We start from the raw sequence: 57091 nt of genomic DNA on the forward strand, positions 1-57091 counted from the left end.
ATGCGGCGCGCTGCGCGCCCCGCACAGGCTAAAGCCTGTAAGACAAAGAGGCGGGCAATTGCCCGCCTCTTACTACATCACCCACTTGAACACGGCGCGGAACAGCCAGACGAAAAAGCCCAGCGTGACCTTAAGCGCCGCCTTGAGGAACCTACCAAGCCTCTTCATCGACGTCACCCCAATCTTCCTTGACCTTGCGGGCACCATCCTCGGCGCCCTCTTCCTTCTCTTGCGCGAGCAGCCTCGCCAGCTCGTCGGGCACGCCCGGGACCTCCGCCCTCCCCAGCGCGCGCTGCAGCTCCTTTATCTGCGACTTCAGCGGTTTTGAGGGAGGACCCACGTGCTCGCGGTAGCAGGCGCCGATCGCGGCCGCGTCGCACAGGTATCCCCGCACCCGGGCGAACGCCTCGTCGCCGTCGAGCAGGACGCGCCGGGCTCGCCCGAGCTCGGCCTCCGAGGCAAGCATGAAGCGCCATCCGCGGGACCTGCGTGCGGCCGGGATGCCGTCCGCGGGCGCGTCGGCGCGCCAGTCGTCGCGCACCTGGTGCCAGTTCGCCGTGAGCCAAAGCCCCTTCTCGGGCACCTCACGCATCTCGAGCTCGAACTCCGTGAGCATGTTCGCGCCGGAGAACGGCGACCCCTCCGTGAACGAGAGCGTGTCGAACAGCGTCGTCCTGCCGCCCTCGTACTCTATCCTCACCATCATCTCCGGCCCCTCTCCCTGCGCTGGTCCTGCTGGGCCCGCTGCCGCTCGGCGGCGAGGATGCGCTGCTGCTCGTCCTCATGCCGGCTGCCGCGCTGGTTGTCGCCGGCTTCGCCGCGCTTGTCGCCGTTCCCGTAGCGGGTCTTGAGGGGCATGAGGCCGTTCTCCGCTATGTAGGCTCGCGCAGCCTCGAGGCGGCGGTACCCCTCGCCGCCCGCCTGGCCGCGGCGCTCGAGCGTCGCCATCCTGAGACCGAACTCCTCGATCGACTCGACGTCGAACTTCGCGCAGGTCTCGAGCGCCGAGGAGAGCCTGCTCAGCTCCGAGAGGTCGTTGAGCTCGAGGGCCCGCTCGGCGGCCTCGCGGATGCGCGCGGTGCTCGCGTCCGTGGGGCGGTAGGCGCCTTCGCGCTCGAACCGCCGGCGGAGCATCTCCTTGCCGTAGACGAACCCCAGGCGCTCGCCGCTGACCTTCTTGGACGGCTCCTCTGCCAGGCTGAACACCCAGTCGTCCCGCCTCGCCTTGGCCGAGTTGTCGGCGACGTGCACGCCCAGGGCGTCGAGGATGCCGAGGAACTCCGCCTCGTCGCGCGCCGTGGTCTTGGCGAGCGCGACGCGGGCGCGGATGTCGCCGACCCACGAGTAGCCGCCAGAGCGCATGATCTCCTTCTCGGCACGGCCCAGGTAGACGCTCCTGCGACTCCTGGGCCCGCCCGCGCCGGCGCGCCCTCGCGCCTTCGACGGCGATTCTGGCGCCCGGTCGTTGGAGAGGCCCGACAGCCCGCGCTCGCGGGCCATGTCCTGAAGGTCTCGGTTGAGGTCCTCGGGGTGCTGGGTCTGCATGCGGTAGCCCGTGCGGAGGTTCGCGTTGTTCACTACGATGTGCGCGTGGGGTATGCCGCGGGCGTTGTCGTCGTGGTAGACGATGGCGATCTCGTGGTCGCCGAAGTGCTTGAGCGCCCACGAGCACGCGAGCTCGCGCAGCGCAGCCAGGTCGATGTCGTCGCCGGGGTCCGGCGAGAGCACGAAGTGCTTGAACGTGCGCGCGGGCTTTCCCCTCCAGGGTGCGTCCGTGCCGAAGGCGGCGCGAGTGGCGTCCATCTCGGCGTCCCAGGCGCAGGCCTCCTTGGCCTCGTCTCCCAGCGCGCCGGCGTCGCGCTCGTCGTAGCTCAGGTTGAACAGGTCGCGCGCGAGGGCGCGGCCTCCCTTCTCGAGGTAGCGGCGGATGCCTCCGGTCGCGCCGTGGCCGCTTATCGGCTTCAGGATCGGCATGGCGACCCCTCCACGAGCGAGTCGGCTCCGATGCGCCCGAGCTCGGCCGCCATCTCGCGGGCCGCGGCGTTCACGTCGGCGAGCTCGCGCTCGATCGTAGGGACGCTCTCCGCCACGAGGTCGCGGTCGACGCGCCCATGGCGGGCGTGGAAGTTGATGAGGTTCATCGCGTGCACGGCCTGGTTGTAGTGGTAGCCCCACTTCGTGAGCTCGCGCGACATCGCCCACAGGGCCCTGCGGTCCACGAGTATGCGGTGCTCGTCTCCCGCGTTGGCCTCCGTCGACAACGGTATGCGCACGAGGTAACGCAGGTACTCCGACTTGCTGAGGCCGGCGCGCTCGCACCGCTCGCAGAGCGCGTCGTAGTCGCCTCCCTCCATGCGGAACGTGACGCGGCGCTCCTTGCCTTTGGCGACGCCGGCTTCCTCTTCCATGGCGGATTCCTTTCCTCGGGCCCGCCGCGCGGCGGGCGCGTCTCTCTAGGGGCGCGGGGGATCCCCCGCAGGCGGCGGCCCGGCTCGGGCGCCGCCTCTGGGACCGGGCCTCGCGTAAGCGGGCTCCCCAACGGCCCGCGGCATGACGGGTCCGAGGCCGCCCGGTCCCCAAGTGCTATGGACGCCCGACGCGATGTCGGACGCCATAGGCTACTTGCTGGATTTCGGGCCTGGGGCCCTTCTGCGGCGCTTTCGGGCATCGGTGCCCGCATCCGCGTACGGCGCGGTCATGATCGCCATCTCGCGCAGCAGCGAGAGGTCGGCCGCGCTCGGGCTCTCGGGCGGGCTCTCGAGGAAGTCGGCGACGAGCCTCGCGGCCTTCGCGATGCGCCCGTCGGGGCCTGGCTGTGCCTTCCCCTCGCTCCTCACGTAGTCGGAGAGCTCGCGCTTGGTGCGCCGCCAGGGCTCCATGGCGGCGTGCATCTCCGCCTGGCGCTCCTTCGGCATGCCCGCGAGCGAGCGCACCGCCTCGGCGCTGAGGTTGCCGCGGTCTGCCTCGGCGGCCCACTCGGGCGAGAGGTCCTCGGCGATGCGGCGGGCAAGCCTCTCCTCGCGCGCGATGGTCTTGCCGGAGACCTTGCGGCCCGTCTGCCGCTCGATGATGGCGGCCTTCACGTCGTCGACGCGCATGCCGGAAAGCGACGGGTCCTCGGAGCGCAGGCGCACGGCGTCGCCCCTGAGCGCCTCGGTCGCGGCGGCGCGCTCGGTCACGGTGAGCGCGCGGGTGAAGTAGTTCGCGGCGTGGAGCAGCGTCACCGCCCTCTCGTCGTCGATGCCCTCTATCACGCGGCAGGGCATCCTCTCGTAGGCGGGGTCGTCCTTGGCGAGCAGGGCGTAGGCGGCCTTGCGGCGGTGCCCGGAGACCATCTGCCACGAGCCGTCTCCGACCTTGCGCACCAGCGGCAGGTCGGTGAGTCCGTCGGCGCGTATGGACTCGGCGAGCTCGGCTATGCCGGCCGGGTCCATGGAGTACGCGGCGTTCGCCGGGTGGTCGGCGATGTCTGCCACCGCGATCTCGGACACCGGGTAGCGCCCGCGGGTGCGCGACGCGCCGTCGAGCAGCCCCGTGATGGTGAAGCCCGCGGCCACCTGGCTAGGCGAGCTCACGGGACACCTCGTCGGCGAGAGCCTCGTAGTCGCGCGCGGGGCGGCTCCCCGGCTCGAAGGCGGCCACCGGCTTCCACTGCCAGCTGCCCTCGCAGACCTTGCTGCTCGCGTGGATTACCGTCTCGAACTGCTCGCCCGGGAAGAACCCGTCGAGCACGGCCGCGCCCGTGGCCTCGGCGTTGGTCATGCGGCCGGGAACGCAGGTGCGCAGTATCTTCCATCTGGGCGTGGGCATGCGCAGGGCGTCGGCGATGGAGCGCGTCGCCTCGACGGTGAGCGCCGTGCCGCGCATCACGGTGGAGTCGAGCTTCACGGGGATGACGACCATGCCGCCCTCCGCCGCGGCGAGGTAGGCGTTGAAGGCGAGCCTGCGCATCACGGGGCTGCAGTCGATGAGGCAGGCATCGTAGGAGCCCGAGGCGTCGTCGAGGGCGAACTTGAGTCGCTGCTCGCGCAGGAGCATCTCGTTCTGGTCGACGAGGTCGATGGTCGAGGCCACCACGTCGAGGCCCTCCCCGGCGGCGTAGGCGACCTCCTCCACGGGCGCGCCGCCGTAGAGCAGCTCGACCGAGGTGCGCCGCTCGGATGCGGCCCGGTCGTAGAGGCCGAAGAAGTCGGTGGCAGACGCCTGCGGGTCGAGGTCGACGAGCAGGGTCCGAAGGCCCCGGGCGGCGAAGATCGCCGCCAGGTTCACGGCGGTCGTCGTCTTGCCGACGCCTCCCTTGTAGTTGGAAATGGCTATCGTGCGCATGGGTCGCGTCCTCTCTAGCGTGGGGCGCGCCTCGCCGCATCCGGTCCGGCGCGCCCCGAGTCTCGGAGCGTCGGGACAAAACCGTACGGATTTGTCCGACAAGCGGAGTGTACCACGAAAACGTACGAATATGTACGCTTTCGTGGTACAGGGGCCGGATTCGGGGAAACCCGGCCCCGGGGGCCCGGGGCCGGGCGCGCCGCCTAGGAGAGCGGCTCCATCTCGCCGAAGCAGTTGACGTGGTGGCGCAGGAGCGCTCGGTTCTCCTTGACGACCATCATCGCCACCTCGTCGAAGCGGACCGGGGTGTCGGCGTAGTCGTCGCCGTTGCCGGCGAGCCACGTCGCCGCCAGCGCCTCGCGCATCCCGCGCGCCCTGTGGGCCTCGGGGAATCCGTCCGTCCCGATGCGGACCGTGGCGTCGACGAACACCAGGGTCCCGTCCTCGTCCACCGCCACGAGGTCGATCCCGCCGATGCCCTCGGGCCCCTGCCAGGCCTCGTCGACGATCTCGTAGCCCTTGCGCTCGAGGAAGGCCTTGACCGCGCCCATCGCCTTTTCCTTCATGTCGTTCATGTCTTGCTCCTTAGACTCTGAGGCCCGCCCCTGTGGCGTGCCTTGCGCCGCGTGAGTCGCATGCAGCGCGGGCGCGCCGGCAAGGGAGGAAGCGAAGTCGGGCATAGAAATAGAAGTCTCCCGACGGCAGTTTTTCGCGTTGTTCGCGCGCGGAGCGCATGGGGCGAAGAACTCGAAAAAGTGTCGCGGCCCTTGCTGGCCGCCTGCCGGCGTGCGACCCTGCGCGTCCAAGGAGCGCCGGGGCGGGTTTCGGATCGGAGGGGCGGAGGCGTGCGGCATGGAATCGGACATGGGCGCCGGGGCTTCCGGACATGGGATGCGATCTGTCGGCGATTGCTGGGGCGCTCGCGAGGGTTACGTCGGGACGTCGCGTGGAGGACGGAGGCGCGTTTCCGAGTCGCGGCGCCGCTACCCTAATCGGGACGGCCTCTCCCGTGCCGCTCACGGTCGATATGCTCACGGGGCCGCTGGCGGCGAGGCGGCTCTCCATGCGGAACGGCTACGGTGCTGCGCAGCACGTCCGTCGGAAGAAGGAGGACGGCTGTTGACGGGCATCAACGAGAAGGACGAGCGTCGCGAGCTGCTCGACGCGGTGGCAGATGCGGGAAGGCTGGCGAGGGGGCTGGACCAGCTGCTCGAGTCCATGGCGCACGCCGACCAGCTGGACCCTCTCGACGTCGAGGGCATACTGGCCCTGAGGTCGATAAGCGAGAGATGCGCCGAGCGCATCGAGGACGCCGCGCGCATCCTGGAGGCTGCAGAACGAGGTCTTTTATGCCGAACTCTCAACGCCGCCCGTCGAAAAGGAACGCTCCGCTCTCGGCGGGGAAGCCGCCGCGTTGCCCGCCCCGCCTCTTCGATTCTGGCAGGCGCCCGGAATTGGGGCGCCCTTGGTCAGCTTAGCCCGTTGATGGTCTCCTCGAGCTCCACCATGTAGGTGACTATCTCATCGATGCTCGGGTAGCTGCCGAACAGCATCGGCCTCATCGAGGCGTAATCGGCCGCCAGCTCGTCGAGCCTGCCCTTTGGAGGGGCGAGCCTGAGCGTGCCGGGCCTCGCATCGGCCAGCTTGGCCCACGGCGTGCGGTAGAACTTCTCTTTGAACCTGACGACCTGTTCGAGGAGGCCAGGCTGCGCCACGGCGCGGCCGAGCACGAACGAGTGGCCGAGGCGGTACATGTCGTAGTAATGGCGGGAGTAGCGCCTGGGCATAGCCTTGCCCTCGGGCCTGTTGGCCTCCTGGTGCAGTATGGTGGCCTTCTCCCAGAACGTGCGCTCGGGACTCGCGGTGCGCACCGTGGTCGACAGCTCGGGCCCGAACGGAACCACGTCCGCCGCGTACGGGGCTATCGCCGCCTCCTCGGAGGGCGACCATGCCGCCATGGGTCCTATCTCCAGCTTGATGGTGTCGAGCGTGCCCGCCGACTCATAGGAGCGCGGATAGTCGAAGTACACGGTCTCCTCCTCGGCCCCGCACCTGACGGACGCTTCGGTGCCGAGGGACTCGGAGAGCGTGGCCCTGAGCTTCGGGACGAAGGCGTCGGCCAGGAAGGCGTTCGCGCGCTCGATGCTGTCGGCCCTGAACCGCTCCTGCGCCGAGTTGCTGCGCGGCTCCCACGGTTCGTCCTCGCCGTAGCCCAGGAGTCGCCAATCGAGTATGAGGTCGATGTCCTCCGAGAAGCGCTCGATGAGCCCGAAAGCCTTCGACAGGCTCGTGCCGCCCTTGAACACCATGGACTCGGCGAAGCCGCTTCTGTGGAAAAGGTGGTCCAAGGTGTAGCACACCCAGAAGTCCTTCTCGACGACGGCCGGTGCAAGCGCCATCCTCTGCGCGGCGGCCTCGAAGACCAGCCTGCGCTCGCCGGTCGAGGCCCTAGCGATCCTGTCCATGTTTCGCCTCCCATATCTTCTTCGCGGCGTCGGCAACCCAGGAGGTGAGCCCCGCCGACTCTTCCAGGAACGCGCCGACCTGCCCTTCCGTGAGGTTGCGCGCGAGCGTTCTGATTTCCTCGTCGCCCACGTTCTCGCGTCCGAGCGCCTTGAGGGCCTGCACGATGGTACAGGTGATCTGCGAGCAGTCGAGCAGGTCGCGGTTGGCGCGGTGCCGGAGCTCGATATCGTACGGCCCGTACTCGTAGCGCTTGTACGGGCCGCTGCTGACGTAGACGAGCTTTGCGGGCACCTGCGTGTCGAGGCCCAGCGCATTGAGCGCCGCGTCGCCGGACGGTGCGACGACCCACTTGTTGGCACGGGCGACGGCGCGCACGACCTCGTCGGCGCTGGCCGGCACCTCGGTGCCCATGAGCGCGCTGCGCTCCGGCGCGTAGTAGACGCCGCGGATGGCGCGGGCGATCCCTCCCTTTGCATGCAAGCGCCCGAGCGCGTTGGCGGCATTGCGTCGGCCTGCGACGTCGGAGAAGTCGGCGGCTGTGAAGGCCCTGCCGGCGCCGAAGCTCTCTATGCGCTTAGCGATGGCCTCTGCTTCTGTCATAGCGTTCCTCCTTTTTGATGAAAATAGTATATACCTTTTTCATCAAATTGCCTCTGATTGCCTTGGTCGCCCACGCATTGCGCCTGCGGCCCCTCGCCGCGCCGGCACGCGCGCGTGCGCCCGGAAGCGGTTGCGCCTCCCGATCGCGGCCCGGGATTAGCATCGAGACATCCCGAAGAAATCGTCGCCGGGCCCCTTCTCGCGCTTTGCGCGCCTTCCGGGCGGCGGTGCCTCGCCGAACCCGTTGAAGATCTCCATGACCAGGGCGAGCTGCCTTTGGAGGTCCGCATCAAGCTCATCGGCGTCGCACACGGCGAGGAGCCGCTCCGCCAGGCTCTTCATGGAGTCGCGCAGCGCCCGTTGCGTCCGCGACGACGGTCTTACCGTTATCTCGGTCCCGGTCAGCCTCGCCATGATGTAGTCCTGCCTGCTCATGCCGCTCCAGGCGGCCATGTTGGCGATCAGCTCGTACTCCTCCGGGGTGCAGCGGAACGCCATCGTCTTGCTGCGCTTGCGGGCGCTGTTCTCGCACGGCATCCTATTCGCCCCTCAGCTCGGAGAGCGCGTCGGCGATCTGCGCGCGCTTGGCGGGGAAAAGGTGCGCGTAGCGGTATGTGATGTCGATGGCCTCGTGCCCCACGCGCTCGGCGATGTCGAGGGCGGAGAAGCCCATGTCGATGAGCAGGCTCACGTGGCTGTGGCGAAGGTCGTGGATGCGTATCCGCTTGACGCCCGACGCCTTGCAGCCGCGGTCCATCTCGTGCACGAGGAAGTGCTTCGTGAAGCCGAAGAGCCGCTCGTCGGGCGCCACGTCATCGCGCATCTCGATGAACTCCGCCATCTCGTCGCGGAGGAACGCGGGCATCTTGATCGTGCGCACCGATTTGCGCGTCTTCGGCTTCGTGACCACGTCCTCGCCGCGCAGGCGCTGGTAGGACTTGTTTATGCGCAGCTCCGACGTCTCCATCAGGAAGTCCGAGGGCGTGAGCGCCATGAGCTCGCCGCAGCGTATGCCCATCCAGTAGAGCACCTCGAAAGCGTAGAAGGCGAGCGGTTTGTCGGAGATGGCCTCCGAGAAGCGGAGGTACTCGTCCTTGGTCCAGAACTGCATCTCGCCGGCCTCCTTGCTGCCCATCTTGTCCACCTTGTGGACGGGGTTCTTCTCCAGGCTGTAGTAGCGCTCGGCGTGGTTGAAGATGGCGTTTAGCTGGTTGTTGATGATCCTCAGGTAAGTGGGCTTGAAGCCGTCGCCGTCCGCCCTTGTTGATCCAGTGAGGGAGTTCTGCCACCTGACGATGTCGACGGGCCGTATGTCGCACATGCGCATGTCGCCGAAGAACGGCAGGAGCTTGCTCTGGATGATGTTCTCCTTGGTGAGCCAGGTGTGCTCGCGGACCCTCGGCCTCGCCTCCGCCTCGTAGACCTTGCAGAAGTCGGCGAAGGTCATGTCCATGGCGTCATCCTTGAGGGCCTTGAAGTTCTTCTCCCACAGAAGCGCCTCGAGCTCGGTCTGGAACCCCTTCTTCGTCTTGTGCCGCTTGGCCCCGCGCGCGTCGCGGTAGTAGAACTGCACGTAGAAGAGCCCCGTCTTCTTGTCCTTATAGGCTGGCATCGTCCACCTCCGGGAAGTAGCGGGCCTCGAACAGGTCGCTGCGGACGCGTCCGCGGATCACCACGCGCCCAAGGGCCTCCTGCTCCTTGTTCATCTGGCGGATGACCTCGTAGGCGCTGCCTTTCTTGATCTTCAGGCGCTCCGCCACCTCGTTGGCGGTGAGCATGCTCGGCCTCGGTGTCTTTGCCACCGGCTGTTCCATCTTGGACCTCCTATCTATCCGTACGTATGCGTACGCTCGTATTCCCGAGAATAATCGTACGTATCTGTACTGTCAATAGAATTGCGTACAAACTCGTACGCTGATAGAATGGTCGCCGACGAAATCTATAGGAGGGCACATGGCGACAGGCGACAACATTCGGCGGCATCGCAAGGCGAAGGGCTTTACGCAGGCCCAGCTCGCCGATGCCGTAGGGCTCACCGAGGGTGCGATCAGGCACTACGAGAGCGGCATCCGCGCGGTTAAGCCCGAGCTGCTCGAGAAGATCGCGAAGGCGCTCGAGGTCTCCGAGGGCGCGCTCAAGGACTACGGCGTCGAGACGTCTCGAGACCTCATGGCCCTGCTGCTGCAGCTTGAGGAGGGCTACGGTTTCGTCCCCAGCGAGGACGGCATGGGCCTGGCGGTCGACCCCAGGGCGCCGCATGCCCCCAAGCTCGCGCAGTCGATCAAAACCTGGGCCGAAAAGCGTGCCGAGCTCGAGCGCGGCGAACTCGACGAGGACGCTTACGCCGGCTGGAAGGCCTCTTTCTGACATCTTCCCAGGTGAATTGACGTTTTCTTGCGAACAGCCTCCGGTTCTCCGGAGGCTGTTCCATTATTCCCGTATGAAATCGGCACCCCTGAAGCCCCGTTCGAGGAATAATTGCGCGCTAAAATACAGCAAGATACACGGCGTTATTCGGCGGCATTCGGGGTTGTCGAAACTGCGGAAACCGATTTCCGCGTTTCTTTATTCCCGTTTGTTGACCTGGGCAAATACAATTGAAAAGGGTTTGAATCCGCCTCGCAGTTTCAACTCAGTTTCGACCGTTCGAAACCGGCCTTCGGGGGACCCGAATTGTGAATTATTCCCGCAGGGCCTAATTATTCCCGTACCGCCGAGTACTCCGCTGTACCGCCCAGTAGGGATAGACGGGAATAATTGGGTCGTTTTCCCAGGTAGAGATACAAAAAGAAAGCCCTCGAACCAGAGGGTTCGAGGGCTGTTATTCCCACTATTTCGCTGGTGGCTTCGTCCTGCGGCGATGCCGAAACAGTATCAGGCGGTACTCGGCAGCACCAAAACGCGAGTTCAGAAGCCAGTTCCCGTTATTCCCACTCGCAAAATGAAACTTAATTCTAAACGCTTTTGTTTGGGGGATTTGATACCATTTGATTTTTCCTGATACCTATTATCCTTATCCTATGGGCTTGCCGAACTTTTGCTATCATTTGGCTATCAAGAAAATGGCTATCAACGGTAAAATTAGATTGGTTTCTCTGGTGGTTTACAACTACATTTTACCACGAAAGACAGGGAAATACAATAACCTTCCTCGCTGTGGTGTATCAAGTGATCTTACTGAACATATGGCGCACCTTGTCCAGGCGGCTGTTTGGACGGCGGGGCTGGATGACTGGCTTGCCGACAGCGGCCTGATACCCTTTCAGTTCTGTAAGGCATACGCTCTGCCCGTTGGTGTAAAAGGCCAGATCAGTACGGTATGCCTGTATACAGCGGGCGGGAATCTCGCCAGTAAAGACAACTTCATCCTTTTTTACCTGGACCGTTTCGATGGTGGCACAGTATTTCGGTGCATCATGATAAGCCCTGGAAAGATATTCCCGGGGCGCATAGAGGGTGAAGGAGAGATAAGGTTCCAGCAGTTGCGTCCCTGATTCCTTCAATGCCTGTTCCAATACAATCGGGGCCAATGAGCGGAAGTCCGCCGGCGTGCTGACCGGACTGTAATAAAGCCCGTATTCAAAGCAAATCTTACAGTCCGTTACGTTCCAGCCGAACAAGCCCTGCTCCAGCCCGTAACGGATACCATCCCTGACAGCGTTTTGAAAACTCTGGTTCAAGTATCCCAGCGAAACCCGGCTCTCGTATTGTACACCGGAGCCAAGCGGGAGTGGTGTAACAGACAGTCCGATGGATGCCCAAAACGGGTTGGGCGGCACCTCGATATGGATGGTGTGGCTGGCTGCTTTGAGCGGCCGCTCCATATAAATGACGGTGGGTTCCTTTACCACTGTTTCAAGCTTGTATTTTTCCGACAGCAAAGCGGAAACAACCTCCAACTGCACCCGGCCCAAAAAAGAAAGAATGATCTCATGGGTGATGGAATCCACCTCGCAGCGCAAAAGCGGGTCAGTATCCGCAAGTTGCGTAAGAGCGTCCAGCAGCCGTTCTCTTTGCGCTGCCGTTTTCGGCGCAATCGACGTCCGCAGCATGGGGAGGGGGTCCTCACGCCACCTTTTACGAGGGAGCCGGGTTGGGTCCCCTAATACATCGTTTAACCTCACGCTGTCGCTGGGAAGGATAACAATTTCACCCGGATAAGCGGTGTCTGTCCGAACAATTTCCCCTTTGGATGGAATACGCATCTCTGTGATTTTCAGCTTTTCTCTCCCGGCCAGAGCCACCGTATCCCGCAGGCGCAGCGTTCCGCTGTATAGCCGCAAATAGATGAGCCGCTGGCCACAATCTGTATACTCCACCTTGAAAACGCTGCCGCATAGGGCGTCGCTCCCCTGTTCCCCAATCGGTTGGAACAGCCCTGTCACCGCATCCATCAACGGTTGAATGCCAAGGCCCTTTTTGGCGCTGCCATGATAGACCGGGAACAGGGAGGCGTCTTGAACCCGCCGCTGTTCCTCCTGCGCAAGTTCTTCCCGGCTGATTGGTTCTCCTGCGATATACTTTTCCAATAATTCATCGTTATTTTCGATGACCGCATCCCATGCTTCTATGTCGGTATTTTCCTCCAGGACTATTTCCGGGGACAGCGACACCGTCTGCTTGATGATAATATCGGCGGAGAGCTTATCCCGAACAGACTGATACACGCCCTGCAAATCAACGCCAGCCTGGTCGATCTTATTGATAAAGATAACGGTGGGAATGTCCATTTTCCGCAGGGCATGGAACAGAATACGGGTCTGGGCCTGCACACCATCTTTAGCGGAGATCACCAAGATGGCCCCATCTAAAACAGCCAAAGAGCGGTACACCTCCGCCAAAAAATCCATGTGGCCGGGCGTATCCACAATGTTGACTTTACATCTGTGCCACTGGAAGGAAGTGACTGCCGCTTGAATGGTAATCCCACGCTGCCGCTCCAAAAACATGGTGTCCGTCCTCGTTGTCCCTTTTTCGACGCTCCCCGGTTCTGAAATGGCTCCGCTGGCATATAGCAGGCTCTCCGTCAAGGTCGTCTTTCCAGCGTCTACATGGGCAAGAATTCCAATATTGATTATTTTCATGTGATTGTCCTCCCTTTACTGCCCCGAAGGGCATAAAAATCCCCAGCAGTAAAATACTTTTACCACTGGGGATGATAATTTGCGGACATACACATATGCAGCATACACCTGTTTGTGAGTGCTGTTTTTGGGGATATGTCAAAATTGATAAGGCAAAAGTATTCTTAAATTGGGTACAAAAAACTAAGCTCCTACAAAAGGGACTATCATAATCCTTTGTTCCCACTATTTGATTATAGTTTTATTTAAGAATACCTTGCCGCATATTTTTTACTCCTTTTCTGGACTTGAATTATTATATCACATCAGTTTTAGGAAAACAAGTATCTAAAAGAAATTTTTCTTCCCCTTATATGTAACAATCATACCGGCTTCCTAACGTTCAGAATGGTTTCTACTGTCTGCTGCGGTGTTTGGTTGGAATTGTCCAGCCAAAAGCCGATCCGTGGTGTTGTCTGCATTTTACTAAATACAAATTCAATGTATACAGAAAGAAATATATAAGGAGTGGGAGGGATTCCGCCGTAGTCGGCATTGTAGGAAAATCCAAAAGTTTAGATTTTCTCAAAATGCTTATCTTTTGGTCTTTGGTTCGGAATAGTGTAGTGCTGGCGGTCTATCTATTGTTTTCGGTTGCTTGCTTCTTTACCGTACATGAGCATTTAAGCACGGGTGATATTGTGCTTGATTTTTTCTCAGGCTCAGCATCGACCGCCCATGCCATGTTCCTGCAGGAGCTCGGAAAAGATGATCGCTATCAGTTTATCCTTGTCCAGCTTCCAGAGCCTTGTGACCCGAAACGCGACGCCTACAAGGACGGGTATGAGACTCTCTGCGACATAGGCGAAGGACGCATTCGCCGCGCAGGCGACAAAATCAAAACCGAGCTCGAGGAATCCAACCGTCAACTCAAGCTTGGCGAGGGACCCAAGCAGCTTCCCGACATCGGCTTCCGTGTGTTCGAGCTCGATGAGTCCGGCATTGAGAAGCCCGAGCCCGGTCAGCTCCTCTTCGACGTGGTCAAGCCCGATCGCTCCGATATGGATATCGTCTTCGAGATGATGCTCAAATGGGGCCTCGAGCTCACGCTGCCCGTCGAGAAGTCTGAAGCCGCGGGCTATCCCATCTGGTCCGTCGCTTGCGACGAGCTCGTCTGCTGCATGTCCCGAGGCCTCACCATTGAGGCGCTCGAGGCCATCGCCGACATGGAGCCCAGGCGCGTTCTCATCCTCGATTCCGTCCTCGACGACACCCTCAAGCTCAACGCCGTGCAGATCTTCAAGCACGCCGGCGAGCGCATGGGCTGTGAGATCGAATTGAGGACGGTCTAGCATGGCGGCGCTCGAGTTCAAGTTCTCATCCGACCAGCAGCACCAGCTGGAGGCCATCGAAGCAACCTGCGACCTGTTCCGCGGACAACAATTTATTGGCAGCGTATTCTCCGCCGATTCCGGCCGCAAAGGCCAGACGGCAATCGGCGAGCTCATGGTCGGCCACGGCAACGAGCTTCGCGTGGCGCCGGGCCAGCTCCTCGACAACCTGCACGCCGTGCAGGAGGAGGGCTGCCTCCCGGCAACCGACGTCCTCACCGATGGGCGCCTGCGAGACTTCACCGTCGAGATGGAGACCGGCACCGGCAAGACCTACGTCTACATCCGCTCCATCTACGAGCTAAACCGCCGCTACGGCATCACCAAGTTCGTTATCGTCGTGCCGAGCGTGGCCATCCGCGAGGGCGTCCTCAAGAGCCTCCAGACCACCCGCAGGCACTTCGAGACGCTCTACGACCGCACGCCGCTCGACTACTTCGTGTACGACTCGAAGGACATGGGGCCGGTGGGTAACTTCGCCACGTCGAGCTCCATCCAGGTCATGGTCATCAACATCGACGCGTTCAACAAGGGCCTCGAGAAGGATGGCACCGCGAAGGAGGGCAACCTCTTCCACCGTCCCAGCGAGAAGCTCACCGGCGGCTTCAGCCCTCGAGAGCTCGTGAGCGCCTGCAAGCCCGTCGTCATCATCGACGAGCCCCAGAGCGTCGACAACACCAAGCAGGCCAAGGCCGCCATCAAGAGCCTGAACCCGCTGTTCGTGCTGCGCTACTCGGCCACGCACAAGCAGGCCTACAACATGATCTACCGCCTCACGCCGGTCGACGCCTTCGAGCGCCACCTGGTGAAGGGCATCTGCGTGGACTCGATCAAGGCCGAGGCGAACCTCAACGGCGCGTACGTGAGGCTCGAGTCCGTCAAGTCCGACCCGTTCTCCGCCAAGGTGTCCATCGACGTGCGCCAGGCCGACGGCACGCAGAAGCGCAAGGCCGTCACGGTGAAGACCGGCAACGACCTCTACCAGAAGAGCGGCGAGAACAGCGACTACGAGAGCGGCTGGGTGGTCAACAACATCGGCGCCGCAGTGGGCGACGAGTTCATAGAGTTCCAGAACGGCGAGGTGCTCGAGCTCGGCGAGGCGCTGGGCGACGTCAACGAGGAGGTCGTCAAGCGCGCGCAGATCCGCCGCACCATCGAGGACCACCTGGCCCGCCAGTTCGAGCTGTGGCCGCGCGGCGTGAAGGTGCTCTCGCTCTTCTTCATCGACCGCGTCGACCGATACCGCGTCTACGAGCCCGAAGTCCACGGCGGCCTGTACGCCCTGATGTTTGAGGAGGAGTACGCAGGTGCCCTGAACTCGAAGGCGCCTCGTCGCATCGCAAAGGCGGCGGGGATCGGCAAGGGCACGTGGCTCGAGTGCTACGAAGCCGTCGGCGCCCCGCTGGTGCGCGACCCCCACGCCGTGCACCAGGGATACTTCGCCAAGGACAAGAAGGGCAAGTTCAAGGACTCCAAGGGAGCCGCCGGCACCGCCGACGACGCCGGGGCCTTCGAGCTCATCATGCAGAAGAAGGAGACGCTCATCTCCTTCCCGGACGGCAAGGACGCGGACAAGGACGTCTCTTTCGTCTTCAGCCACTCCGCGCTCAAGGAGGGCTGGGACAACCCCAACGTGTTCCAGATCTGCACGCTCGTCGAGACAAAGGACAACCTGACCAAGCGCCAGAAGATCGGCCGCGGTCTGCGCCTGTGCGTGAACCAGGATGGCGAGCGCCTGTACGACCCAGAGGCGAACGTGCTCACCGTCATCGCGAACGAGAGCTACGACGACTTCGCCAACGGCCTGCAGAAGGAGCTTGAGGCTGAGGACTTCAAGTTCGGCGTCATCACTCCGGAGAGCTTCACGAAGGTCACGGTCAAGGGCGATGATGGCGTCGAGGAGCGCCTGGGCTACGAGAAGTCCAAGCAGGTCTACGACCACCTCGTCGCGACCGGCATGGTCGACGACAAGGGCGCGGTGACGCCCGAGCTGAAGGCGGCCGCCGAGGAGGGCAAGGTCGAGCTCCCCGCCGAGCTCGAGCCTGCCAAGGAGCAGGTCGAGGCGATCATCATCCACAAGTCCCAGAGGGTCCAGATCCGTGACAAGGCCAAGGAGGTCTCGGTCGAGCTGCAGAAGGACGTCACGCTCGACCCTGCGTTCCAGGCCCTGTGGGACCGCATCCGCCAGCGCACGCGCTTCCAGGTCGAGGTCGACTCCGGCAAGCTCATCGAACATGCCATCGAAGCTGTCGACGGCATGCTCGCCGTGCGCCCGCCCCAGGTGACGAGCGAGCGTGCCTCGCTGGGCATCGACGACGCGGGCGTGAGCGCCGAGGGCACGGGCACCTCCGTGGTGTCCGTTTCGGGAAAGGTGAAATACGACCTTCCCGACCCGATCGCAGAGCTGCAGGACGCCGTCGGGCTCACCCGCGGCACCATCAAGGCGATCCTCGAGGGCTGCAGCCGCCTCGACGAGTTCGAGATCGACCCCGCGACCTTCCTCGCGCAGGTCGGCGACAAGATCAACCGCGTGAAGAACGACCTCATCGCCCAGGGCATCAAGTACGTGCGCCTTCCCGAGGACGAGTGGTACACCATGCGCGACCTCGAGCTTGACGACTACACGGCCTACCTTGGGCAGAACGCGTGGAAGCCGGACATGACGAGCAAGAGCCTGTACAACTACGTGGTCTACGACTCGGCGGGGGTCGAGCGCTCCTTTGCCGAGGCTCTAGACAAGCAGGAGGAGGTTCTCGTGTTCGCGAAATTGCCCTCGGCGTTCAAGATCGACACGCCGCTCGGCAGTTACAACCCCGACTGGGCGTACGTCGAGGAGGCCGACGGCGAGCGCCGCGTGTACTTCGTGACCGAGACCAAGGGCGGCAAGAACGGCGAGCCCGCCCTGCGCGACGCGGAGAAGATCAAGATCGGCTGCGCCAAGAAGCACTTCGAGGCGCTGGACCTCGGAAACGACTTCCATTACAACGTGCGCACGACCTACCAATACGAGGCGGTGAAGGCTTAGGATGTCGAAGCTGCCCGGAAAGATGACGCGAAAGCAGCACTGGGTGCCGCGGTTCTACCTGCGCCATTTCGCGGATTCCTCCGGGCAGCTTCATGCCTACAGCAGACAGAAGGGCTCCTTCTTCCGCACGAATTGCGAGAACCTTTGCAGCATGCGCGATCTTTATGAGGTCGAGCATGCCGATGCGACAGGCGATGCGACAGACAGATTCTATGCGCAGAACCTCATCGAGGTTAAGCTATCTGAGCTCGAGAGCCGCATCGCGCCGCTTTACGATCGCTTTTTGGAACGCCAGAAAGAAGACCAGTGCGAAGACGAAGGGTATTCTGATGGGAAAGCCGCCGTTTGCGAGCTGGCAGCAAATATCATCGTCCGGCACCCTATCAGTATGCGCGTCGACAAGAAATGGTCACGCGAGACTGCCGAAGAGCTGCTCAGAAACGTTCATCTGACACCCTATGAGCTCGGCTTGCTCGATTGGTCGGATTGGCGCGGGGATTCCCAAGCGGTGGTCGAGCTTGCCGCCGCCGCAACCATGCTCTTCTCCAACGATGATATTGTGCCAGTTAACCGTATTCGAAAGGCTTTTTTTGAGAAGAGCTTCTCCATCCTTAGGGCACCCGTCGGCTCAGGGTTCGTTACGACGTCGATGCCTATGTTCATCATCGGGCCCGAGGACGACTCGTACGATTTTCATCTCGCGTATATGCCGTTGAGCAGTGAGTATGCTGCGGTCTTTTCAGATGACCCTCTATTTCCGCCGTTTGCGAGACTCGGTTTTTCGGGCGTCGAGTTCATGAACCGACTTCTTCTGCTTAACTGCGAGCATTGGGATGTCGCCATATCGAGGGGAAGCGGCCCGCTCGAGCACGCGGTACGCGATTGAAGTCAAGCGAACAGTGCCGAATTCATGCACGAGATGTTCACGCGCGACGGCAGGGAGCTATCCCTCGACACAGTGATCTACGACCGCTCGAAGAAGAAGGGGCAGACGATGATCGATACCATCGACCGTGGCTGCCTCGAGGGCGGCTGCCTTGATGACGAGGACCTGCGCATCATCTTCGAGCACCTTCTGGGGAGAAGACGGCAAGGACCGGGAACATTAAAGGGTCAAGCAGCGTATTGATAAAATTGACCCCGCCAGCAATAACCGCAAAGGATAGATAGGGCTTTAAGGATGGATGCAGGAAAAGCAACGATAAGCGGCGTGTTCAACGGATCGCGCCTGCTCGAAATACCTTTTTACCAAAGGGCGTACGTCTGGGGAGAAGAGCAATGGGAGCGTTTCCTCGGCGACATGGAGTTCGTCACGGCCTCGAAGCGGCCCTATTTCCTGGGCTCCATCATCCTGAAGCAGGCCTCCTCCGGCAACACCTGGTCCGAGGTCTCCGAGGTTCGCACCGTCATCGACGGCCAGCAGCGACTCACGACCATGGTCATCTTCTTCAAGGCACTCTGTGCAAAAAACGGCACCAACAATTTGTTTGAGCGAGATTTCGTCCTGGAGACCGGCGATGTCGCCTTGCGGCACGGCAAGTACGACCGGCAGGATTTCGAAAAGGTCGTCAGCGCCACGGGCTGCGAACCCCTCGAGGGCTCCTCGGCCATCGTCCTTGCCTACAACTACTTCCTCAAGAATATCGACCCGGAGAAGGTCGACAGGAACACGATCAAGTCGAACGTCCAGTTCGTCTGCATCGATCTTACCGAGGGCGAGGACGAGCAGCAGATATTCGACACCATCAACTCGCTCGGGGTGCGCCTGACGACGGCGGAGCTCCTTAAGAACTACTTCTTCAACCGCGAGAACGAGCAGGCGTTCAAGGAGTGCTGGGAAGACGTCTTCGAGCCCACGGCTGAGAAGAGGGAGTATTGGGAGCAGGAGATCGTTACCGGGCGCATCAAGCGCACGCTCGTCGACCTCTTCTTCGACGCGTTCCTCCAGATTCTGGTCCAGGACAAGAGGCGTGGCGTCACGACCGAGGACAAGCTCTTCTATTCGCGTACTTCGAACCTCTTCCAGTCCTACAAGGATTTCATCGGCAGGTACTGCAACGGCGACAAGGTCGAGATTCTCGACAACATGAAGGCGTATGCCGAGGCGTTCGAGTCCACGTTCGACCCTGGCTACTGCGACGCGGACATCCCCTCCGCTTCCGGCGTCGAGCGCCTGAACGTGCTGATATTCGGCCTCAAGAACTCGACGCTCATCCCGTACGTGCTCTACGTTCGAAAGAACGCGGAGTCTTCGAGCGAGGAATCTAAGATCTACGCCCTGCTTGAGAGCTACATCGTCCGCCGAATGCTGGTTCAGGCGACCACGAAGAACTACAACAGGCTGTTCACCTCGCTGATCTTGAACGAGGTGAAGGACGCGGAGGCGCTGAGGAAGACTCTCGAAGCCAATGACGAGACGACGACGTACATGCCCGGCGACGCCGAGGTTCGAGCGGCATTCGAGGAATCGTGTCTGTACAACCTCCAGTCCAAGGGCGTCCTCTATCTGCTGGAAAGCGCCATTCGTCCGGGCATGAGCAGCACGGCCCTGCTCGGGTTCAACCAGTACACCCTCGAGCACATGATGCCCAAGAAGTGGCGCAACAAATGGGGAGCCCTCGACGATGAGGCTGCCACGCGAAGGGACCGGAAGCTCCTCACGCTCGGCAACCTCGCCATCATCACGCATTCGCTCAACGCCTCCATCCGCGATGCCGATTGGCCCACCAAGAAGCAGGGAAAGGGATACAAGGACGGCCTTGCCCTCTGCGCCGCCGGCCTTGCGACCATGGCCGGCGCCCTAGAGAAGGAGTCTTGGAACGAGGGCGATATCGCCGATCGCGCCGAATGGCTTGCGGACAAGGCGTTGGAGGTCTGGCGCTAGGCCCTACCTGCGTCCCATCTCGAAGATGCTTGCGGTGTCGGAACCCGCATCGATGACGGATGGAACCGGCTCTTCCAAAAACGTAGTTCGTGGCGATGTCTCTTCCGTCGGCGCGTCAAGAGGCTCGCCGAGCGCTAGGAAGAACCTCATCACGTGCTCAATTCTCTGTTGCAGGGACTCGCTCAGCTCGCCGTAGGAGGCCGCCAGCCGCACCTCCTTGGCCAATTCCGCCATCGAGTCCCTCAGTGCCTTCTGCACGCTCACGGAGGGCCTCACCTCGACCTGGGTATCGGTGAGCTTGGCGATGATGTAGTCCTGCCTGTTCATGCCGCTCCAGGCTGCCATCTCGCATATGAGCTTGCGCTCCTCGGGCGTGCAGCGGAACGCCATCGTCTTGCTGCGCTTGCGGGCGCTGTTCTCGCACGGCATCCTTCTTACCCCCTCGCCCCGTCGAGCGCGGCGGCCATCTCGTCCTGCTTCGTGGGGAACAGGTGCGCGTAGCGGTAGGTGATGTCCACCGCCTCGTGGCCCATGCGCTCGGCGATGGCCAGCGCGGAGAAGCCCATCTCTATCAGCAGGCTCACATGGCTGTGGCGTATGTCGTGTATGCGGATGCGCTTCACGCCCGACGCCTTGCACCCGCGCTCCATCTCGTGGGCCAGGAAGTGCTTGGTCACGGCGAACAGGCGCTCGTCGGGGGCGACGTCGTCGCGCATCTCGATGAAGTCCGCCATCTCGTCGCGCAGGAAGGCGGGCATGACGATCGTGCGCACGGACTTGGGCGTCTTGGGGTCGGTCACGGTGTCAACGCCGTTGAGGCTCTGGTACGACTTGTTGATGCGCAGCCGCGAGCTCTCCAGCATGAAGTCGGACGGCGTGAGCGCCAGGAGCTCGCCGCAGCGTATGCCCGTCCAGTAAAGCAGCTCGAAGGCGTGGAACGAGAGAGGCTTGTCCATGACGGCCTCGCTGAACCTCAGGTACTCGTCCTTGGTCCAGAACTGCATCTCGCCGCCCTTCTTCGAGCCTATCTTGTCGACCCTGCGCACCGGGTTGTCGCTGAGGCCGTAGTAGCGCTCGGCGTGGTTGAAGATGGCGTTGAGCTGGTTGTTCACTGTGCGCAGGTACGTCGGCGCCCAGGGCTTCCCGTCGGCGTCCCGGTGCTCGGTGAGCTCGTTTTGCCACCTGATGACGTCGATCGGCCTCACGTCGCACATGCGCATGTCCCCGAAGAACGGCACGAGCTTGTCGTTGATGATGTACTCCTTGGTGATCCACGTGTGCTCGCGTATGCGCGGCTTCACCTCGGAGGCGTACACCTCGACGAACTCGGAGAACGTCATGTCCATGGCCCCGCCGTTAAGGCTCTTGAACTGGCTCTCCCACACTGCGGCCTCCACCTCGGAGGAGAAGCCGCGCTTCGTCTTGTGGCGCTTCGAGCCGCGGGCGTCGCGGTAGTAGCACTGCACGTAGAACGTGCCGTTGCCGTCGTCCTTGTACACGGGCATGTCAGTCCACCTCCGGGAAGTACAGGGCGTCGAAGACGTCGCTTCGAACGCGCCCGCGGATGACCACGCGCCCGCGCGCCTCCTGCTCGGCGTTTATCCTCCTGATCACCTCGTAGGCGCTGCCTTTCTTGATCCTCAGCAGCTCCGCGACCTCGTCGGCGTCCAGCATGTGCGGCCTCGGCGTCTTCGCCACCTTCTCGTCCATGGCTCCTCCAATCAATGGCGTACGGATACGTACGGTTCACAGATTCAGAGTAAACGTACATATCTGTACTGTCAATAGAATTGCGTACATTTGCGTACGCTGATAAGATGTGCTGGTACGTAATTCCAGGAGGAGGGCTCATGTCCGTAGGCGAGAACATAAGGCGGTACCGCAAGTCGCGCGGCATGACGCAGGCGCAGCTCGCCGAGGCGGTCGGCCTGACCGAGGGGGCCGTGCGCCACTACGAGAGCGGCATCCGCGCCGTGAAGCCCGAGCTGCTCGAGTCCATCTCCGCGGCGCTCGGCGTGTCCGTCAACGCCCTCAAGGATTACGGCGTCGAGACCGCGGGCGACCTCATGTCGCTGCTCGTGCGGCTCGAGGACTCCTTCGGCATCGTGCCCGCAGCCGACGGCACGGGCCTCTCCCTGAACCCCAAGGCGCCGCACGCGCCCAAAGCCGCGATGGCGATCGAACTGTGGGCAGAGAAGCGCGCGCAGCTCGAAAACGGCAAGATCGACGCCGACGAATACGAGGACTGGAAAGCCTCGCTGTAGCGGCTCTCCGCATTTCGCAACCAGCGCAACCGAATCAGGACGCCAGGCTAGGCGGCGAGCGCCGCTCGCGCCCGCGCATGTTGAGTTTTTACTCCCCATTGCATGCAAAGGCATTCTCGACGCGCCTGGGGAGTAAATGACGCGGTGGCTTACACGGCGGCACGCGGCGGTACGCCGCGGCAATTCCCCTGATTACTCCCGTTTTCATTGAGGTGGCGAGATTCTTTACTCCCCATTAACCACCTGGGGAAACGCCGTACGGAGAGCGCAAAAATGCCCATTGAGTTCGATTTGAGTTTCGCGGGCCCCGAAACGGTCCCGTTTCGCCTTCGGGGACAAAAACAGCGCGTCTACTCACTCGGGATGAATCCTTACTCCCATTCCTCCGAATGCCGCCCCGTACTTTGCCGTCTTGAAATACGGGGAGTAAATAGCGAAATCGCAGGTGAAAGGGAGTAAAAAGGCAAAGAAAAAGCCTCCGTCCCAACGCGGGAACGGAGGCTTGATTATCGGATTTACTCACCATTGTCGCTGGTGGCTTTGCCGTGACTCTCGTACGAAACGAAACTCAGCAGCACAGTACGGCACTCAAAAATGCAGGTCAGAACCCTGTCAGCCTACTCCCACTCAATCGTCGCGGGCGGCTTGGACGTGATGTCGTAGCACACGCGGTTGGCGCCGGGAACCTCGGCCACGATGCGGCCGGAGATGCGGGCCAGGACGTCGTAGGGCAGCTTGGCCCAGTCGGCGGTCATGGCGTCGCTGGACTCGACGGCGCGCAGGATGATCGGGCGCTGATAGGTGCGCTCGTCGCCCATAACGCCAACGGACTTAATGTCAGGCAGGACCGCGAAATACTGCCAGCAGCTGTGCTCGGAGTTGCGCTCGCCGGTCTGTTCAAACAGACGCTGGTTGTAGGCATCGAGCTCCTCGCGCACGATGGCGTCGGCATTCTTGAGGATCTCGAGCTTCTCCTTGTCGACCGCGCCAATGATGCGGATGGCCAGACCCGGGCCCGGGAAAGGCTGGCGGAACACGATGTGACCCGGCAGGCCAAGTGCCAAACCAAGCGCGCGGACCTCGTCCTTAAAGAAGTGATCGAGCGGCTCAATGAGGTCAAAATGCACGCCCTCGGGGAACGGGATCAGGTTGTGGTGGCTCTTGATGGTGGCCGTCTTGCCGCCCGTCTTGCGAGCACCGGACTCGATGATGTCGGGGTAGATGGTGCCCTGAGCCAGGTACTTGACCGGCTTGCCATCGGTCTCGAGCTGCTGCGCCACGGCGAAGAACTCTTTCCAGAACTGCGTACCGATGATACGGCGCTTCTCCTCGGGCTCGGTCACGCCGGCCAGAAGCTCGGCATAACGGTCCTCGGCGTGGACGTGAATAAAGTCGACGTCAAACTGCTTGGTGAAGACCTCCTCCACCTGCTCGGGCTCGCCCTTGCGCAGCAGGCCGTGGTTGATGAACACGCAGGTCATCTGCTTGCCCACGGCGCGGGCGCCCAGCGCAGCCACGACGGAGGAGTCGACGCCGCCGGACAGGGCCAGAATCACGCGGTCGTCGCCGACCTTCTCGCGGAACTCGGCCGTCATGGTCTCGACCAGGTTGTCCATGCTCCAGTTGGGCTCCAGGCCGCAGATCTCAAACAAGAAGTTGCTCAGCAGCTGCTGACCGTACTCGGAGTGCTTGACCTCGGGGTGGAACTGCGTGGTGAAAATCTTGCGCTCGACGCACTCCATGGCGGCAACCGGGCACACGTCGGTGCTGGCGGTAACGGTAAAGCCCTCGGGCACCTCGGACACGGCGTCGCGGTGGCTCATCCACACGGTCTGCTCCATGGGCGTGGAGTTAAAGAGCTTGGCGCCGGCAGTGCGCGTAATAGTGGCGCGGCCGTACTCGCCCACCTCGGAGTGACCGACCTTGCCGCCGAGCGTCACGGCCGTGATCTGATGGCCGTAGCAAAAGCCCAGGACGGGAAGGCCCAGGTCAAAGATGGCGGGATCGATGGACGGAGCGTCCTCGGCGTACACAGAAGCCGGGCCGCCGGAAAGGATGAGCGCAGAGGCGTTCATCTCGCGAATCTCATCGGCCGAGATGTCGCAGGGAACGATCTCGGAATACACGTTGAGGTCGCGGACGCGACGGGCAATGAGCTGACCGTACTGCGCACCAAAGTCGAGTACGAGGACCTTTGCGGAAGCCTTTTGATCCATGGTTTCCCCCTCTTGTTGGCGGGGAGCCGGTACCCACCCGCGCGAATAAACGAAAACAGCTTTCATAGTGTACACGTTATATGGGGTTTCTCGTTCCTCGCAGCCATCAGCGCACGGCAAACGCACGACCTGGGCCCTATTTGACGGCGATTGAAGTGTTACCAAACGTTACAGATGATGTAATACGTTTGAACATTGGACGCCCTGTGCCACAATACTGCCGAACGACTCCGCCTCTGCGGCGGCAAATACGATAGGAATACCAGCATGAAGCGCATCCTTCTCATCGCCACGGGCGGCACCATCGCATCGACCGAGGACGGCAATGGCCTCTCCCCCGCCCTGACCGGTGAGGAGCTCGCCCAGAGCGTCCCCGAGATCTCGGGCCTCTGCGAGCTCGACGTCGTGCAGCCCATGAACATCGACAGCACCAATATGCGCCCCAGTGACTGGATGCGTATCCGCGACGTCATCGTCGAGGGTTATGCCAACCACGACGGCTTCGTGATTCTGCACGGTACCGACACCATGAGCTACACCGCGGCAGCGCTTTCCTACCTGATTCAGGACAGCCCCAAGCCCATCGTGCTCACCGGCTCGCAAAAGCCCATGGGCAATCCCTTTACCGACGCCAAGCTCAACCTGTACCAGAGCCTGCTCTATGCGCTCGACGAGCACTCGCACGATGTCTCGATTGTGTTTGGCGGCGTCGCCATTGCCGGCACGCGCGCCCGCAAGCAGCGTACCATGAGCTTTAACGCGTTCATTAGCGTCAACTATCCGCCCATTGCCTATATCCGCAACGACCGCATCGTTCGCAACGGACTCCATGGCACTCACCAGAACGAGAACCCGGTTCGTTTCTACGACAGCATCGACCCGCGCGTATTTGTACTCAAGCTTACGCCCGGCGTAAACCCGGGTATCCTGGACGCCCTTGCCGATAGCTACGACGCCGTGATTCTGGAGACCTTTGGCATTGGCGGTATTCCCGAGTTTGGCGAGTCCGGCGAGTCATTCCAGGAGACAATTTTCCGCTGGGTCGATTCGGGCCGCACCGTCGTTATGACCACGCAGGTCCCCGAAGAGGGCCTCGATCTGGGCGTTTATGAGGTCGGCCGTGCCTACGCCGATCATCCGGGCATTCTGCGCGGCGACGATATGACAACCGAGACGCTCGTGGCCAAAACCATGTGGGCACTCGGCCAGTCACGCGATGCCGCCGAGATCCAGCGCCTGTTCTACAGCCAAGTCAACCACGACCGCATCCCGATGGCGTAATCCCTAAGGCAGTTCCACTTATCGCAGCCTCAAACGACAGGTGGTCCCCCTCGGGCCGTGCAAAAATCGGAGTATTCTGCAATTTCTCCGCCGGAGGCGCAGAATCGGCTGATTGTTAGACAAACTTTTAGGACGAACGGGCCGTCTAGTAAATATTTATTCCTCATTTTTATTTATCGCGTGGATTAACTACTATTAAAAAGGCAACGCCAGCCGCTCGGGCTACCATCTACGGCCGAACAGGTGCTGAATACTCGCGATTTTGCACATCGCAACCAGGGGGACCCGCCCAAAGAGCGTCAAATACAGCGGGGGAACGCCCTATTCGATACCCTCGAGAAGCTCTGACACCGTCATGCCAAGGGCGGGCGCGATCTTAAATAGAACCTTGAGCGTGAAATTTGCCGTCCCATCTTCGATTCGGTCGAGGTAGGGTCGGCTGATTCCTGTCGCCACACAAAAATCAACCTTGGAGATACCAAGGTCCCTGCGTGTCTCTTCGACCCGCCTGCCAAGAATCTGTTTAGCACGTTCGTCCATGCAGACGAGTTTGAAATGGAGCCGAACATAAACGTAAACTATAGTTTACGTTTTGCCGAATACACAGGAGTTTTCTATGTCGGGTTCTTCGGTCCGCATGTACCGAGCCACGCTTCGCACAAACAGCGCACCGCCCAAGCTCGTCGTCGTTGAAGCCGAATGCCTTTCGCCCGATGAGCGCACAGCATTTGCATTGCTATCAAGTCGCGTCGCCGCCGTTCTGGTCCCTTGCCCGGCGCAAGGTGAACTTGCCATCCAATGCCAAACGCACAGCTGCCCGCTCAATCAGGCTGCCGTAATCGCAACCAGCCAACGCGGCCTGCCGCTCCTTCTAGAAGCCGGCATCGCACTCGCCCTTCGTGGCGCCGGATACGAAAACGAGACCGCCGCCGACATGGTCTTTAAACCACGATCGAGCGGCGGCCTCGCAGCAGCCATTGAATATATGTGCAGACTCGTTGCCTAAAAGGACAAGCTAGAAACCAAGGCCAAAGCCCGTTCCGGTAATCGCCGAGTACATAAAGTAAACGTTGATCACGTTGAGGAACACACCCGTGATGCAGCCGTTTCGCAGGTAGCGCTCGCACACGATGCGCGCCATGGCGGCGGAGTCATCATTGTTTTTAGCCTGGCGTCCTGCCGTAAAGTACGTCGCCACGCTTAGCAGCAGGTTGAGCACCGGCAGTGCCAGCAGCTCGTAGCTCTTGCCCCAGCGCGTCGCCTCGCCGGCGGCATTAAACTTTGTTGCCACCTCGGGACCAATGTTGGGGATAACACACGCTGCAACCACCAGCGGAATCACCGCAAGTACGAGTAACGCAATACCCATGTAGCCAGCTTTTTTGCCGTATTTAAACATATGCGTCGTCCTTACACGTTAAAGCGGAAGTGCACGACGTCGCCATCGGCCATGACATACTCTTTGCCCTCGATGCGCAGCTTGCCGGCAGCCTTGGCGCCCTGCTCGCCGCCAAGCTCGATGTAGTCGTCATAGCCAATGACCTCGGCCTTAATAAAGCCGCGCTCAAAGTCGGTATGGATGACACCGGCAGCCTGCGGGGCGGTCGCGCCCTGACGCACCGTCCAGGCCTTGACCTCCATCTCGCCAGCCGTAAAGAACGACTGCAGGCCGAGCAACTTGTAGGCCGCCTGCGCGAGCACGTCCAGACCGGGCTGCTCCAGGCCCAAGCTCTCCAGGTAGTCGGCCGCATCCTCGGGATCGAGCTCGGAAAGCTCAGCCTCGATCTTGGCGCAGATGGGCAGCGGCTTGACGCCGTCGATGGGCGCCAGGTCGTCGTTGAGCATGTCCTCGTCTACGTTGGCCACATACAGGATGGGCTTCATGGTGAGCAGGAACAGGCCCTTGGCAGCGGCGCGCTCCTCGTCGGTCATCTCCATGGATGCGGCGCGTTTGCCCTCGTTGAGCCAGGCGAGTAGGCGCTTGGCAACCTCGAACTTGGGCATGAGTTCCTTGTCGCGCTTGGCCTCCTTCTCGAGCTTGGGCAGCTGCTTCTCGAGCGTGCCCATATCGGCCAGGATGAGCTCGGTCATGATGGTGTCGGCGTCACCGGCGGGATCGACGAACTCACCCGTGCGGCCCACCTCGCGCATGACGTTGGGGTCCTTAAAGTAGCGCACGACCTCGCAGATGGCGTCGGTCTCGCGGATGTTTGCCAGGAACTGGTTGCCCAGGCCCTCGCCCTCGTTGGCACCCTTCACCAGGCCCGCGATGTCGACAAACTCAACCGTAGCCGGCACAATGCGGCCCGGGTTAACGATGTCGGCGAGCTTTTGCAGGCGGCTATCGGGCACATCGACGATACCCACGTTGGGGTCGATCGTGGCGAACGGGTAGTTGGCGGCAAGACCGGTCTTTTTGGTAAGCGCGGTGAACAGCGTCGACTTGCCTACGTTGGGCAGGCCCACGATACCGATGGAAAGGGACACGACAGCTCCTTTTGGTACAAGCATTTCAAACTGCATAAGTATAGCGCCGCCGCAGCATCTGGGCGAACCCAGACGCCACGGCGGCACGAATGAAGCAGAGATAGGGGTCGTTGGCTAGTCCGCGAGCTTCTCAACCTGGTCGAGCATCTTATCGAGCTTGGCCTTTGCCTCGGCCTTGACCTTCTGGGCTTCTTCGTGGGCCTTCGCCTTCTGGGCGGCCTTTTCCTCGGCTTCGGGATCGACGACGACCAGATTGGACGCGTCGTGCTCAACCAACTTGAGCGCATGCTCAGGGCACACCTTGACACAGGCACCGCAGCCCAAACAATACGTGGACTCCAACGCAAAGCGGCCGCTTCCCACCAAATCGCAGGCGAACGTGGGACATACATTGACGCACTCGCCGCACGACGTGCACTTGTCAAAGTCGCACTCCGGCGTACTCACCTGCATGTTTTGGGCAAGCTCGGGGTGGTTTTGCAGCGTTGAGAGCACCAGCTGTCGACCGTGCGTGAGCGAACGGCGACGCTTGGTCGTCGTGGTGCCGCACATGGTGTTGAGCGTACGCTCCAGCTGGGTAATCTGATGGCGATGGGCCTTCAACTTCTGCGTCACCGAGGCCAGCGCCGCCGTCGCCGGGTTGAGTTTGGTCACCGTCAGACCCGTGGTGCGGGCGATCTTTTCCATGTACTCCTTGCGCTCGTACTCGCGGCGCTTATGGCACTTGAGGCTCTTGGGATCGACCTCCAGACCCATGCCCGTGCCCGCCCACTCCTCGGCGGTAGCAATGGCCTCGCCCAGGATATCCTCGCCACCGGTGTTACGGCACTTATCGCACACGCCCAGCGGCAGGTACACGCTCACGTTGGGATAATCGGCCAGCACCGAGAACCAGGTCTCGGCCGTAATATCGCCCACACAGGCGACAACAACCTCGTTCTCGCGCGGCATGCGCTTAAGGGCACGCGTGCAGGTAACGTAGGCGGTCTCGTGGCTCGTAGCAGCAGAGACGATGTCGTCATACAGGTTTTTGGGCGCCAGGCGCGGCGAGATGATCGCCTCGGTCGGACAGGCAGCGGCGCACAGGCCGCACTTGCGACAGGTATCGAGGATCTCGATGGCGTCTTCCTCGACCTCGATGGCGTTGACCGGGCACACGTCCATGCACGCGGTGCAGCCGCTCTTTTCGTTTTTGCAGGTCAAGCATGGAATGGTGTTGCCGCGCGGACGCTCCTTGTAGTCGGCAGGATTCCACTGCGGCGCCGACGGATCGAGTGCGTCGGTCACACCGCCAAGCGGGTTTTTAAGAAAGTCGAAACCCTTGCTGATCTCGATAATGTCATCAAACAGATCGTGTTCCTGCGCCATGCGCGGCCCCTCCCTGAGCAGTGCAAACAAGCAAGAAATAATGATACGCCATCGGCCCGTGCCTCGAGCAAATTACACGCGGAGCACCTTTGGGACAAATAGCCTATGGCCTATCGCCGCCTCGATTGCACAAGGTCAATCAAGCGCCAAACTATGCCTCGCACATGAGCTGCACGAGCTTTTGTTTGGTCACCTTGGCCTGCTCGTTGGCCATATTACGCTCGTTTCTAAAGACCGCATTTGCAACACCCTGCAGATCGGCATCGGAAATCTCGCCAAGGCCCAGATCCTCGAGCGTCGTCGGCAGACCAACACGCTGGCAAAACTCGAACACCTGATCAAGCTCGGGTGCACGCTCCAGACGAAGCTGAACCACCAGGCCAAACGCCACGGCCTCGCCGTGCATGGCCTTGCACTCAGGCAGAATCGTTAGACCGTTGGCGATGGCATGCGCCAACGCCAAGCCACCGCTCTCAAAGCCGACGCCCGAGAGCAGAATATTGCACTCGATCAGGCGCTCAACCGCCGGCGATGTACGCCCCTTTTTGAGATCGCGCTTGGCAGCGACGCCGCATTCCATAAGCGTGTCGTAGCAGGCACGTGCCGCGACCAGTGCCAAGTGCCCCGGCGCGCCACCGTGCTCGTTGGCGCCGTGCGCCGCGGCGCACGAACGCGCCTCGAAGTACGTTGCCAGCGCATCGCCCATACCAGCGACCGTCATACGCAGTGGGGCCGCCGCGACCACGTTGGTATCGACCACGACCAGGTCTGGATTCTTCTCGAGCATCAGGTAGCGGTCGAACGACCCATCCTCGTGATACAGCACCGAAATCGCGCTGCACGGACCGTCCATCGAAGCCGCCGTGGGGCATACGCACAACGGCAGCTCGGCATAAAACGCTACTGCCTTGGCGATATCGAGCATCTTGCCGCCGCCAATGCCTACCACCATGTCGCAATACTCAGCCTGGGCTTCCTGAGCCATTTCGACAACGGCCTCTTCCGTACACGGACCGTCATAAATCTTAAAGAACGGCTCGCTTAGATCTTCGTCCAGAAATCCATCGACAATCTGCCTGCACAGCCGATCCTCGGTGCCCTGGTCAAACAAGACATAGGCAGCACAGCCCAACCATGACAAATACCTGCCCTGACGCGAAAGTTCGCCCGGCCCCTGAACATACCGGCCGGGACCGCCATAAACCATAGGAAGCGCCATACGAGAATCCGCCCTTCATCAAACAACGATTGGTGCAAAGTAACCTGACCCCTTTGCACCAACTTGGTGCGATGGGGTCAGGTTAGTTTGCACCATAGCAAAAAGGGGCAAAGCCATCTGTTGGCTTTGCCCCTTCCTTAGCTTGATTTACTCATCCATGAGATAGTAGTGGCCCAGCGCGTCGGCACCCAGGATGGCGTTTGCGACCATCTCGGGCGTCACCTCAAACGGCATGTTGCACATGGTGTCCTCGGGCGCGCAAGCGGCCTCGGCAACGACCATGGCCTGCTCGCGCGTAAGCTCGGCAACGCCAAGTTCCTTCATCGTAACCGGCAGGCCCAGCTCAATGCAGAAGCCCAAGACTTCCTCGAGTTTCTCAGTCGGAGCATCCTCGAGTACCAGCTGGACGATGGTGCCAAAGGCGACCTTCTCGCCGTGATACATGCCATGGCACTCGGGCAGCATCGTCAGGCCATTGTGGATGGCATGAGCAGCAGCAAGACCCGAGCTCTCAAAGCCAATGCCCGAAAGCAGCGTATTGGCCTCGATGATATGCTCGACGGCAGGCGTGAGCGCACCCTTCTCCAGCGCGACCTTGGCCTTGACGCCATCGGCCATAAGCGTCTCGTAGCAAAGCTTGGCGAGCGCCAGACCGGCCATGCCGCCCTTGCCGCCAGCGCAGGTGCCACCGTCGGCATCATGCGTCGCCTGGGCCTCAAAGTAGGTTGCGAGCGCATCGCCCATACCGGAAACCGTCAGGCGCACCGGGCTCGCCGCGATAACCGTCGTATCCATCAGGACAATGTTGGGGTTTGCCTTAAGGAAGAGATATTTATCGAACTGGCCATCGTCGGTGTAGAGCACCGAAAGCGCCGAACACGGGGCATCGGTCGAAGCAATGGTGGGGCAAATGATAACCGGGGACTCCAGGTAATAGGCGACGGCCTTCGCGGTGTCGAGGATCTTGCCGCCACCGACGCCGACGATGATGTCGCAACCGTTGTCGCGAGCAAGCGCAACCAGGCGATCGACCTCGCCCTTGGAGCACTCGCCGTTAAAGTCCTCAAACAGCAGCTCGGCCTTAGCCTCGGCAAAACCGCCCTCGATCTTGGCACCGACGCGCTTCTTGCCCGAAGGCGTCACGATGACGAGGGCCTTAGCGCCGAGCGGCTCGACATAGGAGCCGAGCTTGGCGAGCTCGTCCGGACCCTGGATGTACTTGCTGGGGCTATTGAAAATTGCAGCCATAACTATCCCATTCTCTAAAAGAAAAAAGAAAGGGGCTCCGTACAGATACGTGCGGAGCCCCTCGTTACGATAACAAGAGTCGATTAGAAATCGATGTCGGTGTCGTAGTAGCAGGCCTTGAGGATCTTCTCGAAGTCGGCAGCCTTGGTCTCACGCGGGTTCTCGGGCGTGCAGGCGTCGGTCTCGGCGTTCGCAGCGATCTCGGGCAGCTTGGCGAGGAACTCCTCCTCGGAAACCATCTGCGGGTTCTCGGCGTCGACCTTCACGCCACCATTCGCGTAATCCTTGATGGACTGCGGAATGTTGAGCTGGTCGTTGAGATCGCGAATCTTCTGGACGAGCGCAGCGATGAGCTCCTCGTTGGTCTCGCCGGGAAGGTGCAGAATCTCCTTGGCCACGTAAGCGTAGCGCTCGGCAGCACGGGGATCCTTGGAGTTCCACTGGATTACCTTGCCCAGGTACATGGCGTTAGCGGCACCGTGGATGATGTGGCCGTTCTCGAAGGCAGCACCGGTCTTGTGAGCCATGGAGTGAACGATGCCGAGCAGGCCCGAGGAGAAGGCGATACCGGCGATGCACTGAGCCTCGTGCATGTGCTGACGGGCCTCATGGTCGCCAGCATAGGACTTGGGCAGCCACTCGACGATCTCGCGGATGCCGTGCAGGGCGTTGGCGTCGGTGAACATAGAGGCGCAGGTGGAAACGTAGGCCTCCATGCAGTGGGTCAGAGCATCCATGCCGGTGTGGGCGCACAGCTTGGCGGGCATGGTGTAGGTGAGCTCGGGATCGACGATGGCGACATCAGGGGTGATGTTGAAGTCGGCCAGCGGGTACTTGATGCCCTTGGCGTAGTCGGTAATGACGGAGAACGCGGTGACCTCGGTAGCGGTGCCGGAGGTAGAGGAGATGGCGCAGAAATGAGCCTTCTGACGCAGCTCGGGGAAGCTGAACGGCTGGATGATGTTGTCGAAGGACTCCTCGGGATACTCGTAGAAGACCCACATGGCCTTAGCGGCATCGATGGGCGAGCCGCCGCCGATGGCGATAATCCAGTCGGGCTCGAACTCGCGCATGGCCTCGGCGCCCTTCATGACCGTCTCGATGGACGGGTCGGACTCGACGCCCTCGAACAGCTTGACCTCCATGCCGGCCTCTTTGAGGTCGGCCTCGACGTCCTGCAGGAACCCGCCGCGGCGCATGGAGCTGCCGCCAGAAACGATGATGGCCTTCTTGCCCTTGAGGTTCTTCACCTCGTGGCGAGCGCCCTCACCAAAGTACAGATCGCGAGGATTGGTAAAACGTCCCATACTGTGCCTCCTAAACAAGCCCCTCTTAGACTTGCGTATATAACGGAGCACCCGATTGGCTCCGTTAGGACCGTTTTGCGCGTTGCCGGCGATGACAATGCGCGATGTCCAAACGTCTCAACGCTCAGACAAACACTATTCTACCGTTCTGGTTGGTCAGTTATTCACCTAAAGCCGACAATGATGAAACGTTTTTTCTATCCCTGAAGACCCTTGTGGGGCATTCATACTCCCAAGCTGGGCAAACGTTTTATCAAGGTTGACCACATATCCCGGGCAGGACGGTGCTCCTCCAAAATGTGCCCCGTTCGCCGCCAAAAATCGACCGTTTGCGGCACCGTGATACCACTCGGTCGTCCAAGGTGCCGACATTTGTGCGACATCCGTCTTCGTGGTGCAAAGGTGCAAGTCCAAGTGCGGCACCCCCGGTGTGCCATATGCGGGTAAACTAGAACCTTATATAGAGACATTTGAACCCTAACCGCAGCAAAGGAGGCCCCATGGCATTCGATCCCATTCAAGAGGATTGCCATCGCCTCGTTCTTGAGGCCTTGCGCCGCGACAATATCCCGCTCACCGACGGTGCCGCCGTAGAGCGTCTGATGGAACAATTCACCCGCAACCCTGCACCGCTCATCGTGCACGACCGCGACCGCGCCGGGCACCTCATTGCCAAGGTGGTCGAGGCTGTCGACTACCGCATCCCCTTTATCCCCGACGACGCCCAGGCAGAGCAAGAAGAAGCCGCAGCCGAGAACATGCTCCGCGAGGCAGCCGCGCTCGATCCGGCCAACTGGGATGCCCAGCGCATGCTGACGGCGCTCACCGCCGAATCCAACGAGGAATACGTACAGTACCTGGTGTCCAAGTGCGATGAAGTCGAGCATGACCTTGCGCTCAAGATCGCCTCGGCTCAGGACCCCTACGAGCGCGAGGCCGCTGGCGACCTCACGCGCCGCCCCTATCTGCGCTGGCTTGCCGCCTTGGCATCGCGCGCCCTCATTAGCGGCCGCTATCGCATGTCGCTCGAAGCCGCAAATCGCAGCTTGGACTTTGCGCCCAACGACCCCGCTGGTGTCCGCCACACCGCGATGCTCGCCATGGCAAAACTCGAATACCCCGCCGAGGAGCTCAAGCGCTTTCGCTCCGCTCACTCCGTGCCGTACCTCGCGAATACCCCGCTGCGCCGCCGCCCCAAAGATGCGGAGCGTGACTTGGACCCATGGACGCTCATCGCGCTGATGAGCGCTGCTTGGCGCGAGCTGGACTACGAGGGCGCCGAGCACTACTTGCGCATCCTTGCGCGCTCGTGTCCGCACGCAGCCGAGGCGCTCTACTTCCAAACCGAGTTTCCCGATGGCGTCTATGCCCGCGTCAACGTGGGTGCAGGCTCCACCGACGAGCTTGTCCTTGCGCTGTCCGAGGCGACGCCGGTACTGCAGGAGGGCCTGGGCGCCCCCGACAACGCCAGCTTTGCCGCCTGGATCGCCACCAACGACATCGTGCGTTCCCAGATCGACGAGCGCATCCTGCGCGCGGCCGAGCAGGGGCTTCCATTTAAGGGAGGGGACCTCTAATGGATCCGAGCGTCTACATCCCCGCCTACCTGGAGCGCACCTATCTGGCGTCGCACCCCGAGCTCACCGATGCAGCACGCGAGCTTGTCCATAACGACATTAGCGCGAATCCTCAAAAGTATGCGCAGGCCGAGCATGCCCAGGCACTGCTGTCCTATGCCGGCGTTCATCGCCACCTGCTCGACGAGCTCCATCGCATCGAGGACATGGGCAGCGACGAGGAGTTTGAGCAGACGCGCAACCGCCTGTTCGACGACATGCGCGACGAGCTGCTCAAGATCGTCCGCGTCGATGCGCTGGCCGTCGACGCGCAGCTGCTCGCCATCATCCTGGCCGACACGCCCGTTGACGCCTGCCTGGGCGACCTGATGAAGCTCGAGGCGACCACGGCCGATTACCTGCAGCAAAGCGTGCCCGGGTTCGACATGGAAGCCCCGCACTACTGGGCCAATAATGTTTTGGCCGACGGTGTCACCGCAGCGGACCTTACCGTAAGCGAGCCGGCTCTTATCGGGTGGCTTCACACACTCGAGGCCATCTCGCAGCTGTGCATGGCGAGCGCCCGCTACCGCGCTGCTGCCAACTACGCCCGCCGCGTCCTTAAGGCAGAAGGCTATCCCACCCGAGCTGCCGGCACCGTGTTGCTCGCCCTCGCTCGCCTGGAAGACCAGGACGGCTTTTTCGCCCTAGCGCACCAGCTCGAGGAACAGGCGGGAGCCGATGCACTCGAGAACTCTCCTTGGTACCTGCTCGCCCGCACGATCTTGCTGTTCAAAACGAACAAGATGCGCCCGGCGACGCGCGCGCTGCGTGAGTTCGCTAACCGCTGCGAGGGCGGCGCGTTCTTCTTGCTGAATCCCATGTACCAGACACCGTACCTTCCCTGCCGGCCCGAGCCACGCGATCCCTGGGATCTTTCGCACCAGGCCGTTTGGGAAGCGGACGGCATTATCTCGGACACTCCAGACTTTGCCCCCTGGGCCAATGCCTGCGAAGACGTGTCGCAGCTTGCCCAGGAATTTGCGCGCCGCTACGGTTTTTAGTGACGCACTCGACCCGACCATATCGTTTACGTTAGGAACGGTTTCATGAATCTCCGCTCATCTCTTGCCTGCACCTCGAGCGATATCGCCCGCTGGGGGCTGCGCTCCGTCCTTAAGCGCCAGGGCGGCGTACTTCCCGGCCGCATCGCCATGAAGATCGACCCCGAGTTGCTGAGCGACCTCGCCGGCCTTGTCGACCGCAGCGTAGTGATTACCGGTACTAATGGCAAGACCACCACCTCCAACCTCATCGCTGACGCCGTTGCTGCCAGCGGCGCTACCGTGGTGTGCAACCGTGCCGGCAACAATATGGAGCCTGGTGTGGTGGGTGCTCTGCTCGAGGCCCGCGGCGGCCTTAAGCACACCAGCAGCGGCAAGCGCGTGGGCGTTTTTGAGTGCGACGAGCTCTACACCGTACGCGTTCTGCCCAAGCTCAAACCGACGTACTTTGTGCTGCTCAACCTGTTCCGCGACCAGCTAGACCGCTACGGCGAGATTGACCATACCCAAGACGTCATCGCCCATGCGTTGGAGCTCTCTCCGACGACAACGCTCATCTACAACGCCGACGATCCGCTGTGCGCCTCGATCGCCGCACGCGTCCCCAACACGGGCATCGCCTTTGGCATCGACGGCGCCACGGGCACCGAGTCCGATCGCATTAGCGACTCGCGTTTTTGCTCGCAGTGCAACGCGCCGCTGGAGTATGACTACGTGCAGTACGGCCAGCTCGGAGCCTATCATTGTCCTTCGTGCGGATGGGAGCGTCCCGCGCTGGTCCGTCGCGTGACGGGCGTGGAGCTCGGCTGCGACGGCTACGGCTTTGACCTGGTCTTTGGACCTGCGCCCGACGCTGCTGCTGCACACATCGCCACACGCTACAACGGCCTGTACATGGTCTATAACGTTGCCGCCGCCTTCTTTGCGGCGCGCGAGCTGGGCGTGGACGCGGCACATCTGCAGCCCACGCTCGATGCCTACGTCCCCGCCGGCGGACGCATGGGCCGCTGGGATATTGCCGGCCGCACCGTCGAGGCAAACCTGGCAAAGAATCCCGTAGGCTTCGATCGACAAATCCAGTCCATCAAGACAGCAGGCGGCAGACTCTGCGCTTTCTTCCTCAACGACAACGATGCTGACGGCCACGATGTATCGTGGATCTACGACGTCGACTTCGAGCGCATCGCCGACACGCCGGGTCTTGTCGCCTTTGCCGGCGGCACGCGCGCGCACGACATGCAGGTGCGCCTCAAGTACGCCGGCATCGATGCCACGATTATCTCGAATGTCGAGCAGGCGATTGGTGCCGTGGCAGACGAGGCCGCCGGCGACACTTTCTATGCCGTCGCCAACTACACGGCCTTTCCGCCGCTGGTCAAGGAACTCGACGGGCTGAAGGGTGCCGATGCAGCCACGGTTGCTGCCCGCGCCGTAGTCCGTGCCGACGGCAGCGCTCTTCCTGTCGGCATCGCGCCGGTCGAGCTTTCGCGTCCCCTGCGCATCGTCTACCTGTATCCCGATGCCCTTAACCTCTACGGTGACGGCGGCAATGTTATCGCGCTCGAGCGCCGCTGCGCCTGGCGTGGCATTCCCGTGCGCGTGGACGAGGTCCGCATGGGCGAGACGCTTGATTTGGCCGATGCCGATATCGTCATGATGGGCGGCGGCTCCGACCGCGACCAGCTAGCCGTGGCACACGAGTTGCTCGCCCAAAAAGACAAGGTCGCGGCCTATGTTGAGGTTGGCGGCACACTGCTTGCCATCTGTGGCAGCTATCAGCTGCTCGGCCGTTCGTACTATATGGGCGAGGATCGCATTGAGGGTCTGGGCGTCATTGCCGCCGAGACTGTGCGCGGCTCCGACCGCCTGATCGGCAATGTCGCCGTCACGACCGACCTGGCGCCCGAGCCCTTTGTGGGATTCGAGAACCACGGCGGCCGCACCCTGCTCGACGCAGAGGCGATGCCGCTCGGAACGTCCGTCGTCGCGGGCACCGGCAACAACGGCGACGATGGCTTTGAGGGCCTGATCTACAAGGGCGTCATCGGCACGTATCTACACGGACCGGCACTGCCCAAGAACCCCGAGCTTGCCGACTGGCTCATTACCCACGCCCTCGAGCGCCGCGGCGATGCGCAGGCCACAGCCCTGCTGCCGCTCAAGCCCCTCGACGACACCTACGAGCACGCCGCCCACGACGCCGCCATGAAGCTCCTCCCCTAGCACCCCACCACCACAAAGGGGACAGGTACCTTTGTGGTGGTTTTCCAGTTTGCCAACGATATACGCGCCGGCAAAAAAGTCTGCTATACTCTTTCCCGCTGTCCCCATCGTCTAGCGGCCAAGGACGCCACCCTTTCAAGGTGGATATCGCGGGTTCGAATCCCGCTGGGGGCACCACAGAATCTGAGAAGCCCGTTACCAATTCGGTGACGGGCTTTTTGCTACCCATACGCCGGGATTCGAACCCCGAAGGCATAAAATCACACTGTCATCCAAGGGCCCGTGGACAAAAAATAGCAAATATGAGTACTGTTACCAATTTAGTAACAGCGATTTCATGCCATCAGAAGGCGATTTGGACACAAGGCGTCCTACGGCGGAGGAATTGCAGGCATTTATCAGCTAAGTACTTGGACATATGTTGCGTAACACTGCATATTTTACAAAAAGATAATGCTACAGGGCTTGTGACAGTACTCATATTTGACGTTTTTTGCCCACGACCCCTTATTGTGTGGGCGAATCAGTTGCAAAGCGGGATCCAAAGCGTCCTTCGCAAACAAATAGCCGGGGCCCGCGCGATGCGGACCCCGGCTCAATACCGTGACGATATGTCAGTTACGCTCTACACGTAGAACAGGATGTCGTCGTAGGTCGGGACCGGCCAGTAGTCGGCGGCCACGATCTCCTCCATGGCGTCCACGGCAGCACGCAGCGTATCCATAGCGGGAACGACCTCGTGCGCGTACACGTTGGCCTGCTCCTGGCCATCGAGAGCCTCGGCCTTCTGATGTACGGCGTCGAGCGCCTTGATGGAGTCGTTGATGGCGGTGATACCGTTGCAGAGCTTGTTGAGCGTGTTCTGCTCGCACTGCATGGCGGCCTCAGCACCGGCGGCACGAATAGTCTCAAGGCCCTTAGCGACCTTGGTAGCATAGGCGGTAATGACCGGGCGATAGGTACGACGCGCCTCGCGAACCATCGTGGTAGCCTCGATGTTCATGAGCTTGTTGTACTTCTCGAGCTTGCAGTCATAGCGGCACTGAGCCTCGGCCTTGGTCAGGACGCCCGTCTCCTCAAAGAGCGCAATGGCCTTATCGGAAACAAAGGCGGGAAGAGCGTCGGCCGTGGTCTTGTTGTTGGCAAGGCCGCGCTTCTCGGCCTCGATGGGCCACTCGTCAGAGTAACCGTCGCCGGAGAACAGGATGCGCTGGTGATCGGTCAGCACCTTCTTGCAGTACTCGAGCGCGGCGTCCTGGAACTTATCCTCGGGCGTACCCTCGAGTGCGTCGGCGAAGGACTTGAGCGACTTGGCCACGGCGGCATCGAGCACCAGGTTGGAGTCGGAGACGTTCTGCTCGGAGCCGCAGGCACGGAACTCGAACTTGTTGCCGGTGAAGGCAAACGGGGAGGTGCGGTTGCGGTCGGTGTTGTCCTGCATCAGCTTGGGCAGGGTATCGGCGCCCAGGTCAAGCACGCCGCGCGTGGCATGGACGGAAGCCTTGCCATCGATGATCTTCTCGACGACCTCGGTGAGCTGGTCGCCCAGGAAGATGGACATAATCGCCGGAGGAGCCTCGTTGGCGCCCAGACGATGATCGTTGCCGGCCGAGGCAACGGAGGCACGCAGGAGTTCCTGATAGTTATCGACGGCCTCGATCACCGCGGTGAGGAAGACGATGAACTGCAGGTTGTCGAGCGGGGTGTCGCCCGGGTCGAGCAGGTTCTCGGACTCGGTGCCAAGCGACCAGTTGTTGTGCTTGCCCGAACCGTTGATGCCCTCGAAGGGCTTCTCGTGCAGCAGGCAGACCAAGTCGTGGCGGGAGGCGATGAGCTTCATCTTCTCCATCATGACCAGATTCTGGTCGATGGCCTCGTTGACCTCGCCGTAGACAGGGGCGAGCTCATGCTGGCAGGGAGCGACCTCGTTGTGCTTGGTCTTGGCAGGAATGCCAAGCGCCCACAGTTCATCGTCCAGGTCCTTCATATAGGCCGAGACGGTGGGGCGGATAGCGCCAAAGTAGTGCTCCTCGAGCTCCTGGCCCTTGCAGGGGGCAGCGCCAAAGAGGGTGCGACCGGTGATGACCAGGTCCCTGCGCTTGCGGTAAGCGTCCTTCTTGATCAGGAAGTACTCCTGCTCATCGCCCACGGAAGGAACGACCTTCTTGGGGGTCTTGCCAAACAGCGCCAAAACGCGCTTGGACTCACGCGAGAGCGCAGTCATGGAACGCAGCAGCGGGGTCTTCTTGTCCAGGGCCTCGCCCGTGTAGGAGCAGAAAGCCGTGGGGATGCACAGGACATCGTCCTTGATAAAGGCGGGGCTGGTGGGATCCCAAGCGGTGTAGCCACGGGCCTCGAAGGTGGCACGCAGGCCGCCGTTGGGGAAGCTGGAAGCATCGGGCTCGCCCTGGATGAGGTTCTTGCCCGTAAACTTGGTAATGGCGGTGCCGTCGTGGTTGGGCTCGAGGAAGCTGTCGTGCTTCTCGGAAGTAATGCCCGAAAGCGGCTGGAACCAGTGCGCGTAGTGTGTCGCGCCCTTGGAGATGGCCCAGACCTTCATGGCATGGGCAACGGCGTTGGCCACATCCAGGTCGAGCGGCTCACCGTCCTCGAGGGTTGCAGCAAGGCGCTTCCAAATGTCCTTGGGGAGGTAGTCCTTCATGACTTCCTCAGAGAACACCATGGTCCCGAAGCGGTCAGTAAGTTCGGCCATACGGAACTCCCTTCGTATCGGCACCGCGTGAGAAGCGGTGTTGATTACTAACGAACGAGTCATAGATTAGGCTCGTCGTGTTTCCGCAACATTACCGTTATGTTGCTGTCACGAAACCAATCAATGAGGTTACCGCATCGCGGCGGCGTTGCCGCCCTCAACAGCCAATCAACTGTATAAATTGCAGACCTCTCCCCATGGTTTAAGGGTAGTCAATTTGGGATGGGGCTCTATTAACTGGTATTTCGCATCAGATACCAGTCTTTATAGCCCCATCCTAGATTGACCGCTCTGCTATAGGGAATGTCGATAGCAAGGCATCTTTGATTGGTATCCCCGAATAGCGAGTGAAACTCCACCGTGACACAGTGGTGCTGTAGAATCCTTACAACACATCACACTATTACGTATCTAAAGGAGCACGATATGCGCGTCGACGAGGTTTTTAAGCAGGCAGCATCCCAGGGCACCGCACCCGTTTCGTTTGAGATGTTCCCGCCCAAGGGCGAGCTTACCCTCAACACGGCTCGCGAGGTGGCAGGCAATCTGTGCAAGCTTTCGCCGAGCTTTGTCTCGGTCACCTGCTCTGCCGGCGGCTCGGGCAACGGCGCCACCACCGCCCCCATCGCGCATATGATTACGAGCGAATTCAATACGCCCTCGGTGGCGCACCTTACCTGCGTGGGCCGCTCGCACGCCGATATCGTCGCCAAGATCGACGAATACCGCTCCGCCGGCGTAGAAAACATCCTGGCCCTGCGCGGTGATCTGCCCACTGGCGCGACCGAGGATGACAAGCCCGCCTCGGACTACGCCTACGCCCGTGACCTCATCCCCGAGCTTGTCGACGCCGGCTTTTGTGTGGGCGCCGCGGCCTACCCCGAGGGCCACATTGCCTGTGAGGACCTCAACGCTTCGGTCGAATACCTCAAGCAAAAACAGGACGCCGGCGCGAGCTTCTTTGTGACGCAGCTCTTCTTTGACAACGAGTGCTTCTACCGCTTCCGCGAGCTTGCCGACAAGGCGGGCATCACCGTGCCCATTACCGCGGGCATCATGCCGTTTATGGGCAAGTCGCAAATCAGCCGCATGGTCTTTATGTGCGGCGCGTCGCTGCCCTCCCCCGTCATCAAGATTCTCGCCAAGTACGAGAACGACCCCGAGAGCCTGCAGGCAGCCGGTGTAGATTATGCCGCCCGTCAGCTTTGCGACCTCAAGGAGCACGGTGCCGCCGGTCTGCACCTGTACACTATGAATCGTCCTGCGATCGCCGCGACCATTATGGAGCGCCTAGGGTAATGGAAAAACCGCACATCGATACAACCGTTGTTGAAGTGCCGGCCGACCTTGCGTCGCCGGCGCTTTACCGTATCGACGCTGCCCACCACCCTCGTGTCGACCGTGCCGAGATGCTGCGGTATCTGGGCTACGGCGGCCAGCAGATTGAGCCCGAGCTGTCCCGACGAATTGAGCTTGTAGTCGAGCGCCTAGAGCTGGATATCGAGCCCCGCGGCGTGCGACGCGTGTTTGCCGTCGATGCCGCGGGCGTCGACGAGCAGGGCGAGCCCTGCATCCGCTTGGTTGGCACCAATGTTAAGCTGCGGGGTCGTGATATCTATCGCCACCTTAAGGACGCCCGCCTTGCCGCACTCATGGCATGCACCCTCGGCATGGACGCCGAGCGTCGCCTGCGTACCACGGGAGCCCAGCAGCCCCTGGAGGGAGCCGTGCTCGACGCCGCATGCTCTGCCTATGTAGAAGCCGCCGTTGAGCAGATGGACCAGCAGGTTAAGGCTGCGGCCGCCGCACACGGACTCGCCGGTAACTGGCGCTTCAGTCCCGGCTACGGCGACTGCCCGCTTACGGCACAGCGCTCAATCGTGGACGCGCTCAACGCCACGCGGCTCATCGGGCTTACCGTCACCCCCACCAGCCTGCTCATGCCCACCAAGAGCGTGACCGCGGTGATCGGTCTGTTTGACGGCGAAGTCCACGACGCCCAGAGCCGCCCCACCTGCAATATCTGCCGCATGCGTGAGCACTGCCGCTTCCGCGCCGCCCACACCACCTGCTATTCCAGCCATTAGGAGCCATCGATGTTTACTCCGCTTATCACCCATGATTTCGACGGTACCGCGCTGGCGGCGCCCGTCAATACTGCGCGTTGTAACGGCGCCACGTACAAGACGCGCACGATCGACGACCTGCACATTAAGGACGATCGCCTGCGCGCCGCCATCAAGGGCACCGGGCACCTGCTGTTCGACGGCGGCATGGGCACCATGCTGCAGGCGGCCGGCATGAAGGCCGGCGCCCTGCCCGAGCTGCTCAACTTTGAGGAGCCCCAGGTCATCACCGATATTCAGCGTCAGTACGTCGACGCCGGCTGTGACGTGATCACCGCCAACACCTTTGGTGCCAACGCCCACAAGCTCGACGGCGCCGCCACCGTTGCAGACGTCTTTGCCGCGGCCGTCACCTGCGCCCGCGTGGCCGGCGCCCGCTACGTCGCCGGCGACATCGGCCCCATCGGCGCCCTGCTGCGCCCCCTGGGCACCCTCAGCTTTGACGAGGCCTACGACCTTTTTGCCGAGGAGGTGCGCGCCGGCGTCGCTGCGGGCGTCGACCTCTTTATTATCGAGACTATGACCGATCTTGCCGAGATCAAGGCGGCAGTCCTCGCCTGCCGCGAGAACTCCGACTTGCCCGTCTTTGCCACCATGACCTTTGAGGAAGACGGCCGCACCTTCTTGGGCACGAGCCCCGAGGTCGCCGCCATCACCCTCGACGCCATCGGCGCCGACGTCCTGGGCATCAACTGCAGCCAGGGCCCGGCCGAGCTCCGAGGACTCGCCGCGCGCATGCTCACCGTCACCGACAAGCCCGTTATGGTGCAGGCCAATGCGGGACTGCCCCGCGTGGACGATGACGGCAATACCGTCTTTGATATCCAGGCACCCGAATACGCCGAGGCCGTCGCCGGCATGATCGAGGACGGCGTGAGCGTCGTCGGCGGATGCTGCGGTACCACGCCGGCGCACATGGCGGCACTTCGCACCCTCATCGACAACCACACGCCCTGCACGCGTCACCGCAAGCCCAGCATGTCGGTCACGAGCGCCCAGACGGTCGTGGACCTCCCCTGCGACGGCCACAAGATCGCCGTCATCGGCGAGCGCATCAACCCCACCGGCAAAAAGCGCCTGCAGCAGGCCCTACGCGACGGCGACCTGGACTACGTCGTGAGCCAGGGCATCAGCCAGCAGGAGCAGGGCGCCGACATCCTGGACGTCAACGTCGGCCTGCCCGAGATCGACGAGGTCAAGGTCATCCAGCAAGCGACCGAGCAGCTCCAAGGCTCCACGCTGCTGCCACTGCAGATCGACTCCACCGACCCCGCCGCCGTCGAGGCCGCCGTGCGCCGCTACGCCGGCAAGCCCATCATCAACTCGGTTAACGGCAAGCAGCAGATCATGGACGAAATCTTCCCGCTGGTCGCCCACTATGGCACCAACGTCGTCGGCCTCACGCTCGACGAGGGCGGCATCCCCGATACCGCCGAGGCTCGCTTCGCCATCGCCGAGCGCATCGTGACCGAGGCCGCCCGCTACGGCATCGGCCCGGACCGCATCCTCATCGACTGCCTGGTCATGACCGCCTCGACCAACCAGCGCCAGGCTGAGCAGATCCTGCGCGCCATGTCTATGTGCAAGGAGCGCCTGGGCGTCAAATGCGCACTCGGCGTGTCGAACATCAGCTTTGGCCTGCCCGCTCGCCCGCTGCTGGGCTCGGTCTTTTTGGCTGCCGCTTTTGGCGCGGGCCTGGACGCCCCCATCATGAACCCAGGCTCCAAGCGCTTTATGGACACCGTCTACAGCTATCGCGTCCTGAGCGTTGAGGACGAGGGCTCGACCGGATACATCGAGCGCTATGCCGGCTGGACCGATCCGTACAAGATCGCCGCCAACCCGGCAGCGGCTCAGGCCGCATCGACCGACACCGTGCCCGCTGCTGGCACCGCTGGCACCGACGGCAACGACGACCCGATTCATCGCATGGTCGTCTCGGGCCGCAAAGGCGAGATCGCGGCCGAGACCGAACGCCTGTTGGCCGACCACGACGCCATGGACCTCATCAACAATCACTTTATCCCCGCCCTCGACGAGGTGGGCGTCCTCTTTGACCAGGGCAAGTTCTTCTTGCCGCAACTCATGGCCTCGGCCGAGGCCGCGCGCGTGGGCTTCGACACCATCAAGCGCCTGATGCCCGCCGGCGAGATTGCCGACAAGGGTAAGATCTGCGTGGCCACCGTCAAGGGCGACATCCACGATATCGGCAAGAACATCGTCAAGATGCTGCTCGACAACTACGGCTATACCGTCTTTGATCTGGGCCGCGACGTCGATCCGCAGGAAGTGCTCAAGACCGTCAAGGAGCGCGACATTAAGCTCGTCGGCCTCTCGGCGCTTATGACCACCACGGTCGTCGCCATGGAGGAGACCATCAAGTTGCTCCATGCCGAGGTTCCGGGCGTCAAGATCATCGTGGGCGGCGCCGTGCTCACCCCCGAATACGCCAAGCAAATCGGCGCGGACTACTACGCCAAGGACGCCGCCGAGAGCGCTCGTATCGCCGAAGAGGTCTTTGGGAAGTAACACAACGGAAACAACCGAGCACCAAAACGTGCCGCACGCGCCACTTGGCACGTGCGGCACGTTAGAATAGATAAGACTATGCTCGTTTTGGCAGATAGGAGCGCAAGGATGGCGATCACGCCCGCAGAAATCGCGGAAACCCGCGGCATGGTTGAGGAACAGAACCTCGACATCAGGACCATCACCATGGGTGTTTCGCTCATGGGTTGCGGTGACGAGAACCTCGACCGCATGTGCACGAAGATCTACGACCATGTGACGCACACGGCTGAGCATCTGGTCGAGACCGCCGAGAACCTCGAGCGCGAGTACGGTATCCCCATTGTCAACAAGCGCGTTTCCGTCACCCCGGTGGCGCAGATTGCCGCGTGCTGCAAGGATGAGGACCTCACCCCCATCGCGCATGCCCTCGACCGTGCGGCCGAGACGCTCGGCATCGATTACCTGGGCGGCTTCTCCGCACTCGTCCAGAAGGGCATCGGCGACGCCGACCGCCGCGTCATCCAGTCCATCCCCCAGGCGCTCGCCACCACGAGCCGCGTCTGCTCCAGCGTCAACGTCGCCAGCCTGCGTGCCGGCATCAACATGGACGCCGTACTCATGGCTGCGCAGACCATCATCGATGCCGCTAAACTCACGGCCGACCAGGATTCCGTCGGCGCTTCCAAGTTTGTCTGCTTTGCTAACATGGTCGAGGACTCCCCGTTTATGGCGGGTGCCGTCCACGGCGGTGGCGAGGCCGACGCCGTCATCAACGTGGGCGTCTCGGGCCCCGGCGTTATGGCCGCAGCCCTGGAGAAGCTGCCCGATTCCGCATCGATGATGGAAGTCGCCGAGAAGATTAAGCAGACTGCCTTTAAAATCACCCGTGCCGGCGAGCTCATGAGCCGCGAGGCCGCCCATCGTCTGGGTGTCGAGAAGGGCATTGTCGACCTGTCGCTGGCACCTACGCCTGCCATCGGCGACTCCGTTGCGCGCATCCTCGAGATTATCGGCGTGGGCATCTGCGGTGGCCCCGGCACGACCTGCGCGCTCGCCATGCTCAACGATGCCGTCAAGAAGGGCGGCGTCATGGCCAGCTCCAGCGTGGGCGGTCTCTCCGGCGCTTTCATCCCCGTGTCCGAGGACGCCGGCATGATCGCCGCCGTCGAAGCCGGTGCGCTTTCGCTCGAGAAGCTCGAGGCCATGACCTGCGTGTGCTCCGTCGGCCTGGACATGATCGCCATCCCCGGCGACACCCCGGTCGAGACCATCGCCGGCATCATCGCCGACGAGATGGCCATCGGCGTCATCAACAACAAGACCACGGCCGTCCGCGTGATTCCCGCCATCGGCAAGGGCGTGGGTGACTGCGTCGAGTACGGCGGCCTGTTCGGCCGTGCACCCATCATGCCGGTGAACCCCAACGCCGGCACCGTGCTTGCCCACCGTGGTGGACGCTTCCCGGCTCCGCTGAACTCACTGAAGAACTAGCCCAGGGATACGAGGCGAGGAGCCCCGGGGGGCAAATATATAAGGTCGCCTGCTCGGACAGTCCTGACTCGCACGGAGAGCACATTAAGTGCTCTCCGGCTCGTGCGGAACTCGCGATCGACCTTATATATTTGCCCTCCCCGGGGCTCCCGCACAACGGGACCTCGGTTGGGTTCTATCCCGGTTGCAGTTGCTTCGCTCCTGCACCACTTGGCTGGTGCGGCGTTTTGGCGTTGGAACGGTTCTTTTTCTGATATATGCTTGTTGCGGCTCTTCTTTTGGGAGGGGCCGCTTTTTTTGTTGTGTGAGGAGGTTGGCCCGTGGTTGATGGGGAGATTCGTTCTGAGCTGCTTGCTGCGGATTGGAATGGCGAATGGATGCGTCTGCAGGCCGCTCGGCATCGGGCTGATGATTCTTTTGAATGGGATAAGCGAGCTCGACATTTTCGACCTCTTGAGACTGCCCCTTATGCTCGGGATTTTATGAAATTGCTGGCTCTTGAGCCTGGTGAGTCGGTGCTCGATATGGGGTGTGGAGCTGGGTCGATTGCCATTCCGCTTGCTCAGGCTGGGCATCCTGTGATTGCTGCTGACTTTTCCCCTGCTATGTTAGGCACGCTTGATGCTGGTATTGAGTACTATGGGCTCGAGGATCGCATTACGCCGCTTGAGCTCGCTTGGGATGATGATTGGGATTTGGTTGGACCGGTCGCGAAAGCGGTGGATGTTGCCTTTGCCAGTCGGTCGGTTACGACGACCAATCTAAAAGATGCGCTTGCCAAGCTCGACCGCACGGCTCGTCGGCGTTGTGCTGTCACGATGGTCGCCAACTCCAGCCCGCGCTATGATCTGCACTTGATGAACGCTATCGGCGCCTCGGTTACCTGCAGTAATGGCTTTGTGTACGCCTTCAACATCCTCATTCAGATGGGTGCCCTGCCGCAGGTCACGTACTTTGAATCGCCGCGTCGCGATACCTTCGACAGCCTTGAAGCGGGCGTGGCGGACTTTTCCCGCATGCTTGAGCATGGCAACGAGGATAAGGTCGACCGTCTGCGCGACTACATCGCCCAACACATGATCGAGAATCCCCATGCCGGTGAGCCGGGCTCCAAGGGTGTGCCGCAGGGACGCTACATGCTCGACCACGTCCGCAAGGTCCGTTGGGCATTTATTGCATGGGATCCAGTCTCTGCGCCCAGCTCATAGCCTGTTCGCAGCCCACGCCGCCCACTCACTCGGCATCCGCATTCTTTTTGAACTGGGCAAACGCGCTCCACACCGCGCCGTTCCTGCGCTATCGTGGGACAGCTCACGTAGATTAAGGCCCCGTCGCGGGGCGCCCCATACATAGAAAGCGAGAACCCATGGCACTGACAGGAGCCCAGGTCAAGCAGCTTCGCAGCATGGCCCATCACCTCAACCCCGCCATCATCATCGGTAAGTCCGATGTCAACGAGGGCACCGTCGAGCAGACGGTCGCCTACCTGGAGAAGCACGAACTCGTTAAGTGCTCCGTGCTCGATGGCTCCAGTCTTTCCGCCCGCGAGGCCGCCGAAGAGCTCTCCGAGCGTTGCCACGCCGAGGTCGTCCAGGTCATCGGCCGCAAGTTCTCGCTGTATCGCGAGTCCTCGCGCAAGGACATCGAGAAGATCAAGCTCGTCTAAGAGCCAATGATCCGGCGAGCCAACACATAGCAAGCTTACGGGTGCCCAAGTACTTCGGGCGCCCGTTTTTTATCGCTCGACCAGCACGCGATTGAGCCGCCCCTCCACCAAGCGCTCGTATAGACGCCGCGTCTCGGGCTCGGGCACGCCATTGACCTGCTCCCTCAGATGGTGCATATGCCCGCTGTACAGCTCGACGATATCGCGCCGCCGCCCCGCCGCACTGTAGACGCGCATGGCGCAGCGCACCATATCCTCACGCGCTGTTTCCTGCCGAAGCCCCGACTCCGCCAGCCAAATCGCCGACTGCAGATCGTTTTCTTCTAGAGCGGCATTTGCTCCCTTAATCATGCAATCGATGAACTTTGACTGCATAATGCGTCGCATACGCAAAAAGTAGGTGGGGTTACAGCCATTGGGAACATACAGCGGCCCGGCATAAAGCTGCTCAATCTTAAGGCACAGCTCAACTAAATGGGGCCCGCGCGCACCCGTGCGATTTCCCAAAACCTCGCGGCTTATCTGGTCAAACAGCCGTACATCGGTCTTGACGTAGTCGCCGTTGAGTCCGATGCATTCATTTTGGATGAGCACACACGACTTGCCATCCGGCGTCGGTCCCAAAGCCGACCGCAAGCGCGATATCGTCGAGTACAGGTTGTTGCGGGCGCTATTGAACTCGGCATGGGGCCACAACTCCATGGCCAGCGTCTCACGATCGACGAGCGCATCCATGCCCAGCGCAAGCCGCTCGGCAAGTGTCGCCGCCTTCTTGCGGCGCCACATTTTGTCCGTGATGGGAAACCCGTCGCGCTCAGCGCGAAACGCACCAAACATGCGAATCTCGATATGGTCAATGGTATCAACGGCTTCAACCTCGCCGGCCTGGAACAGGCGCTCGCCCTCCCCTTCCAAATCGTCGCGCAGCGAGTACCGCGACAGCTCGCGCACGGGAAGCTTCTTGCGAATCCTGGTCGCCGGCTCGCCCAGACAATGCATGGCAAGGCGCGCAAAGAGCCGATACGATGGCTCCAGAATCCCCGCACGATTCATGGACATCCAGGCCGCAAGATCGCTGTCTCGGCCCGCACAGGCCAAATGCAGCGCCACCATCCAGGCCTCCGCTCCACCAACCTGCGTCTGGCTTATATCGAGCAACTCCGCTTCCTCACGCACCGAAACCATCGAGGTGTTACGCAGATACGCCGCGCGCTCCAACAGCAATGCGTTATCGCGCATGTACGCAATCGACTCCTCGGCAAGTTTGAGCACTTGGACCGCACGGAACTTTGCATTAACCGGCCGTCCCTCTGCCAGCGACTGCCAGCCTTCTAGCAACAGGCCAAACAGCTGAATCTGGTTGTCGCGTATGCGCACGGCAAAACGATCGAGCTCGTTGAATGCCGCGTCGTCGGTTACCGGCAAGCCGGAAAGGAGCCGCCGTGCCGCCAACACCATGCGCACCCAGATAGCCATCGCCTTGAGCCCACGTACGTCGAGCGCCTCCCGCACCACCGTCATCTCGTCGTCGCGCTCGTCGGTTCCCGCAAACGACCCGTCAAAAAGCTCCACCAGCATGCTGTCGGCCCGTATAACAATCCCCGCGATGTCGAGCTCGCAGTCGTAGGCCTTGCTCGTTTTGAGCTGCTGTAGAACGCCGCCGTCATCTCCCCGCTCGGTCAGGCAGCGCTTGACCTCGATATGCGCGGACAACATATCGAGTGCGGTATGGGATGTCTCGATTTCTGGCACGGTCAGGTTCGTAGGAAGCCCAAGCCCGTTGTCCCCATAGCAAACAGCCGTCAGTGTCTGGGCCACCCTCCATGAAACAGGGTCTATTTCGCAGGCCGCCCGTTCGCCCCCGCGCTCGATGACCGATGCCATATAGCGAGCGAGCTTTGTATTGGACACGCTGACCGCTGCCAGATATACGCCAAGCGCCTCGGCAGGCGTTGGCTCTGGAGCCGGATCCTCGGCATCGATCGTGCCCAGCGCTGCTCGGCAGATATCGGCCCCCGTGCCCCGTCAGAGCCAGATCGACCCCATACTGCCCAGCAAGTTCAAGGACCGCATCACGGTCCAAAAAAGCGTCCGCCAGGCCCATCGCCGCATCGCATCGGCCCGCCTTAAGCAAAATCCGGGCCGCCCTCGGAACAAGTTCGGGGCGAACCTCGGCCACCAACTTACGCAAGCGCAAGCGTCCGTTATCCTCCGTGCCCAGACACGTAAAACTCCGCTCGGCGGGGTCCAAGCCAAAGATCGGGTAGTCGCGTACGAAGTAGGACTGGTCGACCATCGATAGCCTCACCCCGCAAGCCTCGAGTTCTGCGATATTGCCCTCGCCCATCAAAATCATGAGACATGCCACGCAAAACAGTGCATTATTGTCGAGCGAAGCCAGGTCGACAAGTGCCGCGCCATATACGTTGACAATCTCGTTTTCGAGCAGACCGGCTACGTCGCCTTGGCCATACAGACCCGTCTGCAATGCCGAAACGAGCTCGGGCACGCCCTGCGTGAGCTGATAAAAGTCGAGCGATGTGCTGATCGAAAACGCCGATGCCCACGCCGAATACTCATAGGCATGCACCTTGAGCATCTGCGCATTGATCTTAACCGAATCGCCCAGCCCATGAATCAGTTGACGATTTGAAGGACGGCAGGAGATAAAGACCCCCACCCCCATAGCGCGCAGGCCGCGAATCCTGTCGATGAGGTCTTCGGTATCGTGCTGATCGAGGTTTGGCACATTATCAATCGCGATAAGGGAGTGCGGTTTGTCTTTGAGTTCTTCGGTAACCACCTCGAGCTGCATAAACACCTCGCGCCCAGTGGCGCGATCGGCCTCGATAATCCGCACGGGGCCTCGCGTCGGGTCGCATTTAACCTCATGGGTGTACTGCAGCAGCACCGAGGTCTTCCCAAACCCGTCGGGCGCATAAAGAACCACGATGCCGGCCTTTCGGCCCTTGGCGAGAAGCTCATTCATCAAGCGTTCGCGTCGCACCATATAGCCACCGCCCAGCGGCATCAGCTCGAGGTCGTCCATACTGCCCAAATCGTTTACCATGCCCGCTCCTCAACTCGACCGTATGGACACTGTAACCGCAAGACCATACAAGCCGCGCTATGAATAGAGCGACCTTGTGTTCTAGGTTGTCTTTTGGTACGCAAGCGGCAAGTTTTTGTACAGCGAGGGCCGATTGTTATTAATCCCCCGACTAATCGGTCTTTAAGCAGGTAAATGAGCTTGTCAGCTTGTCCCATCTAAGCGGCAGTGTAACGCAAATGAACAAGGTTCAGCTATGTCATTCAACTCGCCTAGCACCCGCTACCGTCTACGACCTTTTAGTGGCATTTTTGCATAGAATCTGGTATGGAATGAATCAAGCTGTTGGGCATCCGGCATTCGTCAAGCTTGCGGCAAGATTTTGGTCAAGCGGGCGGAGAGGGATAACAAAAAGGCCCCCGCAAAGCGGAGGCCTTAGGCAAGGCTATGTCGAGATGCAGGATTCGCGCTACTCGCAGAGCGAAAGGGCGGCCTCGTCGGCAACGACAACGCAGTTGGTGTGCAGCTGCAGGATCGAAGCCGGGCACGCGGGCGTAACCGGACCATAGCACATGTCATGCACGGCCTGAGCCTTGACCTCGCCGTTGGCGACGACTAGGATCATGCGGGCATACATGATGGTCTGGGTACCCATGGTGTAGGCCTGACGGGGAACATCGTCGATGCTGTCGAACAGGCGGCTGTTGGCCTGAATGGTGCTCTCGGTGAGGTCGACGCAGTGCGTGCCCTTGGAGAAGTGGTCATCGGGCTCGTTGAAACCGATGTGGCCGTTGTTGCCAATGCCGAGCAGCTGCAGATCCGGGTAACCGGCGGCGGCGACGATCTTGTCGTACTCAGAGCAGGCAGCGGCGGCGTCGGGGTTGGAACCGTCGGGCACATGCGTGTTGTTCAGGTCGATGTTGATGTGATCGAAGAAGTTCTCACGCATGAAGTAGTGATAGCTCTGGGGATCGTCGTGCGAAAGGCCGCGATACTCGTCCAGGTTGTAGGTGCTGACCTCGGCAAAGTCGACGTCGCCCTTCTCGTACCAAGCAGCGAGCTGCTTGTAGGCACCGATCGGGGTGGAGCCGGTGGCAAGACCCAGCACGCAATCGGGCTTGAGGATAACCTGCGCCGAGATAATATTGGCGGCCTTGCGGCTCATATCCTCGTAGTCTTTAGCTTTAATGATCTTCATTACGCGTCCTTTCTCGTACAAGAGAGGCAAGGCTCCCCTTACAAGCACTTGCCCGCGGCCCGCGTCGGCCGCAACCAACGTGTGCGGCCACCAGGGCGAGGTCGCGTAATGTATGTGTCTCGTGTCTAGCCGCGTCGAGGCCCCTGCCCGTCCACGGTGACCCAAAGCCGTTTAGCTTCGGACAAATCCCATCTTGCCACGGAGGGCGCCCTCTTTCAAGGGCGCCCTCCATAAACGTGTTTGAATTGTAGGCTAATGGCCACGTGCACTTGCTAGCGTTCGCGAGCAACGATGAGCTGGTCCATCTCTTCGACATGCGCACCAACGGAGCCCTTGATACTCGAGAACTCAACGGAGTTGCACACCAAGATGGGAACCGTCACATCGTAGCCCTCGGCAGCAATTGCCTCGCGATCGAACTCGATGAGCACGTCACCCTTATGGACGACATCGCCCACCTGTGCATGCACGCTAAAATGCTTGCCCTCAAGCTGAACAGTGTCCAAACCAACGTGGATCAGCACGTCTAGGCCATCGACCGTGTTGAGCGCAACGGCGTGACCCGTGGGAAAAATGGCCTCGACCTTGGCGTCTGCCGGCGCAATCACACGCGTGCCGGTAGGCTGAATCGCCACGCCCTGGCCCAAAAGGCCGGTGGCAAACGTCTGGTCGTTTACCTCGGAGAGCGGAATGACGTCGCCCGAGATGGGAGCATCCAGCGTAAGAACTCGTCCACGCATACCAAAAGACCTTAGGACTTTAGTGAACATGCTCCCCCTCGGACATACCAATCAATCAAAATAGCTTTAACAGTTTACCACTTGGCACCCGTTTTTGACCATTAGGGAAGTTCGCGCTTGACAACCTCGACGATGTCGTCGACAACACGCTGAGTGAGCTCGTGCGTCTCCGCCTCGGCCATAACACGGACCAGCGGCTCGGTACCGCTCGGGCGCACCAGAATGCGGCCGCGGCCGTCAAGCTCCTTCTCGGCGGCAGCGACGGCGTCCCAAATGGGCTGGCATTCGTCCAGGCCGGCCTTGTTGTCGGAATGCACGTTGACGAGTACCTGCGGGTACTTCTTCATGATGCCGGCAAGATCGGTGAGGGTACGACCGGTGCGCTTGAGCACGGCCAGCAGCTGCAGAGCCGTCACCAGGCCGTCACCGGTGGTGTTGTGCTCCAGGAAGATGATGTGGCCGGACTGCTCGCCGCCGATGACGGCGCCATCCGCGAGCATACGCTCCAGAACGTAGCGGTCGCCCACGGCGGTCTGAACCATCTCGAAGCCCTGCTCCTTCATAGCGATGGAGAAGCCCAAGTTGCACATGACGGTCGAGACGATCTCGGAGTTGGCGAGCTTGCCGCGGGCGGCGAGGTCAGAACCGCAGATAGCCAGGATGTAGTCACCGTCGATCTCATTGCCCTCGCTGTCCACGAACAGCACGCGATCGGCGTCGCCGTCGTGGGCCAGGCCGATATCGGCGTGGGTGCGCAGCACGAGCTCGCGCAGGGGCTCAAGGTGAGTGGAGCCGCACTCAACGTTAATGTCAGTGCCGCAGTAATCGGTGTTGATAGCGTGCACCGTGGCGCCCAGGCGCTGCAGCGCGGCGGGCGTAGTCTGGCAAGAAGCGCCGTGGCCGCAGTCGACGGCAACGACTAGGCCATCGAGCCTCAGGCCGTCGAGCGTATCGATGGCATGATCGACATATGCCTTGCGAGCGTCCTTCATCTTGATAATGTGGCCCACGCCGGCGCCGGTCGGCAACGTGTCGGCAGCCATGGCCTCCTCGGACATGACCCAGGCGCTGATCTCTTCCTCAACCGCGTCGGGAAGCTTCATGCCCTTGCGGCTAAAGAACTTGATGCCGTTGAACTCCGGCGGATTGTGCGAAGCAGAGATGACGATGCCGCCGTCGAGCTCGTTCTGGACGGTGAGCAGCGCCACGGCAGGCGTGGGGATGACGCCGCAGCAGTGCGGACGGCCGCCCTCGGCCATGATGCCGGCGGTCAGAGCGCTCTCGAGCATGGTGCCCGAAAGACGCGTGTCGCGGCCGACGCAGATATCCGGACCAAGAAACTTGGTCGCCGCGCGGCCCAGGCGAAACGCAAGGTCGCACGAGAGGTCGGCATTGGCGACGCCACGGACGCCGTCGGTACCGAAGATGTTCTGGGGCATAGGATCGCTCCTTCCCTAGCAGGCGATATGCAACCGCCCACGCTAGTCGAAAAAGAAAAGCGGGACCCGCCGAGGAATCGGCAGGCCCCGCTTGTACATTGTATCTCGAAAGGAGATAAAACCTTAGCGCTTGGAGAACTGGGGAGCGCGGCGGGCCTTCTTGAGGCCGTACTTCTTGCGCTCGACCACGCGAGCATCGCGCGTAAGGAAACCGGCCTTCTTGAGGTCAGCACGGTAGTCGCCAGCGTTCAGAAGAGCGCGAGCGATGCCCAGGCGCAGAGCGCCGGACTGACCGGAGATGCCGCCGCCATCGCACAGAGCGATAACGTCGAACTGACCGGCGGTGTCGGTCACCTTGAAGGGAGCAAGGGCGTTCTCAACGAGCTGATGACGGCCGAAATACTGCTCGGCGTCACGCTTGTTGATGGTCACCTTGCCGGTGCCGGGGACGAGACGGACGCGGGCGACGGCGTTCTTACGACGACCGGTACCCTGGTAGACAACGGTGTTCTCAGCCATCTTTAAGCCTCCAGCTCAATCTTCGTGGGGTTCTGGGCAGCGTGCGGATGCTCGGCACCAGCGTAGACCTTAAGCTTGGTCATCTGGGCACGGCCGAGGGTGGTCTTGGGCAGCATACCGCGAACGGCGCGCTCGATGACCTTCTCCGGGTGCTTCTCCATAGCCTGGCGGAAGCTCTCAGCCTTGAGGCCGCCGTTGTAGCCGCTGTGGCGATAATAGGTCTTCGTGTCGGCCTTGTTACCGGTAAGCTGGACCTTATCGGCGTTGATGACGACAACGAAGTCGCCGCAGTCGCTGTTGGGCGTGAACTGAGGCTTGTTCTTACCGCGCAGGATCATTGCGATCTGGGTGGCAAGACGGCCCAGGACAGCACCATCGGCGTCGACGAGAACCCAGTTGCGCTGGACCTCGCCCTGCTTGGCGTAGTGAGTCGATTTCGAAATCACTTAGACTCCTCCATGTACAGTACGTGTTGTTACAGAGATTCACGGGGCTCTGCAAGTAACCCGTCCATATTACCCCGCTCGCCGTACGAGTCAACAGGTATTTTGGCTCCGACCAGAGTTTCTGCACATGTCATCCACGAGCCGTGACGTTGCAGCGCTAGCGCTCAACAAACTCCTGGATCTCCGCGAGCAAACGCTTTGCCTCCTGGCGACCCTGAATATACAGATCGAGCAGCTTTACTGGATCATGCTCGACATGGCCGACCTCGACCGGCTTTTGCGGAGCGACGACCAACGCGCGGCCATCGCGCTCATACTTCCACAGGTGCATGCGCTGGAGGTTATAGCGGTCGTGGCGCGTCTCGATAGCCTCGAGCAGATAGGGGTAGTCAGCATAACGGGCGCGCGCCGCCGGCAAAAACTCGTAGGGCTTTTTCTCATACGAGCGGTCCTGGGTGACGATGACGACCGCACGGTCGAAGCCCGCCTCCTCGAGCACATGCTCGATAGGAACCGAATCGGCCACGCCGCCGTCGACGTATTTGTGCCCGTCAATCTCGACCGGCGGCGTCACCAGCGGCAGCGACGTCGAGGCGCGCACGGCGTCGAGGTCGAGCACGGCGCTTTTGACCGGCAGGTAGGCAGCGGTTCCAAACAGCATGTCCGTCGCGACGGCGTACATCTCGATAGGGCTGGCGTCGAACGTCTCGTTATCAAAAGGATCCAGGCGGTCCTGGACGTCGTTGAAGATAAAGTCGTAACCCACGATGGAACCCGTGGACGCAAACGACGCGGCGCCCATGTAGCGGCTGTCGTTGCAGAAGGTCAAATTGACTCGGTTGGTGCGGCCGATCTGGTGCGACTTGTAGTTGACGCCGTTGAGCGCACCGGCCGAGACGCCGTACACCGCCGGAATTTCGACACCGGCCTCCATGAGAACGTCGAGCACGCCGGCGGTAAACTGCCCACGAAAACTGCCGCCCTCCAAGACGAGCGCGACCTTGCCGGCGTTCTTTGCCTTATCTTCTGCAGTCATATTGACCTCCTGCGATTGCGTTTTGACTTTCTTCTACCCAGTTTTGGGATGGAGGGCGCATGGGTTTTGGAGTTGAGGGGGCGGCTGGCGGAAAGCGCGTCCCGTTCTGAGGGGCGATTCCGGGATGCGCTTTCCACCTGGGTTGCCATGGGGAAAGCATGTCCCACTC

At 61.4% G+C, this 57091-nt stretch carries 51 protein-coding genes and 1 tRNA gene; 20 read left to right on the plus strand and 32 right to left on the minus strand.

Features of this window, described 5'->3' with window-relative positions; all coding sequences use genetic code 11:
- Positions 1–151: 151 nt before the first annotated feature.
- The 6 genes from DXD16_RS04130 to DXD16_RS04155 form a co-directional block, all read right to left on the minus strand.
- Positions 152–706 carry a hypothetical protein gene (locus DXD16_RS04130; RefSeq protein ID WP_075279302.1) on the minus strand — a complete coding sequence of 185 codons (555 nt, stop codon included), beginning with the start codon at positions 704–706 and terminating at the stop codon, positions 152–154.
- Complete coding sequence (locus DXD16_RS04135) at positions 703–1974, minus strand: relaxase/mobilization nuclease domain-containing protein (protein WP_117205493.1); 1272 nt, start codon at positions 1972–1974, stop codon at positions 703–705. The genes DXD16_RS04130 and DXD16_RS04135 overlap by 4 nt, the downstream gene beginning before the upstream one ends.
- Positions 1962–2408: a CopG family transcriptional regulator gene (locus DXD16_RS04140; protein ID WP_117205494.1), complete on the minus strand. Its 447-nt coding sequence runs from the start codon at positions 2406–2408 to the stop codon at positions 1962–1964. The genes DXD16_RS04135 and DXD16_RS04140 overlap by 13 nt, the downstream gene beginning before the upstream one ends.
- Before the next feature lie 210 nt (positions 2409–2618).
- Positions 2619–3575 (minus strand): ParB/RepB/Spo0J family partition protein, encoded by a 957-nt coding sequence (locus DXD16_RS04145; RefSeq protein WP_117205495.1) that lies wholly within the window; start codon positions 3573–3575, stop codon positions 2619–2621.
- Positions 3562–4326, minus strand: a complete 765-nt coding sequence (locus DXD16_RS04150; RefSeq protein ID WP_117205496.1) for a ParA family protein — start codon at positions 4324–4326, stop codon at positions 3562–3564. Before DXD16_RS04150 ends, DXD16_RS04145 begins: the two co-directional genes overlap by 14 nt.
- A gap of 203 nt (positions 4327–4529) precedes the next feature.
- Positions 4530–4901: a YraN family protein gene (locus DXD16_RS04155; RefSeq protein ID WP_117205497.1), complete on the minus strand. Its 372-nt coding sequence runs from the start codon at positions 4899–4901 to the stop codon at positions 4530–4532.
- Between the two features lie 544 nt (positions 4902–5445).
- Here DXD16_RS04155 and DXD16_RS10350 point away from each other — a divergent pair.
- Positions 5446–5838 (plus strand): hypothetical protein, encoded by a 393-nt coding sequence (locus DXD16_RS10350; protein ID WP_198666433.1) that lies wholly within the window; start codon positions 5446–5448, stop codon positions 5836–5838.
- Here the strand turns inward: DXD16_RS10350 and DXD16_RS04170 are convergent.
- The 5 genes from DXD16_RS04170 to DXD16_RS04190 all read right to left on the minus strand — a co-directional run bounded on the left by DXD16_RS04170 (position 5796) and on the right by DXD16_RS04190 (position 9206).
- The gene (locus DXD16_RS04170) at positions 5796–6791 is read right to left on the minus strand and encodes a nucleotidyl transferase AbiEii/AbiGii toxin family protein (RefSeq protein WP_117205498.1); all 996 of its coding nucleotides are present in this window, start codon (positions 6789–6791) and stop codon (positions 5796–5798) included. The genes DXD16_RS10350 and DXD16_RS04170 overlap by 43 nt on opposite strands.
- The gene (locus DXD16_RS04175; RefSeq protein ID WP_117205499.1) at positions 6775–7392 is read right to left on the minus strand and encodes a DUF6088 family protein; all 618 of its coding nucleotides are present in this window, start codon (positions 7390–7392) and stop codon (positions 6775–6777) included. Before DXD16_RS04175 ends, DXD16_RS04170 begins: the two co-directional genes overlap by 17 nt.
- Positions 7393–7548: 156 nt before the next feature.
- Positions 7549–7929: a hypothetical protein gene (locus DXD16_RS10355; protein WP_199408096.1), complete on the minus strand. Its 381-nt coding sequence runs from the start codon at positions 7927–7929 to the stop codon at positions 7549–7551.
- Position 7930: 1 nt separating this feature from the next.
- Positions 7931–9004: a site-specific integrase gene (locus DXD16_RS04185; RefSeq protein WP_117205501.1), complete on the minus strand. Its 1074-nt coding sequence runs from the start codon at positions 9002–9004 to the stop codon at positions 7931–7933.
- Positions 8991–9206, minus strand: coding sequence for a hypothetical protein (locus DXD16_RS04190; RefSeq protein ID WP_117205502.1), 216 nt, complete (start codon positions 9204–9206; stop codon positions 8991–8993). The genes DXD16_RS04185 and DXD16_RS04190 overlap by 14 nt, the downstream gene beginning before the upstream one ends.
- 139 nt (positions 9207–9345) lie before the next feature.
- On the opposite strand from DXD16_RS04190, the gene DXD16_RS04195 reads away from it, so the two are divergent.
- The gene (locus DXD16_RS04195; protein ID WP_117205503.1) at positions 9346–9759 is read left to right on the plus strand and encodes a helix-turn-helix domain-containing protein; all 414 of its coding nucleotides are present in this window, start codon (positions 9346–9348) and stop codon (positions 9757–9759) included.
- Positions 9760–10556: 797 nt separating this feature from the next.
- Here the strand turns inward: DXD16_RS04195 and tet(W) are convergent.
- Entirely contained in the window at positions 10557–12476 is a 1920-nt protein-coding gene (gene tet(W), locus DXD16_RS04200) for a tetracycline resistance ribosomal protection protein Tet(W) (RefSeq protein WP_117655219.1), read from the minus strand.
- A 680-nt stretch (positions 12477–13156) separates the two neighbouring features.
- On the opposite strand from tet(W), the gene DXD16_RS04210 reads away from it, so the two are divergent.
- The 5 genes from DXD16_RS04210 to DXD16_RS04230 are packed head-to-tail and all read left to right on the plus strand — an operon-like array spanning position 13157 to position 19755.
- The gene (locus tag DXD16_RS04210) at positions 13157–13807 is read left to right on the plus strand and encodes a hypothetical protein (RefSeq protein ID WP_199408098.1); all 651 of its coding nucleotides are present in this window, start codon (positions 13157–13159) and stop codon (positions 13805–13807) included.
- A 1-nt stretch (position 13808) separates the two neighbouring features.
- On the plus strand, positions 13809–16871 hold the full coding sequence (locus DXD16_RS04215) for a type III restriction-modification system endonuclease (RefSeq protein ID WP_033499421.1): 3063 nt from the start codon (positions 13809–13811) through the stop codon (positions 16869–16871).
- Position 16872: 1 nt separating this feature from the next.
- A complete protein-coding gene (locus DXD16_RS04220) occupies positions 16873–17757 on the plus strand; it encodes a DUF4238 domain-containing protein (protein ID WP_022349656.1) in 885 nt (294 codons plus the stop codon).
- A 24-nt stretch (positions 17758–17781) separates the two neighbouring features.
- Positions 17782–18000 carry a hypothetical protein gene (locus DXD16_RS04225; RefSeq protein WP_022349657.1) on the plus strand — a complete coding sequence of 73 codons (219 nt, stop codon included), beginning with the start codon at positions 17782–17784 and terminating at the stop codon, positions 17998–18000.
- A 51-nt stretch (positions 18001–18051) separates the two neighbouring features.
- Positions 18052–19755 (plus strand): DUF262 domain-containing protein, encoded by a 1704-nt coding sequence (locus tag DXD16_RS04230; RefSeq protein WP_117655220.1) that lies wholly within the window; start codon positions 18052–18054, stop codon positions 19753–19755.
- A 3-nt stretch (positions 19756–19758) separates the two neighbouring features.
- Here DXD16_RS04230 and DXD16_RS04235 read toward each other — a convergent pair whose 3' ends face one another.
- Genes DXD16_RS04235 through DXD16_RS04245 form a run of 3 tightly spaced genes read right to left on the minus strand, consistent with a single transcriptional unit; the run spans position 19759 to position 21465 of the window.
- Positions 19759–20184, minus strand: coding sequence for a hypothetical protein (locus DXD16_RS04235; RefSeq protein WP_022349659.1), 426 nt, complete (start codon positions 20182–20184; stop codon positions 19759–19761).
- Between the two features lie 5 nt (positions 20185–20189).
- Positions 20190–21260: a site-specific integrase gene (locus DXD16_RS04240; protein ID WP_022349660.1), complete on the minus strand. Its 1071-nt coding sequence runs from the start codon at positions 21258–21260 to the stop codon at positions 20190–20192.
- A gap of 1 nt (position 21261) precedes the next feature.
- Positions 21262–21465 (minus strand): hypothetical protein, encoded by a 204-nt coding sequence (locus DXD16_RS04245; protein WP_042433219.1) that lies wholly within the window; start codon positions 21463–21465, stop codon positions 21262–21264.
- A 107-nt stretch (positions 21466–21572) separates the two neighbouring features.
- Here DXD16_RS04245 and DXD16_RS04250 point away from each other — a divergent pair, with 107 nt between their 5' ends.
- On the plus strand, positions 21573–22019 hold the full coding sequence (locus DXD16_RS04250; protein WP_233502603.1) for a helix-turn-helix domain-containing protein: 447 nt from the start codon (positions 21573–21575) through the stop codon (positions 22017–22019).
- 617 nt (positions 22020–22636) lie between these two features.
- Here the strand turns inward: DXD16_RS04250 and guaA are convergent.
- Positions 22637–24235 (minus strand): glutamine-hydrolyzing GMP synthase, encoded by a 1599-nt coding sequence (gene guaA / locus DXD16_RS04255; RefSeq protein WP_035136929.1) that lies wholly within the window; start codon positions 24233–24235, stop codon positions 22637–22639.
- 267 nt (positions 24236–24502) lie between these two features.
- Here guaA and DXD16_RS04260 point away from each other — a divergent pair, with 267 nt between their 5' ends.
- Positions 24503–25516 carry an asparaginase gene (locus DXD16_RS04260; protein WP_117655221.1) on the plus strand — a complete coding sequence of 338 codons (1014 nt, stop codon included), beginning with the start codon at positions 24503–24505 and terminating at the stop codon, positions 25514–25516.
- A 321-nt stretch (positions 25517–25837) separates the two neighbouring features.
- Here DXD16_RS04260 and DXD16_RS10550 read toward each other — a convergent pair whose 3' ends face one another.
- Complete coding sequence (locus DXD16_RS10550; protein ID WP_035136926.1) at positions 25838–26056, minus strand: helix-turn-helix domain-containing protein; 219 nt, start codon at positions 26054–26056, stop codon at positions 25838–25840.
- Positions 26057–26132: 76 nt separating this feature from the next.
- On the opposite strand from DXD16_RS10550, the gene DXD16_RS04270 reads away from it, so the two are divergent.
- Positions 26133–26522, plus strand: coding sequence for a hypothetical protein (locus DXD16_RS04270; RefSeq protein ID WP_117640122.1), 390 nt, complete (start codon positions 26133–26135; stop codon positions 26520–26522).
- Between the two features lie 9 nt (positions 26523–26531).
- On the opposite strand, the gene DXD16_RS04275 is transcribed toward DXD16_RS04270, so the two are convergent.
- From DXD16_RS04275 to DXD16_RS04300, 6 genes are all read right to left on the minus strand, one after another.
- A complete protein-coding gene (locus DXD16_RS04275; RefSeq protein WP_099432711.1) occupies positions 26532–26915 on the minus strand; it encodes a DUF1648 domain-containing protein in 384 nt (127 codons plus the stop codon).
- A gap of 11 nt (positions 26916–26926) precedes the next feature.
- Complete coding sequence (gene ychF, locus DXD16_RS04280; RefSeq protein ID WP_117655222.1) at positions 26927–28003, minus strand: redox-regulated ATPase YchF; 1077 nt, start codon at positions 28001–28003, stop codon at positions 26927–26929.
- Positions 28004–28117: 114 nt separating this feature from the next.
- On the minus strand, positions 28118–29371 hold the full coding sequence (locus DXD16_RS04285; protein ID WP_117655223.1) for a 4Fe-4S binding protein: 1254 nt from the start codon (positions 29369–29371) through the stop codon (positions 28118–28120).
- 151 nt (positions 29372–29522) lie between these two features.
- Entirely contained in the window at positions 29523–30590 is a 1068-nt protein-coding gene (locus DXD16_RS04290; protein ID WP_117655224.1) for a glycerol dehydrogenase, read from the minus strand.
- A gap of 147 nt (positions 30591–30737) precedes the next feature.
- Entirely contained in the window at positions 30738–31838 is a 1101-nt protein-coding gene (locus DXD16_RS04295; protein ID WP_117655225.1) for a glycerol dehydrogenase, read from the minus strand.
- Positions 31839–31921: 83 nt separating this feature from the next.
- Positions 31922–33145, minus strand: coding sequence for an iron-containing alcohol dehydrogenase (locus DXD16_RS04300; RefSeq protein ID WP_117655226.1), 1224 nt, complete (start codon positions 33143–33145; stop codon positions 31922–31924).
- 500 nt (positions 33146–33645) lie between these two features.
- Between DXD16_RS04300 and DXD16_RS04305 the strand changes: the two genes are divergently transcribed.
- The 4 genes from DXD16_RS04305 to DXD16_RS04325 all read left to right on the plus strand — a co-directional run bounded on the left by DXD16_RS04305 (position 33646) and on the right by DXD16_RS04325 (position 38165).
- Entirely contained in the window at positions 33646–34722 is a 1077-nt protein-coding gene (locus DXD16_RS04305; RefSeq protein WP_117645898.1) for a hypothetical protein, read from the plus strand.
- Positions 34722–35765, plus strand: a complete 1044-nt coding sequence (locus DXD16_RS04310; RefSeq protein WP_117655227.1) for a hypothetical protein — start codon at positions 34722–34724, stop codon at positions 35763–35765. Before DXD16_RS04305 ends, DXD16_RS04310 begins: the two co-directional genes overlap by 1 nt.
- 45 nt (positions 35766–35810) lie before the next feature.
- Positions 35811–37988, plus strand: coding sequence for a MurT ligase domain-containing protein (locus DXD16_RS10460; RefSeq protein ID WP_233502605.1), 2178 nt, complete (start codon positions 35811–35813; stop codon positions 37986–37988).
- Between the two features lie 100 nt (positions 37989–38088).
- Positions 38089–38165, plus strand: a tRNA-Glu gene (locus tag DXD16_RS04325).
- Between the two features lie 448 nt (positions 38166–38613).
- Here the strand turns inward: DXD16_RS04325 and DXD16_RS04330 are convergent.
- On the minus strand, positions 38614–40701 hold the full coding sequence (locus DXD16_RS04330) for a glutamine synthetase III (RefSeq protein ID WP_117645902.1): 2088 nt from the start codon (positions 40699–40701) through the stop codon (positions 38614–38616).
- Positions 40702–41127: 426 nt separating this feature from the next.
- Here DXD16_RS04330 and DXD16_RS04335 point away from each other — a divergent pair, with 426 nt between their 5' ends.
- The 6 genes from DXD16_RS04335 (at position 41128) to DXD16_RS04365 (ending at position 48495) form a co-directional block, all read left to right on the plus strand.
- The gene (locus DXD16_RS04335) at positions 41128–42000 is read left to right on the plus strand and encodes a methylenetetrahydrofolate reductase (RefSeq protein ID WP_117640110.1); all 873 of its coding nucleotides are present in this window, start codon (positions 41128–41130) and stop codon (positions 41998–42000) included.
- A complete protein-coding gene (locus tag DXD16_RS04340) occupies positions 42000–42788 on the plus strand; it encodes a hypothetical protein (protein ID WP_117655228.1) in 789 nt (262 codons plus the stop codon). The genes DXD16_RS04335 and DXD16_RS04340 overlap by 1 nt, the downstream gene beginning before the upstream one ends.
- Before the next feature lie 9 nt (positions 42789–42797).
- On the plus strand, positions 42798–45356 hold the full coding sequence (locus tag DXD16_RS04345; RefSeq protein WP_199408100.1) for a homocysteine S-methyltransferase family protein: 2559 nt from the start codon (positions 42798–42800) through the stop codon (positions 45354–45356).
- Positions 45357–45464: 108 nt separating this feature from the next.
- Complete coding sequence (locus DXD16_RS04350) at positions 45465–46829, plus strand: PFL family protein (protein ID WP_117655229.1); 1365 nt, start codon at positions 45465–45467, stop codon at positions 46827–46829.
- 482 nt (positions 46830–47311) lie between these two features.
- Positions 47312–48037 (plus strand): methyltransferase domain-containing protein, encoded by a 726-nt coding sequence (locus tag DXD16_RS04360; protein WP_117655231.1) that lies wholly within the window; start codon positions 47312–47314, stop codon positions 48035–48037.
- Between the two features lie 158 nt (positions 48038–48195).
- Positions 48196–48495, plus strand: a complete 300-nt coding sequence (locus DXD16_RS04365) for a YhbY family RNA-binding protein (protein ID WP_117563618.1) — start codon at positions 48196–48198, stop codon at positions 48493–48495.
- Between the two features lie 69 nt (positions 48496–48564).
- On the opposite strand, the gene DXD16_RS04370 is transcribed toward DXD16_RS04365, so the two are convergent.
- The 8 genes from DXD16_RS04370 to DXD16_RS04400 form a co-directional block, all read right to left on the minus strand.
- A complete protein-coding gene (locus tag DXD16_RS04370; RefSeq protein ID WP_158551547.1) occupies positions 48565–50247 on the minus strand; it encodes a BTAD domain-containing putative transcriptional regulator in 1683 nt (560 codons plus the stop codon).
- Positions 50159–51565 carry a hypothetical protein gene (locus DXD16_RS10295; protein WP_158551550.1) on the minus strand — a complete coding sequence of 469 codons (1407 nt, stop codon included), beginning with the start codon at positions 51563–51565 and terminating at the stop codon, positions 50159–50161. Before DXD16_RS10295 ends, DXD16_RS04370 begins: the two co-directional genes overlap by 89 nt.
- A gap of 448 nt (positions 51566–52013) precedes the next feature.
- Positions 52014–52742: a glucosamine-6-phosphate deaminase gene (gene nagB, locus DXD16_RS04375; RefSeq protein WP_117655233.1), complete on the minus strand. Its 729-nt coding sequence runs from the start codon at positions 52740–52742 to the stop codon at positions 52014–52016.
- 272 nt (positions 52743–53014) lie between these two features.
- Complete coding sequence (locus DXD16_RS04380; RefSeq protein WP_316242586.1) at positions 53015–53482, minus strand: PTS glucose transporter subunit IIA; 468 nt, start codon at positions 53480–53482, stop codon at positions 53015–53017.
- 101 nt (positions 53483–53583) lie between these two features.
- Entirely contained in the window at positions 53584–54921 is a 1338-nt protein-coding gene (gene glmM / locus DXD16_RS04385) for a phosphoglucosamine mutase (RefSeq protein WP_117655234.1), read from the minus strand.
- 123 nt (positions 54922–55044) lie between these two features.
- The gene (rpsI, locus tag DXD16_RS04390; RefSeq protein ID WP_022094634.1) at positions 55045–55440 is read right to left on the minus strand and encodes a 30S ribosomal protein S9; all 396 of its coding nucleotides are present in this window, start codon (positions 55438–55440) and stop codon (positions 55045–55047) included.
- A 2-nt stretch (positions 55441–55442) separates the two neighbouring features.
- Positions 55443–55886: a 50S ribosomal protein L13 gene (rplM, locus tag DXD16_RS04395; protein ID WP_022094635.1), complete on the minus strand. Its 444-nt coding sequence runs from the start codon at positions 55884–55886 to the stop codon at positions 55443–55445.
- Between the two features lie 157 nt (positions 55887–56043).
- Positions 56044–56922 (minus strand): patatin family protein, encoded by an 879-nt coding sequence (locus DXD16_RS04400; RefSeq protein WP_117655235.1) that lies wholly within the window; start codon positions 56920–56922, stop codon positions 56044–56046.
- Between the last annotated feature and the right edge of the window lie 169 nt (positions 56923–57091).

Origin of the sequence: Collinsella sp. TF11-5AC (assembly GCF_003436775.1) — a bacterium.
Lineage (GTDB): Bacteria > Actinomycetota > Coriobacteriia > Coriobacteriales > Coriobacteriaceae > Collinsella.

What these genes read in the sequence shown, in the direction of transcription:
- DXD16_RS04150 (WP_117205496.1), bottom strand. Translation starts at nt 4,326, where the DNA reads ATGCGCACGATAGCCATTTCCAACTACAAGGGAGGCGTCGGCAAGACG.
- DXD16_RS04345 (WP_199408100.1), top strand. Translation starts at nt 42,798, where the DNA reads ATGTTTACTCCGCTTATCACCCATGATTTCGACGGTACCGCGCTGGCG.
- DXD16_RS04260 (WP_117655221.1), top strand. Translation starts at nt 24,503, where the DNA reads ATGAAGCGCATCCTTCTCATCGCCACGGGCGGCACCATCGCATCGACC.
- DXD16_RS04270 (WP_117640122.1), top strand. Translation starts at nt 26,133, where the DNA reads ATGTCGGGTTCTTCGGTCCGCATGTACCGAGCCACGCTTCGCACAAAC.
- DXD16_RS04250 (WP_233502603.1), top strand. Translation starts at nt 21,573, where the DNA reads ATGTGCTGGTACGTAATTCCAGGAGGAGGGCTCATGTCCGTAGGCGAG.
- DXD16_RS10355 (WP_199408096.1), bottom strand. Translation starts at nt 7,929, where the DNA reads ATGCCGTGCGAGAACAGCGCCCGCAAGCGCAGCAAGACGATGGCGTTC.
- DXD16_RS04235 (WP_022349659.1), bottom strand. Translation starts at nt 20,184, where the DNA reads ATGCCGTGCGAGAACAGCGCCCGCAAGCGCAGCAAGACGATGGCGTTC.
- DXD16_RS10460 (WP_233502605.1), top strand. Translation starts at nt 35,811, where the DNA reads ATGAATCTCCGCTCATCTCTTGCCTGCACCTCGAGCGATATCGCCCGC.
- rpsI (WP_022094634.1), bottom strand. Translation starts at nt 55,440, where the DNA reads ATGGCTGAGAACACCGTTGTCTACCAGGGTACCGGTCGTCGTAAGAAC.
- DXD16_RS04220 (WP_022349656.1), top strand. Translation starts at nt 16,873, where the DNA reads ATGTCGAAGCTGCCCGGAAAGATGACGCGAAAGCAGCACTGGGTGCCG.
- DXD16_RS04185 (WP_117205501.1), bottom strand. Translation starts at nt 9,004, where the DNA reads ATGCCAGCCTATAAGGACAAGAAGACGGGGCTCTTCTACGTGCAGTTC.
- DXD16_RS04360 (WP_117655231.1), top strand. Translation starts at nt 47,312, where the DNA reads ATGAAATTGCTGGCTCTTGAGCCTGGTGAGTCGGTGCTCGATATGGGG.
- DXD16_RS04290 (WP_117655224.1), bottom strand. Translation starts at nt 30,590, where the DNA reads ATGGCGCTTCCTATGGTTTATGGCGGTCCCGGCCGGTATGTTCAGGGG.
- DXD16_RS04310 (WP_117655227.1), top strand. Translation starts at nt 34,722, where the DNA reads ATGGATCCGAGCGTCTACATCCCCGCCTACCTGGAGCGCACCTATCTG.
- DXD16_RS04300 (WP_117655226.1), bottom strand. Translation starts at nt 33,145, where the DNA reads ATGGGACGTTTTACCAATCCTCGCGATCTGTACTTTGGTGAGGGCGCT.
- DXD16_RS04340 (WP_117655228.1), top strand. Translation starts at nt 42,000, where the DNA reads ATGGAAAAACCGCACATCGATACAACCGTTGTTGAAGTGCCGGCCGAC.
- DXD16_RS04365 (WP_117563618.1), top strand. Translation starts at nt 48,196, where the DNA reads ATGGCACTGACAGGAGCCCAGGTCAAGCAGCTTCGCAGCATGGCCCAT.
- DXD16_RS04170 (WP_117205498.1), bottom strand. Translation starts at nt 6,791, where the DNA reads ATGGACAGGATCGCTAGGGCCTCGACCGGCGAGCGCAGGCTGGTCTTC.
- DXD16_RS04190 (WP_117205502.1), bottom strand. Translation starts at nt 9,206, where the DNA reads ATGGAACAGCCGGTGGCAAAGACACCGAGGCCGAGCATGCTCACCGCC.
- DXD16_RS04195 (WP_117205503.1), top strand. Translation starts at nt 9,346, where the DNA reads ATGGCGACAGGCGACAACATTCGGCGGCATCGCAAGGCGAAGGGCTTT.
- DXD16_RS04245 (WP_042433219.1), bottom strand. Translation starts at nt 21,465, where the DNA reads ATGGACGAGAAGGTGGCGAAGACGCCGAGGCCGCACATGCTGGACGCC.
- DXD16_RS04275 (WP_099432711.1), bottom strand. Translation starts at nt 26,915, where the DNA reads ATGTTTAAATACGGCAAAAAAGCTGGCTACATGGGTATTGCGTTACTC.
- DXD16_RS10295 (WP_158551550.1), bottom strand. Translation starts at nt 51,565, where the DNA reads ATGGTAAACGATTTGGGCAGTATGGACGACCTCGAGCTGATGCCGCTG.
- DXD16_RS04380 (WP_316242586.1), bottom strand. Translation starts at nt 53,482, where the DNA reads ATGCGTGGACGAGTTCTTACGCTGGATGCTCCCATCTCGGGCGACGTC.
- DXD16_RS04130 (WP_075279302.1), bottom strand. Translation starts at nt 706, where the DNA reads ATGATGGTGAGGATAGAGTACGAGGGCGGCAGGACGACGCTGTTCGAC.
- DXD16_RS04135 (WP_117205493.1), bottom strand. Translation starts at nt 1,974, where the DNA reads ATGCCGATCCTGAAGCCGATAAGCGGCCACGGCGCGACCGGAGGCATC.
- DXD16_RS04230 (WP_117655220.1), top strand. Translation starts at nt 18,052, where the DNA reads ATGGATGCAGGAAAAGCAACGATAAGCGGCGTGTTCAACGGATCGCGC.
- DXD16_RS04305 (WP_117645898.1), top strand. Translation starts at nt 33,646, where the DNA reads ATGGCATTCGATCCCATTCAAGAGGATTGCCATCGCCTCGTTCTTGAG.
- guaA (WP_035136929.1), bottom strand. Translation starts at nt 24,235, where the DNA reads ATGGATCAAAAGGCTTCCGCAAAGGTCCTCGTACTCGACTTTGGTGCG.
- DXD16_RS04225 (WP_022349657.1), top strand. Translation starts at nt 17,782, where the DNA reads ATGCACGAGATGTTCACGCGCGACGGCAGGGAGCTATCCCTCGACACA.
- DXD16_RS04155 (WP_117205497.1), bottom strand. Translation starts at nt 4,901, where the DNA reads ATGAACGACATGAAGGAAAAGGCGATGGGCGCGGTCAAGGCCTTCCTC.
- DXD16_RS04215 (WP_033499421.1), top strand. Translation starts at nt 13,809, where the DNA reads ATGGCGGCGCTCGAGTTCAAGTTCTCATCCGACCAGCAGCACCAGCTG.
- DXD16_RS04285 (WP_117655223.1), bottom strand. Translation starts at nt 29,371, where the DNA reads ATGGCGCAGGAACACGATCTGTTTGATGACATTATCGAGATCAGCAAG.
- DXD16_RS04330 (WP_117645902.1), bottom strand. Translation starts at nt 40,701, where the DNA reads ATGGCCGAACTTACTGACCGCTTCGGGACCATGGTGTTCTCTGAGGAA.
- DXD16_RS04140 (WP_117205494.1), bottom strand. Translation starts at nt 2,408, where the DNA reads ATGGAAGAGGAAGCCGGCGTCGCCAAAGGCAAGGAGCGCCGCGTCACG.
- DXD16_RS04400 (WP_117655235.1), bottom strand. Translation starts at nt 56,922, where the DNA reads ATGACTGCAGAAGATAAGGCAAAGAACGCCGGCAAGGTCGCGCTCGTC.
- DXD16_RS04295 (WP_117655225.1), bottom strand. Translation starts at nt 31,838, where the DNA reads ATGGCTGCAATTTTCAATAGCCCCAGCAAGTACATCCAGGGTCCGGAC.
- DXD16_RS04350 (WP_117655229.1), top strand. Translation starts at nt 45,465, where the DNA reads ATGGCGATCACGCCCGCAGAAATCGCGGAAACCCGCGGCATGGTTGAG.
- glmM (WP_117655234.1), bottom strand. Translation starts at nt 54,921, where the DNA reads ATGCCCCAGAACATCTTCGGTACCGACGGCGTCCGTGGCGTCGCCAAT.
- DXD16_RS10550 (WP_035136926.1), bottom strand. Translation starts at nt 26,056, where the DNA reads ATGGACGAACGTGCTAAACAGATTCTTGGCAGGCGGGTCGAAGAGACA.
- nagB (WP_117655233.1), bottom strand. Translation starts at nt 52,742, where the DNA reads ATGAAGATCATTAAAGCTAAAGACTACGAGGATATGAGCCGCAAGGCC.
- DXD16_RS04335 (WP_117640110.1), top strand. Translation starts at nt 41,128, where the DNA reads ATGCGCGTCGACGAGGTTTTTAAGCAGGCAGCATCCCAGGGCACCGCA.
- DXD16_RS04240 (WP_022349660.1), bottom strand. Translation starts at nt 21,260, where the DNA reads ATGCCCGTGTACAAGGACGACGGCAACGGCACGTTCTACGTGCAGTGC.
- DXD16_RS04175 (WP_117205499.1), bottom strand. Translation starts at nt 7,392, where the DNA reads ATGACAGAAGCAGAGGCCATCGCTAAGCGCATAGAGAGCTTCGGCGCC.